60 protein-coding genes (2 of these 60 only partly in view) are annotated in these 56,896 nt (G+C 56.3%); 14 read left to right on the plus strand and 46 right to left on the minus strand.

The window, feature by feature from the left end; all coding sequences use genetic code 11:
• The 10 genes in view from cysD to OR1_RS12385 are tightly spaced (at most 53 nt apart) and all read right to left on the minus strand, a layout consistent with a single transcriptional unit that may run on beyond the window.
• Positions 1–606, minus strand: the 5' portion of a protein-coding gene (gene cysD, locus OR1_RS12340) for a sulfate adenylyltransferase subunit CysD (protein WP_041972178.1). It extends 300 nt beyond the left edge of the window; 606 of the gene's 906 nt are visible here — the first part of the coding sequence; it begins with the start codon at positions 604–606; its stop codon lies beyond the left edge, outside the window.
• Positions 607–615: 9 nt separating this feature from the next.
• Positions 616–1,695: a tRNA 2-thiouridine(34) synthase MnmA gene (gene mnmA, locus OR1_RS12345; RefSeq protein WP_041972257.1), complete on the minus strand. Its 1,080-nt coding sequence runs from the start codon at positions 1,693–1,695 to the stop codon at positions 616–618.
• Between the two features lie 11 nt (positions 1,696–1,706).
• On the minus strand, positions 1,707–2,156 hold the full coding sequence (locus tag OR1_RS12350) for a hypothetical protein (RefSeq protein ID WP_041972179.1): 450 nt from the start codon (positions 2,154–2,156) through the stop codon (positions 1,707–1,709).
• Between the two features lie 53 nt (positions 2,157–2,209).
• Positions 2,210–2,905 (minus strand): phosphoadenylyl-sulfate reductase, encoded by a 696-nt coding sequence (locus tag OR1_RS12355; protein ID WP_041972180.1) that lies wholly within the window; start codon positions 2,903–2,905, stop codon positions 2,210–2,212.
• Between the two features lie 34 nt (positions 2,906–2,939).
• A complete protein-coding gene (locus tag OR1_RS12360; protein WP_041972181.1) occupies positions 2,940–3,164 on the minus strand; it encodes a sulfurtransferase TusA family protein in 225 nt (74 codons plus the stop codon).
• Complete coding sequence (locus OR1_RS12365) at positions 3,161–4,123, minus strand: 4Fe-4S dicluster domain-containing protein (RefSeq protein WP_041972182.1); 963 nt, start codon at positions 4,121–4,123, stop codon at positions 3,161–3,163. Before OR1_RS12365 ends, OR1_RS12360 begins: the two co-directional genes overlap by 4 nt.
• A 12-nt stretch (positions 4,124–4,135) precedes the next feature.
• On the minus strand, positions 4,136–4,531 hold the full coding sequence (locus OR1_RS12370; RefSeq protein ID WP_041972183.1) for a M67 family metallopeptidase: 396 nt from the start codon (positions 4,529–4,531) through the stop codon (positions 4,136–4,138).
• Between the two features lie 2 nt (positions 4,532–4,533).
• Positions 4,534–5,343: a molybdopterin-synthase adenylyltransferase MoeB gene (locus OR1_RS12375; RefSeq protein ID WP_041972184.1), complete on the minus strand. Its 810-nt coding sequence runs from the start codon at positions 5,341–5,343 to the stop codon at positions 4,534–4,536.
• Positions 5,343–5,555 (minus strand): sulfur carrier protein ThiS, encoded by a 213-nt coding sequence (thiS, locus tag OR1_RS12380; RefSeq protein WP_041972185.1) that lies wholly within the window; start codon positions 5,553–5,555, stop codon positions 5,343–5,345. The genes OR1_RS12375 and thiS overlap by 1 nt, the downstream gene beginning before the upstream one ends.
• Before the next feature lie 19 nt (positions 5,556–5,574).
• On the minus strand, positions 5,575–6,825 hold the full coding sequence (locus OR1_RS12385; protein ID WP_041972187.1) for an O-acetylhomoserine aminocarboxypropyltransferase/cysteine synthase family protein: 1,251 nt from the start codon (positions 6,823–6,825) through the stop codon (positions 5,575–5,577).
• 352 nt (positions 6,826–7,177) lie between these two features.
• Here OR1_RS12385 and OR1_RS12390 point away from each other — a divergent pair, with 352 nt between their 5' ends.
• The 7 genes from OR1_RS12390 (at position 7,178) to OR1_RS20900 (ending at position 17,765) form a co-directional block, all read left to right on the plus strand.
• Entirely contained in the window at positions 7,178–7,642 is a 465-nt protein-coding gene (locus tag OR1_RS12390) for a chemotaxis protein CheW (protein ID WP_041972188.1), read from the plus strand.
• Positions 7,639–9,165, plus strand: coding sequence for a CheR family methyltransferase (locus OR1_RS12395; protein ID WP_041972189.1), 1,527 nt, complete (start codon positions 7,639–7,641; stop codon positions 9,163–9,165). The genes OR1_RS12390 and OR1_RS12395 overlap by 4 nt, the downstream gene beginning before the upstream one ends.
• Entirely contained in the window at positions 9,162–9,686 is a 525-nt protein-coding gene (locus tag OR1_RS12400) for a chemotaxis protein CheW (protein WP_041972190.1), read from the plus strand. The genes OR1_RS12395 and OR1_RS12400 overlap by 4 nt, the downstream gene beginning before the upstream one ends.
• Before the next feature lie 45 nt (positions 9,687–9,731).
• A complete protein-coding gene (locus OR1_RS12405) occupies positions 9,732–11,456 on the plus strand; it encodes a methyl-accepting chemotaxis protein (RefSeq protein WP_041972191.1) in 1,725 nt (574 codons plus the stop codon).
• Between the two features lie 34 nt (positions 11,457–11,490).
• Complete coding sequence (locus OR1_RS12410; RefSeq protein WP_041972192.1) at positions 11,491–13,860, plus strand: hybrid sensor histidine kinase/response regulator; 2,370 nt, start codon at positions 11,491–11,493, stop codon at positions 13,858–13,860.
• A gap of 48 nt (positions 13,861–13,908) precedes the next feature.
• The gene (cheB, locus tag OR1_RS12415; RefSeq protein WP_041972193.1) at positions 13,909–14,952 is read left to right on the plus strand and encodes a chemotaxis-specific protein-glutamate methyltransferase CheB; all 1,044 of its coding nucleotides are present in this window, start codon (positions 13,909–13,911) and stop codon (positions 14,950–14,952) included.
• Between the two features lie 104 nt (positions 14,953–15,056).
• Positions 15,057–17,765: a response regulator gene (locus tag OR1_RS20900; protein ID WP_052440428.1), complete on the plus strand. Its 2,709-nt coding sequence runs from the start codon at positions 15,057–15,059 to the stop codon at positions 17,763–17,765.
• A gap of 83 nt (positions 17,766–17,848) precedes the next feature.
• Here OR1_RS20900 and OR1_RS12425 read toward each other — a convergent pair whose 3' ends face one another.
• Both OR1_RS12425 and OR1_RS23295 read right to left on the minus strand, forming a co-directional pair.
• Complete coding sequence (locus OR1_RS12425) at positions 17,849–18,187, minus strand: type II toxin-antitoxin system HicB family antitoxin (RefSeq protein ID WP_041972194.1); 339 nt, start codon at positions 18,185–18,187, stop codon at positions 17,849–17,851.
• A complete protein-coding gene (locus tag OR1_RS23295; protein WP_082002930.1) occupies positions 18,184–18,438 on the minus strand; it encodes a type II toxin-antitoxin system HicA family toxin in 255 nt (84 codons plus the stop codon). The genes OR1_RS12425 and OR1_RS23295 overlap by 4 nt, the downstream gene beginning before the upstream one ends.
• A gap of 212 nt (positions 18,439–18,650) precedes the next feature.
• Between OR1_RS23295 and OR1_RS22800 the strand changes: the two genes are divergently transcribed.
• The 6 genes from OR1_RS22800 to OR1_RS12455 all read left to right on the plus strand — a co-directional run bounded on the left by OR1_RS22800 (position 18,651) and on the right by OR1_RS12455 (position 21,306).
• Positions 18,651–18,872, plus strand: a complete 222-nt coding sequence (locus tag OR1_RS22800; protein WP_237754289.1) for a DUF6516 family protein — start codon at positions 18,651–18,653, stop codon at positions 18,870–18,872.
• A gap of 1 nt (position 18,873) precedes the next feature.
• Positions 18,874–19,215 carry a transcriptional regulator gene (locus tag OR1_RS12435; RefSeq protein ID WP_041972195.1) on the plus strand — a complete coding sequence of 114 codons (342 nt, stop codon included), beginning with the start codon at positions 18,874–18,876 and terminating at the stop codon, positions 19,213–19,215.
• Positions 19,216–19,273: 58 nt separating this feature from the next.
• Positions 19,274–19,975, plus strand: a complete 702-nt coding sequence (locus OR1_RS12440; RefSeq protein ID WP_041972196.1) for a class I SAM-dependent methyltransferase — start codon at positions 19,274–19,276, stop codon at positions 19,973–19,975.
• Positions 19,976–20,129: 154 nt separating this feature from the next.
• Positions 20,130–20,345, plus strand: a complete 216-nt coding sequence (locus OR1_RS12445; protein ID WP_237754286.1) for a toxin — start codon at positions 20,130–20,132, stop codon at positions 20,343–20,345.
• On the plus strand, positions 20,335–20,661 hold the full coding sequence (locus OR1_RS12450) for a hypothetical protein (protein ID WP_041972197.1): 327 nt from the start codon (positions 20,335–20,337) through the stop codon (positions 20,659–20,661). The genes OR1_RS12445 and OR1_RS12450 overlap by 11 nt, the downstream gene beginning before the upstream one ends.
• A gap of 33 nt (positions 20,662–20,694) precedes the next feature.
• On the plus strand, positions 20,695–21,306 hold the full coding sequence (locus OR1_RS12455) for a GyrI-like domain-containing protein (RefSeq protein ID WP_041972198.1): 612 nt from the start codon (positions 20,695–20,697) through the stop codon (positions 21,304–21,306).
• Between the two features lie 115 nt (positions 21,307–21,421).
• On the opposite strand, the gene OR1_RS12460 is transcribed toward OR1_RS12455, so the two are convergent.
• The 34 genes from OR1_RS12460 to OR1_RS12625 all read right to left on the minus strand — a co-directional run bounded on the left by OR1_RS12460 (position 21,422) and on the right by OR1_RS12625 (position 56,077).
• Positions 21,422–22,306 carry an ABC transporter permease gene (locus OR1_RS12460; protein WP_041972199.1) on the minus strand — a complete coding sequence of 295 codons (885 nt, stop codon included), beginning with the start codon at positions 22,304–22,306 and terminating at the stop codon, positions 21,422–21,424.
• A gap of 13 nt (positions 22,307–22,319) precedes the next feature.
• Complete coding sequence (locus OR1_RS12465) at positions 22,320–23,102, minus strand: ABC transporter ATP-binding protein (RefSeq protein ID WP_082002931.1); 783 nt, start codon at positions 23,100–23,102, stop codon at positions 22,320–22,322.
• A 2-nt stretch (positions 23,103–23,104) separates the two neighbouring features.
• Positions 23,105–24,124, minus strand: coding sequence for an ABC transporter substrate-binding protein (locus OR1_RS12470; protein ID WP_041972200.1), 1,020 nt, complete (start codon positions 24,122–24,124; stop codon positions 23,105–23,107).
• A 70-nt stretch (positions 24,125–24,194) separates the two neighbouring features.
• A complete protein-coding gene (locus OR1_RS12475; RefSeq protein ID WP_041972201.1) occupies positions 24,195–24,674 on the minus strand; it encodes a pyridoxamine 5'-phosphate oxidase family protein in 480 nt (159 codons plus the stop codon).
• On the minus strand, positions 24,671–25,945 hold the full coding sequence (locus tag OR1_RS12480) for a radical SAM protein (RefSeq protein WP_041972202.1): 1,275 nt from the start codon (positions 25,943–25,945) through the stop codon (positions 24,671–24,673). The genes OR1_RS12475 and OR1_RS12480 overlap by 4 nt, the downstream gene beginning before the upstream one ends.
• A 238-nt stretch (positions 25,946–26,183) precedes the next feature.
• On the minus strand, positions 26,184–27,485 hold the full coding sequence (locus OR1_RS12485; protein ID WP_041972262.1) for an NCS2 family permease: 1,302 nt from the start codon (positions 27,483–27,485) through the stop codon (positions 26,184–26,186).
• A gap of 35 nt (positions 27,486–27,520) precedes the next feature.
• A complete protein-coding gene (locus OR1_RS12490; protein WP_082002932.1) occupies positions 27,521–28,456 on the minus strand; it encodes a 5'-methylthioadenosine/S-adenosylhomocysteine nucleosidase in 936 nt (311 codons plus the stop codon).
• Between the two features lie 11 nt (positions 28,457–28,467).
• On the minus strand, positions 28,468–29,784 hold the full coding sequence (locus tag OR1_RS12495) for a nitrogenase component 1 (RefSeq protein ID WP_041972203.1): 1,317 nt from the start codon (positions 29,782–29,784) through the stop codon (positions 28,468–28,470).
• A complete protein-coding gene (locus tag OR1_RS12500) occupies positions 29,785–31,197 on the minus strand; it encodes a nitrogenase component 1 (protein ID WP_041972205.1) in 1,413 nt (470 codons plus the stop codon).
• A 43-nt stretch (positions 31,198–31,240) separates the two neighbouring features.
• Complete coding sequence (locus tag OR1_RS12505; RefSeq protein ID WP_041972206.1) at positions 31,241–32,116, minus strand: AAA family ATPase; 876 nt, start codon at positions 32,114–32,116, stop codon at positions 31,241–31,243.
• A gap of 353 nt (positions 32,117–32,469) precedes the next feature.
• Complete coding sequence (locus OR1_RS12515; RefSeq protein WP_041972208.1) at positions 32,470–33,768, minus strand: MFS transporter; 1,299 nt, start codon at positions 33,766–33,768, stop codon at positions 32,470–32,472.
• A gap of 78 nt (positions 33,769–33,846) precedes the next feature.
• Positions 33,847–34,890, minus strand: coding sequence for an ABC transporter substrate-binding protein (locus OR1_RS12520; protein ID WP_041972209.1), 1,044 nt, complete (start codon positions 34,888–34,890; stop codon positions 33,847–33,849).
• Positions 34,891–34,900: 10 nt separating this feature from the next.
• Positions 34,901–35,950, minus strand: a complete 1,050-nt coding sequence (locus tag OR1_RS12525) for an ABC transporter substrate-binding protein (protein WP_041972211.1) — start codon at positions 35,948–35,950, stop codon at positions 34,901–34,903.
• 18 nt (positions 35,951–35,968) lie between these two features.
• Positions 35,969–36,835, minus strand: a complete 867-nt coding sequence (locus OR1_RS12530) for an ABC transporter permease (protein ID WP_052440429.1) — start codon at positions 36,833–36,835, stop codon at positions 35,969–35,971.
• Between the two features lie 34 nt (positions 36,836–36,869).
• On the minus strand, positions 36,870–37,706 hold the full coding sequence (locus OR1_RS12535) for an ABC transporter ATP-binding protein (RefSeq protein ID WP_041972212.1): 837 nt from the start codon (positions 37,704–37,706) through the stop codon (positions 36,870–36,872).
• A gap of 296 nt (positions 37,707–38,002) precedes the next feature.
• The gene (locus tag OR1_RS12540) at positions 38,003–39,763 is read right to left on the minus strand and encodes an ABC transporter ATP-binding protein (RefSeq protein ID WP_041972213.1); all 1,761 of its coding nucleotides are present in this window, start codon (positions 39,761–39,763) and stop codon (positions 38,003–38,005) included.
• Entirely contained in the window at positions 39,760–41,622 is a 1,863-nt protein-coding gene (locus OR1_RS12545; protein WP_052440430.1) for an ABC transporter ATP-binding protein, read from the minus strand. The genes OR1_RS12540 and OR1_RS12545 overlap by 4 nt, the downstream gene beginning before the upstream one ends.
• Before the next feature lie 53 nt (positions 41,623–41,675).
• A complete protein-coding gene (locus OR1_RS20905) occupies positions 41,676–42,122 on the minus strand; it encodes a radical SAM protein (protein WP_052440431.1) in 447 nt (148 codons plus the stop codon).
• Complete coding sequence (locus tag OR1_RS12550; RefSeq protein WP_052440432.1) at positions 42,097–42,909, minus strand: radical SAM protein; 813 nt, start codon at positions 42,907–42,909, stop codon at positions 42,097–42,099. Before OR1_RS12550 ends, OR1_RS20905 begins: the two co-directional genes overlap by 26 nt.
• A 147-nt stretch (positions 42,910–43,056) precedes the next feature.
• Positions 43,057–44,283, minus strand: a complete 1,227-nt coding sequence (locus OR1_RS20910; RefSeq protein WP_052440433.1) for a radical SAM protein — start codon at positions 44,281–44,283, stop codon at positions 43,057–43,059.
• A 62-nt stretch (positions 44,284–44,345) separates the two neighbouring features.
• The gene (locus OR1_RS12560) at positions 44,346–44,819 is read right to left on the minus strand and encodes a pyridoxamine 5'-phosphate oxidase family protein (RefSeq protein WP_052440434.1); all 474 of its coding nucleotides are present in this window, start codon (positions 44,817–44,819) and stop codon (positions 44,346–44,348) included.
• Between the two features lie 28 nt (positions 44,820–44,847).
• Positions 44,848–45,624 (minus strand): ABC transporter ATP-binding protein, encoded by a 777-nt coding sequence (locus tag OR1_RS12565; RefSeq protein WP_041972214.1) that lies wholly within the window; start codon positions 45,622–45,624, stop codon positions 44,848–44,850.
• Positions 45,625–45,638: 14 nt separating this feature from the next.
• The gene (locus OR1_RS12570) at positions 45,639–46,424 is read right to left on the minus strand and encodes an ABC transporter permease (protein WP_052440435.1); all 786 of its coding nucleotides are present in this window, start codon (positions 46,422–46,424) and stop codon (positions 45,639–45,641) included.
• A 15-nt stretch (positions 46,425–46,439) separates the two neighbouring features.
• Complete coding sequence (locus OR1_RS12575; RefSeq protein ID WP_041972215.1) at positions 46,440–47,213, minus strand: ABC transporter permease; 774 nt, start codon at positions 47,211–47,213, stop codon at positions 46,440–46,442.
• Between the two features lie 67 nt (positions 47,214–47,280).
• Positions 47,281–48,327 carry an ABC transporter substrate-binding protein gene (locus OR1_RS12580; protein WP_041972217.1) on the minus strand — a complete coding sequence of 349 codons (1,047 nt, stop codon included), beginning with the start codon at positions 48,325–48,327 and terminating at the stop codon, positions 47,281–47,283.
• 109 nt (positions 48,328–48,436) lie between these two features.
• The gene (locus OR1_RS12585; protein ID WP_041972218.1) at positions 48,437–48,763 is read right to left on the minus strand and encodes a porin; all 327 of its coding nucleotides are present in this window, start codon (positions 48,761–48,763) and stop codon (positions 48,437–48,439) included.
• Positions 48,690–49,910, minus strand: coding sequence for a hypothetical protein (locus tag OR1_RS12590; RefSeq protein WP_041972219.1), 1,221 nt, complete (start codon positions 49,908–49,910; stop codon positions 48,690–48,692). The genes OR1_RS12585 and OR1_RS12590 overlap by 74 nt, the downstream gene beginning before the upstream one ends.
• Before the next feature lie 100 nt (positions 49,911–50,010).
• A complete protein-coding gene (locus OR1_RS12595; RefSeq protein WP_041972220.1) occupies positions 50,011–51,273 on the minus strand; it encodes an MFS transporter in 1,263 nt (420 codons plus the stop codon).
• Between the two features lie 79 nt (positions 51,274–51,352).
• On the minus strand, positions 51,353–52,543 hold the full coding sequence (gene metK / locus OR1_RS12600) for a methionine adenosyltransferase (RefSeq protein ID WP_041972221.1): 1,191 nt from the start codon (positions 52,541–52,543) through the stop codon (positions 51,353–51,355).
• A 192-nt stretch (positions 52,544–52,735) separates the two neighbouring features.
• Entirely contained in the window at positions 52,736–53,296 is a 561-nt protein-coding gene (locus tag OR1_RS12605) for a bifunctional 2-polyprenyl-6-hydroxyphenol methylase/3-demethylubiquinol 3-O-methyltransferase UbiG (RefSeq protein ID WP_041972269.1), read from the minus strand.
• 35 nt (positions 53,297–53,331) lie between these two features.
• Positions 53,332–54,192 carry a P-loop NTPase gene (locus OR1_RS12610; RefSeq protein ID WP_041972222.1) on the minus strand — a complete coding sequence of 287 codons (861 nt, stop codon included), beginning with the start codon at positions 54,190–54,192 and terminating at the stop codon, positions 53,332–53,334.
• A gap of 218 nt (positions 54,193–54,410) precedes the next feature.
• Positions 54,411–54,557 carry a YezD family protein gene (locus OR1_RS12615; protein ID WP_370543359.1) on the minus strand — a complete coding sequence of 49 codons (147 nt, stop codon included), beginning with the start codon at positions 54,555–54,557 and terminating at the stop codon, positions 54,411–54,413.
• A gap of 35 nt (positions 54,558–54,592) precedes the next feature.
• On the minus strand, positions 54,593–55,546 hold the full coding sequence (gene cysK, locus OR1_RS12620) for a cysteine synthase A (protein ID WP_041972224.1): 954 nt from the start codon (positions 55,544–55,546) through the stop codon (positions 54,593–54,595).
• Between the two features lie 78 nt (positions 55,547–55,624).
• Positions 55,625–56,077: an Rrf2 family transcriptional regulator gene (locus tag OR1_RS12625; protein ID WP_370543358.1), complete on the minus strand. Its 453-nt coding sequence runs from the start codon at positions 56,075–56,077 to the stop codon at positions 55,625–55,627.
• A gap of 216 nt (positions 56,078–56,293) precedes the next feature.
• On the opposite strand from OR1_RS12625, the gene OR1_RS12630 reads away from it, so the two are divergent.
• Positions 56,294–56,896, plus strand: partial view of a flavodoxin family protein gene (locus tag OR1_RS12630; protein ID WP_041972225.1) — the 5' portion only. 30 nt of this gene lie beyond the right edge of the window; only the first 603 of its 633 coding nucleotides appear in the window; it begins with the start codon at positions 56,294–56,296; its stop codon lies beyond the right edge, outside the window.

Here is a 56,896-nt window from a genome sequence, read left to right on the forward strand (position 1 = left end):
TATCTGCTCCAGGTGGATGTACTGCCAGACATCGAGCTCGGTCCAGTTGGACAGCGGGAAAACCCGGATGCTTTCACCCGGCTTGACCCGGGTGTTGTACAGGTTCCAGAGCTCCGGGCGCTGGTCCTTGGGGTCCCAGCGATGACTGGCACTGCGGAAGGAGAAGATCCGCTCCTTGGCCCGGGACTTTTCCTCATCCCGCCGGGCGCCGCCAAAGGCGGCATCGAATTTGTATCTGTCCAGCGCCTGCCTGAGACCCTCGGTTTTCATGATATCGGTATAGAGCGCCGAACCGTGGGTGAATGGCGAAATCCCCTGTCGAACCCCCTCCTCGTTCACATGCACGATCAGGTCGAGCCCGCATTCGGCAGCCATCCGGTCCCGGAACTGAATCATCTCGCGGAACTTCCAGGTGGTGTCCACATGCAGCAGCGGAAACGGCGGCGGCGCCGGGAAAAATGCCTTGCGGGCCAAGTGCAGCATGACCGCCGAGTCCTTGCCGATGGAATAGAGCATCACCGGGTTGGAGAATTCGGCCACCACTTCCCGGAGGATGTGGATGCTTTCGGCTTCCAATTGTTGCAAATGGGTCAGGTTTTTGGTCATTGTTTATCCTTATTCAATCCAGCCGCCGCCCAACACCCGCTCGCCGTCGTAAATTACGGCAGCCTGTCCGGGTGTGATTGCAGTCTGCGGCACGTCAAAATGCACGCAAAAGCGGTTGTCCGGAAGCATGGCCACAGTGCAGGGGGCCGGTTTATGCCGGTACCGGATCCGGCAGCTCGCCCGGAACTCCGCTGTTTCCGGCGCTACGCTCCAGGTTGCCCGGCCAGCGGTCAGCGATACTGTTGCCAGCTCAGCGTGCGTCCCGACGACAACCCGGTTATTCCCTGCATCGATAGCGGACACGTGCAGTGGATGTTTCCAGGCGATGCCGAGCCCCTTGCGCTGACCGACCGTGTACCGGTGCAGGCCGGAGTGGCGGCCGACAACAATGCCGTCGCCGGTCACGATCTCACCCGGCTGTTGGCCGACGCCATGGGTCTCCAGGAATTTCACGTAATCATTGTCCGGAATGAAGCAGATCTCCTGGCTCTCATGCTTTTGCGCGACCGAAAGCTCGAATTTCTCGGCCAACTTCCTGACCTGAGACTTTTCGAGCATGCCGACCGGGAAAACAACCTGCTGCAACTGCTCTTGCGTCAGGTTGAAAAGGAAGTAGGACTGGTCCTTGGCCGGATCGAGGCCGGTCAACAGCCAGTGCCGGCCGGAGCCATCCGCCTCGATACGGGCGTAATGACCGGTTGCCAGCAGCTCCGCCTCCATCTCTCTTGCCTTCTTCAGCAGCAGGTCGAACTTGATCAGCTCGTTGCAGCGAATGCAGGGGTTGGGCGTGCGTCCAGCAGCATACTCGGCAATAAAGTAGTCGATCACCAGCTGCCTGAACTCGGTCCGCATGTCGATGACCTCGAAGGGGATGCCGAGCGTCCTTGCCAGCCGGCCGGCGTCCATGACATCATCCAGCGAGCAGCAGGTCTTGACCCGGCAGCCCGGCTCCTTCGGGATCGGGTCATAGAGCTGCAGCGAGACCCCGGTGACCTCGTACCCCTGTTCTTTCAGCAGGGCCGCGCTGACCGAGGAATCAACCCCGCCGCTCATGGCTACCAGCACCCTCTGTTTGCGCCCTTTGTGCATCAGGTTTTGCATCAGCAACCGCCGTACTTCTTCATGTTGCTTCTGATCAGGTCCCGGAAATCGATGAGCAGCTGGCCGAAGTCTCTACCCAGGTATTTCACGGGGTTGATCCCGGACTTGACATGCAGCCGCAAAAGCTCTCTCGCCAGGGCGTTCAGCTCGATGGTCGTCTTGTTGACCACATACCGGTCAAACTGGATGTCATTGATGATCCTTTTCATCGACCGCTCGTAATCGAACCCGGCAGCCGCGAACACCTTCCGCTGTCTGTCGATATACCCCCTGACCTTGCTGTCATCGTCACCGGTCAGCTCTTTGGGCGCCCGGTAGCGTTCCTGCGCCTCGTGCAGCTTGGCCAACGCCTCGCCGGTATACGGCATCGGCTCAGCGGCACGGGCAAATGAGGCCAGATACAGCGACAGCACGACAGTAATGATCAGCAAAGAGATTCTTACATTCATTCTTTCACCAAGGTGTCGATATCGGGCGCAGCAAGCAGCGCCCCGACGGATTCTCACCGTTTGTGCAGGCCGCACTCCTTGTTGTTCGGATCCTCCCACCACCAGCGCCCGGCTCTGGCATCCTCACCCGGTTTCACCGCCCGGGTGCATGGGGCGCAGCCGATGGAGGGGTATCCCTGGCGGTGCAGCCGGTTGACCGGCAAATTATGCTCTGAGGCATACTCCTGAAGCTGCTCGCTGCTCCAGTTGAGTAGCGGGTTGATCTTCAGGATGCCGTTGTTGACCGGATCCAGTTCAATTGGCGACAGTTCTGCCCGGGTGACGCTTTGCTCCCGGCGCATGCCGGTGACCCAGCCGGACAGCCCGGCAAGCGCCCGCGACAGCGGCTCCACCTTGCGCACCCGGCAGCACTCCAGCCGGTTTTCCAGCGATTCGCGGAACGAGTACGGCCCCTTGGCCTGCAGCAGGCATTCCACCTCTTCATTTCTGGGGAAATACCAGTCGATGCCAACCCGGTACCGCTCGGTGATGGCATCCGCGACCTCGTAGGTCTCCTCGTTAAGACGGCCGGTATCGATGGCAAATATCCCCACTGCCAGACCTGTTTCATTGATCATGTCGATGATGACCACGTCCTCCATTGAGAACGAGCAGGCCAGTTTCACCGGCCCTTGGGCCGCTTCGACGCCTAACTGGAGAATCTCCTGCGGTGTGGCGTTATCCGGGATTGTCGGTACTGTTATTGTCATAGAGTCTTCCTGTGGGCGAATACAAAGATCGCCCCTACTCGGCTCCTTTTTCCAGGGTCAAAACGTAGTGTCCTTCAACCTCTTTCAGCCCGAGCAGCTTGTGGCCTTCGGCCTTGAGGCTGCGCGGCACGTTCTTCACCGGCTCGCCGTCGTCGAGCAGGAATTCGACCTGTTCACCGGTCTCGACCAGTTCCAGCGCCAGCTTGGCCTTGACAAAGTTGGTGGGGCAGGTGACCCCTCTGAGATCGATCACGTTCATTGCGGTATCCTCCTTGTCCCTACCTGGGTGTTGATAATCTGCGGCGCAATGGTCGCATCGACCACCGATTCCGGGAATTTCGTCCGCAACCGCGCCAGCAGCGATTCCGGCCCCTCCTGGATGATGAGGTCCCCGAGCCTGACCCGGCCCCGGCCGGTCCCCTTTTCCACGTACCAGGCAAGCACCTCGGAGATGAACGCCTCGACCTGGTTCTCCGGGAGAAAGGTGGCGAACAGGGTGCCGACCAGCGGGTAACGCCCCCATTTGCCGCCGATCCGGACCGTGTACCCCCGCTTGGCCGCCTGCCACGCCTCGGTCGGGCAGACCTTGAGGCAGTCACCGCACCAGGTGCATTTTTCCGGATTAAAATGGGGCATCTGGTCGTCACCCATGACCAGGGCGCCGTCGCTGCAGGTCTTGGCGCAGAGGCCGCAGCCGATGCAGTCGCCGGCATGCAGTTCCGGCAGGACCGCCCCCTGGAACCCGACATCGTTTATGGCCGACTTGGGGCAGTCGAACGGGCAGCCGGCAAAGCCGACCTTGAACTTGTGGTGGCCGGTCGGCGTGCCGAACAGGGTCCGGTCCACCTCCAGGGCCGAAGCCTGGGTGTCCACCAGGCCGTTGGGGTTGTATTCGCAGCCGCCGCAGGCGGTCGGCACCCTGATCCGGGCTCCGCACGAGGCGACCCTCTGGTCTCCCTCGCCCAGTTCTGCCACCACGGCATCGAAATCCTTGAAATTGATATTGATCAGCTCCACGGACTGCCGCACCGACAGGTGCACCGCACCCTGGCCGTATTTCTCCGCCACCTCGGCAATCTTCTTCAGCCGCTCCACCGGCAGCCTGCCGCCGGGCACCCGCAGCCGGACGGTGAACAGGTCCTTGCCGCGCTCCTTGATGAAGCCGCCGGCCTTGAGGTTATTGAGATCAATGGCAGTTTTCTTGTTCTGTTCCGACATGGTGTCTCCTTTTCAGCTGATGGTGATCGGTTCCTGGGTCACGACTCCGGCCTCGATCCGGTATGCCTTTATATCCGGTGCAGCCCCTGCCAGGGAGATGATGACATGCGCGACATCCGGGGTCAGGGCCAGCCGGATATCCTCCTCGGACGGCCGGGCCGGGGTCTCGGGGTGGGAATGGTAGATGGCCAGCATCACCTTCTCCTTGGCCCGCAGCTCCTTGACCACCGCGAACTGCTCTTTCGGCGCCATCATGAAATGCTCGTTGCTCTGGTCGATGTTGGCCATCGGGTAATGGTCGCTCACCAGTCCGTCCGTCCCGCCCAGGATGCCGCACGCCTCCAGGGGGAAATCCCACCTGGCATGGGCGATCATGGCGTCAATAATCTCTTTGGGTATTGTCAGCATGATCAATGCTCCAGGTCGCAGACAGTCAGGGCATCCAGTTCGTCGCGAAGTACGGTGATGGTCGGGTTGTCGCCGCAGATCGGGCAGTTGGGGTTTCGCTTGATCGCCACATTCCGGAATTCCATACCCAGGGCATCATACATAAGAATCCGGCCGGCTAGCAATTCTCCTTTTCCGAGGAGAAATTTGATCGCCTCAGTGGCTTGTATGGAGCCGATAACGCCCGGCAGTACCCCTATGACCCCGGCCTGGGAGCAGGTCGGGATGGCGTCCTTTGGCGGAGGCTCCGGGAAGATGCAGCGATAGCAGGTCGACTGCCCGGGGAGCACGGTGATGGTCTGGCCGACAAACTGGAGGATGCCACCGTGGGAATAAGGCTTGTTCCCCTGCACGCAGGCGTCGTTGATCAGGAACTTGGCGGCAAAGTTGTCGGTGCCGTCGATAATGAAATCGTAATCGGCAATGATCCCGGCAATGTTTGCGGCCGATACCCACTCCTTGTAGGTCCTGACCGTGACGTCCGGGTTGATGGCCCGCATCTTCTCTGCTGCCGATTCCACCTTCGGCTTCCCGACATCAGCGGTGAAATGGATCACCTGGCGCTGCAGGTTGGTGATATCAACCTCGTCGGCATCGGCAATGCCGATGGTGCCGACCCCGGCTGCGGCAAGGTAGAGGGCAATCGGTGCGCCGAGTCCGCCGGCGCCGATGATCAGCACCTTACCGTCCAGAAGCTTCTGCTGCCCCTTGCCGCCGACCTCCTTGAGGATGATGTGGCGGGAGTAGCGCTGGATCTGTTCTTCGGTCAACATCAGCGACCTCCTCCCATGAAGTAGAGAAATTCAAGTGAATCGCCGTCCTTTACCACCGTGTTATCAAAGACCGGCCGGTCGATGATCTCGCCGTTCAGCTCCACGGTGACATAGAGCGCATCCTTGACCTTCAGTTCATCGAGCAACGCGGTAACGCTGAGGCTGTCTTTGTCTTCAATCCCTGCGGGGCGGCCATTTACGGTCAGTTGCATGTTATCGGTCCTTTCGAGCTTAAAGTGAGTCCAGGGCCTGGCTGAAGTCCCTGATAATGTCTTCGTGATGTTCGAGTCCTACCGAGACCCGGATCATTTCATCGGAAACGCCCAGCAGCGTTCTCTGCTCCGGGGAATAATCGACGCAGATAGTGCTGGCCGGATGGATGACCAGGGTCTTGGCATCGCCGATGTTGGCCAGGTTTCTGGCCAGCTTCAGGGCATTGATCAACCGGAACGACTCTTCCTGGCTGGCAACCCCGAAGGTCAGGACCCCGCCGTACCGGTTGCCGAACTGCCGGCCGGCAATGGCGTGGAACGGCGAATCCGCCAGCCCCGGATAATTGACCCAGCCAACCCTGGGGTGGTTCCGGAGAAACCCGGCCAGCTCAAGGGCATTGCTGCAGTGGCGTTCCATCCGGAGCCCCAGGGTCTCGATCCCTTCGGTAAGGAGAAACGAATTCATCGGCGCCGGACAGGCCCCGAAATCCTTGTGCATAAGCTTGCGCAGCCGGGCCGAGAATGCGAACTGGCGGTACTTTTTGGCAAACGGCTCGAAATGCGGGAACAGAGGGCTTCCCCAGTCAAAAGTGCCGTTATCGATAACAGCCCCGCCGATGACGCTGCCGGTGCCGTTGATGAATTTGCTGGTGGAATGGATGACGATATCGGCCCCCAGATCGCGCCCCCTGGCCAGGTACGGCGAGGTCACGGTGGCGTCCACCATGAGCGGGATACCGGCCCTCCTGGCGATGCCGCTCAAGGCGGCGATATCCGGCACATCCATCTTCGGATTGCCGATGGTCTCGACAAAGATCAGGCGGGTGTTTTCGTTGATGGCCTGTTCAAAGGCGGCAAGATCGGTCGGATCGACGAAGCGGCTGGTAATGCCGTAGTTTGCCAGGGTGTCCCGGAACAGCGAATAGGTGCCGCCGAACAGGGAGGAGGAAGAGAGGATCTCGTCCCCGCTACGCAAGATGGTGAGCACCGCGGTGCTGATGGCAGCCATGCCCGATGCCGTGGCAATGGCCGCTACTCCCCCTTCCAGCAGGGCAAGACGGCGCTCCAGGCTTTCGGTGGTCGGGTTGTTGAGACGGGTGTAGATCTGGCCAGCCTTGCGGCCGCGGAAGATATCTTCCAGGTCTTCGGCGGTTTCATGGGCAAAGGACGATGACTGGACGATCGGCACCGTGGTGGCGCCGCTCGGGCCCGGTTCCAGGCCGCCATGGATGAGGAGTGTTTCAAAATGAAAAGTTTGCTCTTGTGCCATGCCGAGTCTCCAGTCTCTCTGGTCAGCCCGCCCTGATATTCACGCCCTTTCGAGCTGACTTTTATTCGATAATAAAAACTCTTACCAAATTAGTCAAGAAAAAAATACATTATGTCTATAACCAAGATAGATTATTGCCAATATCCATACGAAGGGCCGTAAATAAAGCGCCTAGGGATTTTGATCGGCACAGATCCTTTGTTGACTGCTTGTCTGCAGAACGAGGATAGCGCTTTCACAATCGGAGCGTGGCGTTGGACGGAAATATATTCTCCGTTAAACATTGCCAATTAATACCTATTGGATATAGTTAATCTTGTTTATATAACCTGAATCATATCGGGACCTGCCTATGACCGGATCAGAGCAGATTGTCGTCTTCACCCTGGATGATCAACGTTACGGCATACCCCTCGAAATGGTGGAAAGGGTTGTCAGGATGGTTGAGATCACTCCGCTCCCGGGAGTGGCCGGGTTCATCCGCGGCGTGATCAATGTCCAGGGGAAAATCCTGCCGGTGCTCGATCAACGCCGGCGCTTCGGCCTGTCGGAGCGTCCGGTCGAGCTCAGCGACCAGCTGATCATTGTCAAAGGCGCCAAACGCCGGCTTGCCCTGATGACGGATATGGCCTGCGAAGTGCGGGAATGCCCGGAACAGATCCAGACAGAGGCAGCCGAGATCATCTCCGATCTGCCGTTTCTGGCCGGGGTAGCCAAGCTCTCTGACGGCCTGATCCTCCTTCAGGACCCGGAGGCGTTGCTCTCCCCTGCGGAAACAGAGGTGATCGACGAACTCATGGAACAGGAACAGCCATGAAACGGCTCCTGGAAGAATCCGAACTGGAAAAACTCAGCGCCGATATTGCCGAACAGCTCGGCTTGCACTTTCCACCTTCCAAATGGAAAACCCTGGAGCAGGCCTTTGCTACGCTGGCCAGGGAACAGGGTTTTCAGGATATCCACGATTGCGTTGCCCAATTCACCTCCGGCCCGCCGGGCAAAGAGATGATCGAATCCCTGGCAGGCTACCTGACGATAGCCGAGACATATTTTCTTCGCGAAGCCCAGTACTTCAACATCCTCGAACAGCAGATCATCCCGGAGATCGTCAGGAAGCGCCAGGGAGGCGAGCGGCGGCTGCGGATCTGGAGCGCAGGGTGCGCCACCGGCGAAGAGCCATACTCAATCGCCATTCTGCTCCACAGGATGCGCACTACCTTAAGCAACTGGGAGATATCGATCCTGGCAACCGACATCAATCCCAATTCCCTGGCTAAGGCGAGAGAGGGAGTCTATACTAACTGGTCCTTTCGCAACGTCCCGGACGGATTCCAACAGGCCTATTTCCGTAATACCGGGGACGGCCAATTCGAGCTGCGTCCCGAAATCAGGGAAATGGTGAAATTCGCCGGTTGCAACCTGGTTGAGGACTGCTATCCCTCGCTGATCAACGATACCAATGCCATTGACGTGATCTTCTGCCGCAATGTGCTCATGTACCTGACCCCGCAAATCGCCGCCAGGATCGTGGCGCGGTTCCAGCGCTGCCTCCTGGATGGCGGCTGGCTGTTCGTCAGCCCCTGCGAAACGGCAAATCCGTTTTTCATCGGGCTCGAGCCGATTAACTTCCCCAACGCGATCATTTATCGCAAGGGAAGCGGCATGAAATCTGATCATCAGGGGAACAAAGCCATTTCGATCCCCACACCCCCGTTAAAACCGTTGCCTGCTTACCGTCCGATCCAGCTGGCCGCGCCCTCCCCCGCCCTGCCACGGACCGGTGCGGCCAGCCCGCCCCCTTCCCGGCCGCATCCGGGAGATCATTGCGAGACGCCACCCCTTCAGGAGGCCTTTACGCTCTACGAGCAAGGCGCTTATGAAGAGGCTGCCGAAAAGGTTGCACTGCAACTGGTCCTAAACAGCAGGGACTCGCGGGCGCTGGCGCTGTTGTGCCGCATCTATGCCAACCAGGGGCGGCTCACCGAGGCGCTGCAGATGTCGGATCAGGCGCTGGCCGGCGATAAGCTCTCTGCCGGACTCCATTATCTCCGCGCCGTCATCCTCCTGGAGCAGGGGAAAGACGAGGAATCCGCGGCTGCGCTGAAAAAGGCGCTCTATCTCGACCAGGATCTGGTACTCGCCCATTTCACCCTGGCCAATCTCGAACAGCGCAAGGGGCAGCTAAAGGAATCACAACGGTATTTCGACACCGCTCTCTCCCTGCTCGACCGGTATCAGCCGGACGATCTCATCCCTGAATCAGACGGGATGTCGGCAGGGAGGCTCAAGGAGATTATCGGCACCACAACCAGCCGTTTGCAGCAGGGGGATCAGGGATGAGCGACGACGCAGACCGGAAACGGATTCTCAGGGCCAGGGCGGCGATCCTGGCACAGGAACCGGAAGAAAGCGGCGCCGGAGAGGAACAGATCGAGATCGTCGAGTTCCTGCTCAGCGACGAACATTACGCCTTCGAATCGACATATGTGGGGGAAGTCTACCCCCTGAAGGATCTCACCCCGCTCCCCTGCACCCCGCCCTTTGTGCTGGGGGTCATCAACATGCGCGGCAAGATCCTGTCGGTAATCGATCTGCGCCGCTTCTTCGACCTGCCGGTAAAAGGGCTGTCCGATCTCAACAAGGTCATCGTCCTGCATGACGATGCCATGGAATTCGGTATCCTGGCCGACGCCATCCTTGCGGCCCGCTGTATCCCCCGTGCCGGCCTGCTTACGTCGCTCCCGACCCTGACCGAGATACGGGCCGAGTATCTGCTGGGGGTGACGCAGGAGCGGCTGGTGGTGCTGGATGGGGACAAGATCCTCTCCGACCGCAGCATCGTGGTGCATGAAGAAGCGTAACCGGAACGCAACACCTTAACAACCGTGTGATTGAGGAGGTACGCGATGAAATTTACAGTGGGGATGAAGATCGGCGGAGGTTTTGCCCTGGCGCTGGTAATGCTGGCAATCATCGGGGTAATCGCCCACCAGAGCACGACCCGGCTGATAACAACCAGCGCAAAGGTCAACCACACCCACCAGGTCCTCGGCGATATCGATGACATGATGCTGGCTGTGGTCGATTGCGAAGACAGTTCCCGCGGTTTTGTCGTCTCAGGAGATACCAGGCATCTGACCACGTTCAACGATGGGGTCAGAAGAATCGAAGAGCATCTCAAGGAGCTCAGCAAAGAGATCGGGACCTTACAGGTAAGGCAAACTCTCGCAACCCTTGAACCGCTCATACGGGCAGATATTGCCCACGATACGGAACTGATCGAGTTACGGAAAAACAAGGGGTTCGACGTCGCCAGAACTCGGATGCAGGCAGGTGAGGAGTTGAAGGCCATGGCTGAAATCCGGACGTTGGCAGCCAAGATGACCGACACGGAAACCCAGCTCCTGAAAGAGCGAGACAGCGCCGCCAACAACAGCGCCCAAAACACGATCAATGTCATTCTGGTCGGCATACCGCTGGCAGCCCTGCTGCTGGTCCTGTCTGGGTATTTCATCACCCGGAATATCGCCACCCCGCTGCAGGAGGTAACCAGGGTTGCCGAACAGATTGCCAGCGGCAACCTGGGAGTCAACATATCCAATATGCCGCGCAATGATGAGGTCGGCCAGCTTACCGCTTCATTCTCGCGGATGGTGGCGTCCCTGCTGGAAACGGCGTCTATCACCAAACGGATCGCAGCCCGGGACCTCACGGTCACGGTGACACCCCAGTCGGAACAGGATGTGATGGGGAACGCCCTGGCAACCATGGCTAACAGCCTGAGAGAGATCACCAGGGAGATCATCGAGGGGGTCAATGTCCTGGCCTCGTCATCCAGCGAGATCATGGCCTCGACAAACCAGGTGGCTTCCGGCGCCACGGAAACGGCGGCAGCAGTGAGCGAAACCACCAGCACGGTGGAAGAGGTGAAACAGACCACCCAGGTGGCAAGCGCAAAGGCGCGCGACGTTTCCGAGGTTGCCCAGAAGGCGGTCCTGGCTGCGCAGACCGGCAGGCGCTCCGTGGATGAGTCCATAGCCGGGATGGGCCATATTCAGGGCCAGGTGGAGGCCATTGCCGACAGCATCGTGAGACTCTCCGAACAGAGCCAGACCATCGGCGAGATCATCACCACGGTCAACGACCTGGCCGAGCAGTCCAACCTGCTGGCGGTCAACGCCGCCATCGAGGCGGCCAAGGCCGGGGAACAGGGTAAAGGGTTCGCAGTAGTGGCCCAGGAGGTCAAGAGCCTGGCGGAACAGTCCAAGGAGGCTACTGCCCAAGTACGGGCCATCCTGAACGACATCCAAAAGGCCACCAATGCGGCAGTGCTGGCCACCGAGCAGGGGAACAAGGCGGTCGAGACAGGAGTGCGCCAGTCCCAGGAAGCGGGCGAGGCGATCCGGCAGATGGGCGAGTGCATCGACGAATCGGCCCAGGCAGCGCTCATGATCTCGGCTTCGAGCCAGCAGCAGCTGACCGGTATGGATCAGGTGGTCCAGGCAATGGAAAACATCAAGCAGGCGAGCGAGCAGAACGTTGTCGGCATGAGACAGGTGGAGCTGACCGTGCAGGGGCTCCATGACCTGGGGCAAAAGCTGAAGGGTCTGGTTGAGCAGTATAAAGTTTGATAGCGGAGCACGGTAGAGCCTACCGGAGAACCATATGGTCGACAAAGACGCCGCATTTCTGGAACACCTCCTCGCCACGTTCAGGGTCGAAGCTGACGAGCACCTGCGCAAGATATTTTCCGGGCTGGTTGAACTGGAGAAGGCAGCCCCGGAGCAGCGCACGGAAATCGTCGAGACCGTGTTCCGGGAGTCGCACAGCCTGAAGGGAGCGGCGCGCTCCGTAAACCTGGACGATGTCGAGGCGCTTTGCCAGGCAATGGAGGGGGTTTTTTGCGCCATGAAGAGTCATGAGATCGACGGTTCGGTTGAACTGTTCGATCTCATGCACCGGGCAGCCGACCATCTCGGCAGGATACTTCCCGCTGCCGGCAAGGCGCTGGCCCCCGAAGACAAGGCCGTTGCCGCCAGCCTTGTCAGCCGGCTTGAAGATCTGACGCTCGCGGATGACGGCGAGCCCGGGGTTTCGGAGTCCGAGGCAGCCCGGGCCGGAACGATCGTCGACCATTCGGCTATCTCCCCGCCGGCAGCGGAAACCACACCTGATCATCTTGCGGTTAACAGCACCGCCACCACTGCCCCTGAAACACCGGCATCCGATTACCGGCCCCCGATCCCGGCAATGACCGAGACGGTAAGGGTCTCCACGCAAAAGCTGTCGTCACTGCTCCTGCAATCGGAAGAAATGCTATTCGCCAAGCTCTCGGCAACGCAGCGGATCGGCCAGATGCGAGAAACACGGGGATCATTTCATGCCTGGGAAAAAGAGTGGGCACGGGTCATCCCGGTTCTGCACCAGCTCAGGTCGGCCAACAATAAAACAGTGCCCGGGAACCGGGGAAACGGGAACGGGACAAGTAACGAACTGGTGAAACTCTTTGAGTTCCTCGACTGGAACCTGGATTTTGTCAAGACATTGGAGAGTCGGCATGTCGCCGCCATGACAGCGGCCAAACAGGACAGCCGGACCCTTGACGGTATGGTGAACAATCTCCTCGCAGACATGAAAAAGGTCCTGATGTTCCCTTTTTCGTCCCTTTTGGAGATCTTTCCCAAGACCGTGCGGGAACTTGCCCGGGATAGCGGCAAGGAGGCGGATCTGGTGATCAGCGGCGAGGAAATCGAGATCGACCGGCGCGTCCTTGAAGAGATCAAGGATCCCCTCGTGCACCTGATCAGGAACTGCATCGATCACGGCATCGAGACCCCGGGTGAGCGGCAGGCGAAAAACAAACCGCAGCGCGGCACCATCAGGGTGGCCGTCACCCCAGTTGACAGCAGGGTGGAAGTCATTGTCAGCGATGACGGCGCCGGTATCCCGCTTGACAGGGTCAGGGCCGCTCTGCTGAAGCTCGGCAGTTTGCCCCGGGAAAAAGTGGATGAACTCAGTGACCAGGAACTGCTCCCCTTCGTCTTCCAATCCGGGATCTCCACGAGCCCCATTATCACCGAACTGTCCGGACGGGGACTAGGCCTGGCCATTGTCCGGGAAAAGGTCGAGAAACTCGGCGGAACGGTTTCCCTGGAAACCGCTCCCGGTTCCGGCACCAGCTTCCGCATCATCCTGCCGCTAACGGTCGCCACCTTTCATGGCGTCCTGGTCAGGCTGGGGGAACGGATCTTCATTATCCCCACCATGCACGTGGAGCGCACGGTGCGGCTGGGGCGGGGAGATATCAAGACTGTTGAAAACCGGGAAACAATCCCGTTGAATGGCGAGGCGGTATCCCTGGCACGGCTCGCCGATATCCTGGGGGTTGGCCGGGCCGCAGACCCGGAAATGATCCAGGCAATCGTGCTGACCGCTTCCGGAATGAGTGTCGCCTTTCTCGTTGACGAGGTGCTGAACGAACAGGAGGTGCTGCTCAAGGGCCTTGGCCGGCAGCTTTCCCGGGTGCGCAACGTGGCCGGCGTAACGGTCATCGGGAGCGGCAAGGTGGTGCCGATTCTCAATGTCCCCGACCTGCTGAAATCCGCGGTAAAACATTCCGGTGCCGCAGCACTCCCGGCGGCCACGGCCGAAACGGAACCGGCTATGGACCGGAAACGGAGCGTAATGGTCGTCGAGGATTCCATCACTACCAGGATTCTGCTCCATAACATTTTCGGCGCAGCAGGGTATGATGTAGTCACCGCGGTTGACGGGCTCGATGCCTTCACCAAACTGAAGAGCGCGGAATTCGACATCGTGGTCTCCGATGTGGAGATGCCACGGATGAACGGCTTTGATCTCACCAGCCGGATCCGCGCCGACAAGCGGCTCGCCGAAATGCCGGTGGTGCTGGTGACCGCCAGGGAATCGCGCGAAGACCGGGAAAGAGGTATCGATGTGGGGGCAAGCGCCTATATCGTGAAGAGCAGCTTTGATCAGAGCAATCTTCTGGAAGTGGTCAGGAGACTCATTTGACGGTTATCGGGTTCGGAGTTTCATCTTCTGGATGGGCAAGGAGATAACGTGATCAAGGTCCTGGTTGTGGACGATTCACCAGTTGTCCGGGAATTCGTGACGAATATCCTCAACTCGACCCCGGATATCCGGGTCATCGGCACTGCCGCTAACGGCGAAGAGGCGATCGAAGCGGTAAGGGATAACAAACCGGATGTGGTCACCATGGACGTGCATATGCCGAAAATGGACGGGTTCGAGGCAACCCGCATCATCATGGAAACCGTGCCGGTGCCGATCGTCATCGTCTCGGGGAGTGTCGATCCAAGGGAGGTTTCGATGACCTTCCGCGCCGTGGAGGCAGGCGCGGTCGCCTTTGTCGCCAAGCCGGCCGGAAAAGGGCACCCTAATCACGAGAAAGATGTGAAAGAGCTGCTCCAGAACATCCGGGCCATGTCCGGGGTACGGGTCGTCCGAAGGCGGCCCCGGGAGGATAACCGTCCAGTACAACCGGGAAAGACGGCCAGCCGGGAAACCCGGGCAATAGGGGTGGTAGCAATGGGCGCCTCCACCGGTGGACCGGTCGTCATTCAGCGCATCCTGGCCTCCCTGCCACGGGGTTTTCCCGCCCCGGTCCTGATCGTCCAGCATATGGCCAACGGATTCACCAAAGGCTTCGCCGAATGGCTGGCACAATCGTCGGGTATACCGGTCAAGCTTGCGGTCCATGGCGAGTTGCTCTCTCCCGGTTGCGCCTATGTCGGTCCTGACGGATTCGACATGCTGGTGGAAAGCAAGGGACGGATCACGCTAAGAAAAGGTGATAACAACAAAGGGCCCTGCCCCTCGGTATCCTGCCTCTTTCGCTCCGTTGCCGAGGTGTACGGAGCGAATGCCATCGGCGTGCTCCTTACCGGCATGGGGAAGGACGGCGCCGAAGAGTTGCGCCTGATGAAAGAGCAAGGCGCCGTGACCATGGCCCAGGATGAGGAAAGTTCGATCGTGTACGGCATGCCGGGTGCGGCGAACCGCCTCAAAGCGGCTACCTACATACTGTCGCCCGATTCCATCATCGAGGTGCTGAAACGGCTGATGGCAAATCGGCCGGGATAACGAAGAATATGTGAACAGTAACACCTCCCTGCCTCCCCTTAACCTAAGGGGAGGAGGATTCGGGGAGTTTCGGCTCGATAATCCGTACGAAAAAGGAATTGGCCATGAATGACCGCAACCACGAACACGTCAAGGCGGAGATCCTGATCGTAGAAGACAGCCCGACCCAGGCCGAAGAGTTGAAATACACCCTGGAGCGGCACAACTATAGCGTATTGATAGCCGGCAACGGCAGGGAGGCGCTCGCACTGCTCAGGGAGCACAAACCGGCCATGGTCATCAGCGATATCGTCATGCCGGAAATGGATGGCTATCAACTCTGCCGTGAGATCAAACAGGATGAGCGGTTGCGGAACCTCCCGGTTATTCTGCTGACATCGCTCTCCAATCCGAGGGATGTAGTAAAGGGGCTTGAATGCGGGGCCGACAACTTCCTCACCAAACCGTACGAAGAGAAATATATCCTGTCGCGCATCCAGTATATTATCGCGAACAAGAACCTCAAGGATATCGAGCAGACCCAGCTCGGCGTCGAGATCATCCTCGACAACGAACGGTACTTCATCAAATCGGACCGGATCCAGATCCTCAACCTCCTGCTCTCTTCATACGAGGCCGCCATCCAGAAAAATGGCGAACTGATCAAGATCCAGAAAGAATTGAAGTCGTTGAACGAACAGCTCGAACTGAGAGTCAAAGCCAGAACCGATAATCTCCTGGAAGAGATCGGGGAACGGATAAAGAAGGAAGAAGAGCTGCGCAAATCGGAACGAAGAATATCCATCATGGACCGGATTTCGACCGTCTTCCTCACCGTCGCTGACGAAGAGGTATTCGGCGAGGTCCTGAAAGTCGTTCTCGAAGTCATGGTAAGCAGGTTCGGGATATTCGGGTTCATCGCCGACAACGGCGACCTGGTGATCCCCAGCATGACCAGGGAGGTTTGGGACGCCTGCCAGATTCCGGACAAGACCGTAGTCTTCCCGCCCGACAGCTGGGGCGAAACCCTCTGGGGAAGGGCCATCCGGGAGAAAACCTCTTTCTACTCCAACGAACCGTTTCAGACCCCGGCGGGGCATATCGCGATCGACAACTTCCTGACCGTGCCGATCGTATTCGGGGACAAGGCCATCGGGCTGCTCTCCGTGGCCAACAAGACCGGCGGCTACTGCGATGAGGACAAGGAGTTACAGGAGATCATCGCCAGCCGCATCTCCCCCATCCTCAACGCCCGGCAGCAAAGGGACCGCCAGGAGCAGGAGCGGAGGAGCGCGGAGGAAGCGCTCAGATTTTCCAACAACTATAACCGGAGCCTGATCGAGGCCAGCATCGACCCTCTGGTAACCATTGCGCCAGACGGGAAGATCACCGATGTCAATACCGCCACGGAAAAGATCACCGGATACTCGCGAGATGAACTGATCGGCGACGATTTCTCCGAGCATTTCACCGAACCGGAAAAGGCCCGGGAAGGGTATCAACTGGTATTCAGCAAGGGCGAGGTCCGGGATTACCCTCTGCAGATTCACCACCGGGACGGCCACGATACCTCGGTCCTGTACAATGCCTCGGTGTTCCGGGATGAATACGGGGAACTGAAAGGTGTATTTGCCGCTGCCCGCGACATAACCGAACATAAGGTCCTGGAAAGCCAGCTCATGCATGCCCAGAAGATGGAGGCCATCGGCCAGCTGGCAGGGGGAGTGGCCCATGACTTCAACAATGTACTTACCGGCATCATCGGCTTCAGCACCCTTATCGAGATGGGGATGGCCAAGAACGACCCCCAGCGGGAGAATCTGAACCATGTGCTCGCCGCTGCCGACCGGGCTGCCGATCTGACCAGGAGCCTGCTCACATTCAGCCGTAAACAGACCATCAATCCGAAGCCGGTCGATCTCAACCAGATCATCAGCAAGACCGAGAAGTTCCTGAAGCGGATCATCGGCGAGGATATCGAGCTCAAGTCGTCCATCGCTCAAGATGCCATGATCGTAAATGCCGACAGCGGCCAGATCGAGCAGGTCCTGATAAATCTGGCCACCAATGCGCGTGATGCCATGCCCAAAGGCGGCCTGCTGAGCATCGAAACTGATACTCTCGAAATGGATGCCGAATTCGTCAAGGTCCACGGTTATGGCGAACCGGGCGAATTTGCCGTTATCTCCATTTCCGATACCGGCGAGGGGATGGATGAAACGACCAGGAAGAAGGTGTTCGAACCGTTCTTCACCACCAAGGAGGTGGGTAAGGGAACCGGCCTGGGGCTGTCCATAGTATTCGGAATCGTCAAACAGCATAACGGCTTCATCAACCTGTACAGCGAACCGGGCAAAGGAACGACCTTCAGGATCTATCTCCCCCTGATCCACTCGGCGGTTACGGAAAAACAGGCGGTCAAGGAAGAGACCCTGGAACGGGGGACCGAAACGATCCTGGTGGCCGATGACGAGACCTCGCTACGGGAACTGGCGGAAAAAGTCCTCGGAATGTTCGGATACTCGGTAATCACGGCATCGGACGGCGTCAAGGCGCTGGCTAAATTCAAAGAAAACCGGGAGAGGATCGATCTGGTCATTCTGGACATCGTCATGCCGAAGATGAACGGACAAGATGCCTTTGACGAGATGAAGAAGCTAAAGCCCGATCTCAAGGCGATCTTCATCAGTGGCTATACCAGCGACATCATCCAGAATCACGGCATGCTCGACCCGGACCTGGTCTTCGTCTCGAAACCGCTGAACCCCAAGACCCTGTTGCTCAAGGTGCGCAAGGTGCTGGGAGGTAGTAATGGAAACAAAAAGCCGCGGTAGTGTGGTAATCTGCGATGACGAATCAGGCGTCAGGACAAGCCTGCTTGCGATCAATCGAGCAACACGGGTAGAGTGCGCACGCCTTAGTGGTCGTGAACCGCACACTCTGATAAGAGTTCAACGACCCAGGCATTGATACTCTTGCCGTGAGCGGCAGCTTGTGCGGCGAGGCGCTGATGTAATGCAGGAGGCACCCGTAAGTTGAACTTTCCGGAGAACCGTTTTCGCGGCTCAACCCCGTCTTCGGCGCACATTTGGAGAAAAGCATTGAGAGATATTTCGCCCTGTTTCCGAAGATCGTCAACAGTGCCCGCATAGAAGTCTGCACCACCGTTGATTCCAATAAACTCGCCCCGGAACATGTTGATTTCCGGATCGTAAGAAATGACTGCATCATAGCCGTTGATGATCATATTGTTCATGGTTTGACTCCATTTTCTTCAAGCCATTTGCGTATGGCTGCGATAGCCCCTTTGTCCGTATCCGGCGAAGGATGCGGGCGGTGGAATACTCGACGGTCCCCAAAGAGACGAACCCCAACGCGGGAACCCTCATGCTCGGTGATCTTCGCCCCAAGCTCTCGGAAAAGAGCAAGAATATCCGGCCACTGAATGTTTCCGGGAACGGGGTGAGCAAAGATTGATTCCAGAGTTTTGAGATGTTTTCGTTTCACAGGTTTTTAGTACCATTATATAGTACTATTGTCAAGGTGCCATGCAAGGAAGTCTATGGGGGCGGCCAGGGTTACAAACCAGTGTGAAGGTGTCCCAGGGTCTATTGTTGTAGCAGTTGACAACACCATCCTCTGTTGTTATTCTTTCCAACATGAATGCCAGGCTAATGCTCAACGAGCGCCACACGATTTCTGAGATATCTTTTGTCGAAATGGTGGTATGGCAGTTACCAACCCCTCTTCCCGGGAGCAGCCATGCTTTCAAGTATCGGCTCGCTCTGGTGGTGAACGGCATTTGTATCCTTCACTATGACAACGAGGCCGGCAAAGGCGATCACAAGCACAAAGGCGAAGAAGAAATGCCTTACAAATTTGTTTCCCCCCGGCTCCTTCTCAAAGATTTCTGGCACGATGTCGACAATTGGAGGCCCTGATATGAATAGCGTGACTTTGGAAGTATGTTCCCGTGAAAGAATAAATGACCGGTTCCTGCGTGCGTTCGAGGGAGAACCGCAAGGGCAGTTCATCAGTTTCGAATCGCCGGAGCTTTTGTTCAAGGTAATCTCCGGCAAGCGCTGGGATTTGCTGAAGGTCATGACCGGTGCCGGACCTTTGACCATTCGCGAGGCGGCCCGGCGCATGCACCGGGATGTAAAGGCGGTACATGGCGACGTTCACGCGCTACTGAACGCCGGACTGCTACAGAAAACCGAAAAAGGCCGGATCGTCTTTCCATACGACAGCGTGCATGTGGATTTCATGCTGCAAGCGGCATGAGGGATAGTTGAACAACAGACAATGGTTGGACCTTGTCGCAAAAGGAACAAATGTGACTATGAAACATGGCTTCTCCTGGCAATATGACGAGTTCAAGCAGGTCGGCACTGACTACAGCACTAAAGCCGAAGTGGCAATCTACGATTCGAGTCATGCCGACTTCAGGGACGCGGAGGCGGAAAGCCGGAATATCCTCGCTGCGCTTGGAATCACAGCAGACGCCAGGCTGATCGACTTTGGCTCCGGAACGGGCACTTTCGCTGTTTATGCCGGCCGCCGCTGTGCTCGCGTGTATGCCGTTGACGTTTCACAAGCCATGATCGACCATGCCGCTGCCAAGGCGGCCAAGGCCGGGGTAGCGAATATCGAGTTCCACCATGCCGGCTTCCTGACCTATGAGCATAACGATCCCCCGGTTGACTCCGTGGTAACGACATTCGCCTTCCATCATCTGCCGGATTTCTGGAAGGGGATCGCCCTGCAACGGGTCAACAGCATGTTGAAGCCAGGAGGCCGACTTTACCTCCATGATGTCATCCTGGAAGAGACCAATGCCCTCGCCAACATCACGGCATTTGTAGACAAGCTGACAGCTGCGGGAGGAGAGCGGTTGCGGGAGGATACGGAAAGGCATTTCAGAGAAGAGTATTCGACCTATGACTGGGTGCTGGACGGCCTTTTGTCCCGAGCCGGGTTTACGATCACGAGCAAGCAGATAGATGACGGGGTACTCGGGACGTACATATGCACCAAGAACTGACGCCATCCCCTACCCTCTCCCGATGTAACTTCACCATGTAAAAGCTCAATATCTCTTTTATTCCGGTGAGTAACCGTGATATTACATCTTCATATTCAAAGATAAATGATCCGTTCGGGTAAAGACTGACCGAGAAGTATCGTTCGAAGAGATTGTGCTTGCCTTGGAAGGAGATGGTCTTCTCGACATCTTGCAGCACCCTAACGAATCAAAATACCCAAACCAACGCATCTTTATCGTGGCCTTTAACGACTACACATACCTCGTTCCTTTTGTAGAAAAGGCTGATTACTACTTTTTGAAAACAATTATTCCCAGCCGAAAGGCTACCAGAGATTACCTGGCAGGAGGAAACAACAATGAAAAATAAACTCGATGAATTTGAAAAAGATATATTAGACGCCTATGAAAAAGGTGATCTGATCTCGACAAAACCGTCCATTAAGGAAAAAGAAAAATATAAAGCATCCGCTAAAGCGACCTTCCTGAAAGACCGCCGAGTGAACATTCGTCTTTCTTCTCCGGATTTAATGGATATACAGGCACGAGCGCTGGAAGACGGTGTTCCATATCAAACCCTTATTGCAAGCGTTCTCCATAAATATGTCAGCGGGAGACTGGTCGAAATCCCTTCGCGTCTGACAACACGCTCAACCGGACGCGCAAAAAAGCAGGTAGCCGGTTAGCGCCAGCCTGCTGCCAATAAAGAGGAACCACCAATGGAAAAGATCGACTTCAAAAAGCAGCTGAAGCATCTCTATGACCCATCCGCCAGGAAGGTGGAAATCGTCGAGGTGCCGCCAATGAACTTCCTCATGGTTGATGGCGAGGACGATCCGAATACCGCCAAAGCGTTCAGCAATGCGGTCGAAGCGCTCTATCCGGTTGCCTACACGCTGAAATTCATGGTCAAAAAAGGAGCGACCGGTGTTGACTACGGGGTGATGCCGCTCGAAGCGCTCTGGTGGGCCGATGACATGTCGGCATTCGCCACCGGAAACAAGGATGCCTGGAAATGGACCCTGATGATCATGCAGCCGGAGTTCGTTACGGCTGAAATGGTCGAAGAGGCAATCACAGAAGTGGCACGGAAGAAAAAGCCGGTTTCCCTGCCGCTGGTGCGGTTTGAATCGTTCTCAGAAGGGAAGGCGGCGCAGATACTTCATATCGGCCCGTTCTCGGAAGAGGGGCCGAACATCGAGAAGGTGCATGCGGTCATCGAAACCAATGGCAGTCACCGGGTCGGCAAACACCACGAAATATACCTGAGCGATCTACGCCGAACAGCCCCGGAAAAGTGGAAAACCATTGTCAGACAGCCGATGTCGTGATGGCGAATAGATAACCAACAACTCTTCCCCTCCCCTTACACCGCATCAGCCGGCAAAATCCACGACTGTTGCAGCTGCCGGTAATGCCTCTGGCGCTGCAACAGTTCCTGGCTATTCAGAATTTCATCCCCCAGCGATTTACCGTACGTTGCTCGAGCAGTCGGAACAGGCTGTCCATGGTGACGCCGATACCGATTACCGTCAGCAGGCCGGCAAAGACATAGGCTATTTCCAGTTGGTTCTTGTTTTCATAGATAAACCAGCCGATGCCGCCCGAACCGGAACTGACTCCGAAGACCAGTTCTGCCGCGATCAGCGTGCGCCAGGCGAAAGCCCAGCCGTTCTTGAGTCCGGTCAGGATAGACGGGAAGGCCGCCGGAATCAGGATCTTTACTACATAGGGCAAGCCGGTCAGGCCGTAGTTGCGCCCCACCATGCGGGTCGTGTTGCTGATGGAAGCAAAACCGGAATGGGTGCTGAGAGCAACCGGCCAGAGTACGGCATGGATCAGCACGAAGGTGATGCTGCCGTTGCCGAGGCCGAACCAGAGCAGTGCTACCGGCAGCAGGGCGATGGCCGGCAAGGGGTTGAACATGGCGGTCAGGACCTCCAGGAGGTCGTTGCCCAGGCGGGTGCCGTTGGCTAGGGCAGCAAGAACCGTGGCCAGAAAAATGCCGATGATGTAGCCGGTTAACAGAATCTTGACGGATACCAGCACGCGGCTCCCCAATCCGCCCTGGGCAAAGGCATGCCAAAATGCGATAGCCGTATCGCTGAAGGTGGGAAACATCAGCGGGTTGTTGAGCCGGGCTGCGTAGAGTTGCCAGGCGGCCGCCAGCAGCACCAGGATTAACCCCTTGCGCACCAGCGATTGGTTCCAGATCTTTTCGGCCAGGGAGAGCGGCCGGGCGATCTCGGCGATGGCCTGATCCGAAGGACGGGATTGCGACAGCTGCGTACGCTCGCCAACTCCCGTGGTAAATGTGGTCTCAAGTGACATGCGATCGCTCCTGTCAGATGACATAATCGCCCAGATCATGAAACAACACCCGGTGGATCGTGTCGCGAAGGTCGTTGAAACGACCATGAAAACGGTTAGCGGGGTCATCCAGATCCACGTCAAGAATCTCCTTTACCTGCCCGGGATGGGGTGACAGAAGCACGATCCGGTTGCCGAGCAGAATCGCCTCCTCGATAGAATGGGTGACAAAAATCATGGTAAATTTCGACCTGTTCCAGAGTTCCAGCAGCTCCTCCTGCATCTGCTGGCGGGTCAGGGCATCGAGAGCCGCAAACGGTTCATCCATCAGCACAATTTCCGGCTTCATCGCCAGGCAACGGGCAATGGCAACCCGCTGTTTCATTCCGCCCGAAAGGGTGTGCGGATAGGCATCGGCAAATTTTTCCAGCTTGACGGTGCGGATTGCCGCCATTGCCTGTTCATCGGCCTCGTTTTGTGATGCCTTTCTGCTGGCGGTCAAGGCAAAGGCGACGTTTTGCCGTACGGTCTTCCAGGGGAGCAGCTGGTCGGTCTCCTGAAAGACCATCATCCGGTCCGGTCCCGGTCCGGAGATCGTCCGGCCGTCCAGGGTGATGCGGCCGTCCGCAGGGGTCAGGTAACCGCCAACAGCCTTCAGGATGGTGGACTTCCCGCAACCCGAGGGTCCCAGCAGTACCAGCCGGTCGGTGCGGTCAACCTGAAAACCGACTTGCCAGGTGGCGGTCACCAGCTGTTCGGCGGTCTTGTACTGGATGGTTACTCCCTGCACATCAAGCAGAGGGGCAGACGTGGCCATCGTCAGCTCCCCTGTTTGCCGTGAACATTGGAGAAAAAGAGATCCTTCCAGCTGTTCGGTTTGGTTTTTATTGTGCCGGTCTTGTACATGAAGTTCGAGAATTTCGCGACATTGAGAGGGGTTGTCGTGTAGGAGAGCGATGGCTGGCTGATCTCCCGGATCAGGTCGTCCAGGCTTTCCCTGGTCTTGCTGGCCTTCTGATAGATCTCTGCCGCTGGTCGCTTGTTTTTGTTGATGTAAGCGATCGCCTCTTCAAGTGCGGCAAATACCGCGGCATAGGTTTTGGGGTTGTTGTCGTGGAACGCTTTTGTAGTGGTGATGACGTTGAAGGTGTGCGGTCCGCCGAGGATATCGTAGGAGTTGAGCACCGTTCTGATCCGCTTGTCGTCCAGCTCCTGGAACATGAACGGCGGACTGGTCAGGTGGCCGGTTACTTCCGACTTGCCTGACAGAAGCGCCGCCATGGCATCCGGATGCTTCATGGTTACGGTCAGCTTGTCCAGCCTGGCGAAATTATCCGGGCCGAACTCCTTGGCCGCCGCCATCTGCAGGATGATGGCCTGGATGGATACCTTGACCGCCGGCAGGGCAATGCGGTCCCTGTCGGTAAAGTCGCGGATCGATTTAACCGCCGGTTTGTTCGTATTCAGGTAGTTCGGCGTGGAAATAAGCGCCGAAACCCCTTTGACAGCGCCTTTTGACTTGTCCCAGAGGACAACGAGCGGGGCCACGCCGCTGGAGATATAATCGACGCTGTTGGAGAGCAGCGCATCATTCATAGCGCTGCCGCCCCCCAGTGTTGCCCAGGTAACCTTGACATCCCCGAGGCCGGCAACCCTGGCGTGTTTTTCGATCAGACGCTGCTCCTCCATGATGATCAATGGCAGATATCCAAGGCCGTACTGTTTTGCCAGGCGGATCTCCTTGACCTCAGCCACGGCCGGAACAGCGGCTGCCAGCATCAGTAAAAACGCCAGCACCATGCTTACCACGGATGAATATTTCTGAGTTGACTGTTTCATACTGTTCTCCTTTTGGGTCAGTCGCTGATAGTGCGCCAACATCAACGATCACGATACTGCTGCAGTGGAGTCATGGAGTTCGATCCGCAACTGCCAGGCGGTCCAGATGTTTGAAGAACGGGTGCAACTCTTCCTCACGGGCCCGGCGCAAGGCAAAAGTGTCGTCGATTATCTCCAGGATATCGATCAGCCAGACGGCCGCCAGATCCACATCACCCAGCCGGCTGCGCAGTTCTCGGTAATGGTCGCTGAACAGCGGGCCGGACACATGGGCTTTATGAACCTTGCCCCTGACGATGGTCACCCGGCCGCGTAGACTGAAGAGGGTGATGGTGACAGGGAGTTCAAACCAGATGCTGCGCAGCAGGTTGCGATGGGTAGTTGAAGTCTCCAGCAGTTCCGGATGCACCAGGCGCCCGCTGTCATCCAGCTGCAGAAACAGGGCTGGTACGGCATAGGGGGCGCCGGTTTCATCCAGCGTGGCGATAGTGGCGACAGTCGCCGGGTGAGCCAACAGTTCCCTGATGTCAGAAGTAATGGTGCCGGTCATAATTTCTCTCCCCAGAGCGGCAGGAGCCGCGAAAGATCGGTATCGGGATGATTGCCGCAATGGCGGTAACCGTCATGATCGATGGGGAGACGGTACTTGAGGCGCAGGTTGTGCAGCCCTCTTGCCAGGCGGATGTAATAGTCCAGAGAGGCGTTTTTGCAGCCGCTCAAGGGGGTATCGGGACGGGGGGACCAGACGATATACACGGTGCTGACCCCTTGCCGGGCCAGGTCTTCCGCTTCTGCCAGCGTCCGCTCCAGTGCCTCGTCTTCACTGCTGAAACCGTGGGGTCCGGCCAGTTCAACGCCGGCCACGATGCCGGTGTTTACCCGTCCCGGACCAAATACATCCACCGCATCCACCAGCCGCTGCTTCCACTCCTGGTAGCCAATCCATTCTGCCTTGCCGGGGCAGTACCGGTTGAATATCGTTTCATCCAGCACTTCGATATTGGCGGTGTAGCTCATCAGGCCGGTCTGGTCATACAGCCGCTGCAGCTGGCTCTTTTCAAAAGCGGTACCGATCAGCTGGCTGGGGTATTTCGCGGTGCGAAAATGCTTGCCAACCTCTTTCAGGATGGCGATATAGTAGTCGATCTCGTCGTCAAAGGGGCGGGCGCCGCTGACAATGGAGCCTGACGTCAGAAAGACGGCTGAAAAACGCCCCTGTTCCTTCAACGCTTCGCCGATCACTTCGCCGACCTCCACCGGATCGAGTTTGGCCGGGATATTGAGTTCCTTCCCCCCTTTTTTCATCTGGGCCACGATGTCGCAGAAGGCGCAGCCATTGCCGTTATTCCAGAACGTGCAGTAGCGGTAAGGAAAGATATTCAGCCGCTGGGGGCGGGTGCTGACAATGTTTTTCATCGGCACCCCGGAACTGCTGGTCTTGCTGTAAAACTCAGGCGCCGGCCAGTACTCGACCTCTTCCAGTGGCATCCCTCTGTCGAACAGCCACGGTACGTTGTCCAGGGCGTCCACAACGTAGGGGTTTTCATCCAACGGTGTCGGCGTGGTAATAATCGAGGAACCGTCACGCAGCAGGAGCGATTCCGGCCGGAGGGCGATGACTCCGTCGCGGGTGCCGAAGATATGGGTGCCGGTGACCTGATGGCGCGCGGGGTCGAGCAGTTTGATGGCCGCTTCGGTATAATGCACACCCCGCCGCTGTACGTCGGCTTTGAGAATGATCAGACGCGGTACATCAGGATAACGCTGTGATACTTCGTCCAGCTCCGCCACACCGGTTTTGCGCTTGAGTGCGAGTGTCATATGTTGATCTCCCGGTATTTTTCGCTTTGCCTGGGCCTTTCAAAACGAAAAGAGGCCGGACATGGACAGGTGCAAACGACCTGTTCCGTATCCGGCCTCCAGTTTTTCTGGTCAGCCAAACAATTATGTTGTCAGGCTACCATATCAATTTTCAGTGTGTCAAACAAAAAACACATATAAACTATAAATAAAGTATTTTATACCGGACTGCGGCAAACTTTCCGCTAGTAAACCGGATCTACTTGTAGGGATAGACCAGGTAGAAGATCAGCGACATGGCGGCCAGGAGCCAGAGCGGGCGCGGGACTTCCCTGACCCGGCCGGTAATCAGCTTGAGCAGCGGATAGACCAGCAGGCCGGCGGTCATGCCGACGCCGATGTTGTAGGTGAAACTGATCAGGACGATGGTGAGGAAGGCCGGGATCAGCTCGGTATAGTCGCTGAAATCGAGCCGGATGACCGGAGAGATCATCAGGATGCCGATGGCGATCAGGGCCGTGCCGTAGGCGTGCGGCGGCACTATGGTGAAGACCGGGGCAAAGAACAGAGAGAGCAGAAACAGGGCAGCCACTACCACGGCGGTGAACCCGGTCCTGCCACCCTCCTCGATCCCGGCCGCGGATTCGATGTAGGCGCCGGTGGTGGTGGTGCCGGCCAGCGGGGCCACCAGGTTGGCCAGGGCATCGGCCAGCATCGGCTTCTCGATCTCCGGCAGGTTGCCGTCTTCGTCCAGCAGACCGGCGCGGGCCGAAAGGCCGATCAGGGTACCGACGGTATCGACAAACGCCATGACAAAGACGATCAGCACCACCGGCAGAGCCTTGGGGGAAAGGGCAGCGGCGATGTCCAGCTGGCCGAAGATCGGTGACGGGTCCGGCGGCAGGCTAATCAACTCCTTGGGGAGCGGGGTAATCCCGAAAGCGATGGAGAGCAGCGTCGTTACCAGGATACCGGCGATCAGTGCGCCATGAATCCGTTTCACCAGCAGCCAGGCAATGGTCATGAAGCCGACCACAGCCAGGAGCGTGGCCGGGCTGGTCACCTTGCCGAGGCAGACCGGCGCTCCCGGCACGCCGAGGGTGACGAGGCCGGTTTCGTTCAGGCCGATAAAGGTGAGGAACAGGCCGATCCCCACGGCAAAGCTGTATTTGAGCGACTTGGGTATGGCATTGGCCAGCCAGCTCCGCACCTTGAACACGGTCAGCACGGTGAAGAGCACGCCGGCGAGGAAGATCGCGCCCAGAGCGGTCTGCCACGGGTAGCCCATCCCCTTGACCACGGTAAAGGCGATAAAGGCGTTTTCCCCCATGTACGGGGCGATGGCAAAGGGGCGCTTGGCATAGAGACCCATGACCAGGGTGCCGAAGGCGGCGGAAATGATGGTCGCGGTAATGGACGGCCCCTTGGGGATGCCGGCCGCCTCCAGGATCGCCGGGTTGACGATGATGATGTAAGCCATGGTCAGGAAGGTGGCGATTCCGGCAACAATCTCCTGGCGGTAGCTGGTGTTGTTAGCGCTGAAATCGAAATATCTGTGCATGGGCATCCTCGCTCCTTATGCTTTTTTAACTCCCCCTACCTCACCGGCAGCGCCTTCAGGTACTCGATGACCACGGCCGCGGAGTTGTCCGCAGCGAGCCTGCCGAAGACCTTCTCTTCGTTCTTTCCCGGACCGCCGCCGGCAAGGTCGGAGAGGGAGCGGAAGGCGATGTACGGTACGCGGTTGACGTAGGCCACATGGGCAACTGCAGCGGTCTCCATGTCAAGGGCATCGGCCTTGAAGGTATCCCAGGCCCATTGCCGGTACGCACTGTTGTCAACAAAGGTCGGGCCGCTGACCCCGTTGCCGCCGATCACCAGCCGCGGTTCTTTTTCAAGACATTCGTTGCTGGCGGTACAACGGTTAAGCTTAACACTCCCGGCAAGATGGGACGCCCGTTCCAAGGCTGTGGCATCGACCGGGAACCAGAACCGTTTCTCAAGCCTGTCCGGTTCATTGCCGATAACAGGCACCGAACTGGCGCGGGGAAAGATCATGCCGAAGTTTTTGAACTCTCCGGTAATACGTCCCGGATCAAAGCCGGTGGCCGTTTCACGCGCAAACAGGTTTTCCTGATAATTGCCCCATTGGGCCGGTACGGTAACATCGCCCACCTGCAGACCGGGATTGACCCCGCCGGCGATACCGGAAAAAACTATTCCCTTGACTGTAAAGTGGTCAAACAGCGCCTGCGTTGTCATGGCGGCATTGACCATGCTGTAACCGCTCAGGAGCAGCACCACGTCCTGACCGGCCAGTTTGCCCAGGTAGTGGGTACGGCCGTTTACCACCTCAGTTCCGGTAATAGTAGCCGCTGACCGGAGTTTTGCCAGCTCTGCGTCGAATGCCGAAATTACAGCGAGACGCGGTGTCGAGTCAAGCCTGGTCGCAGACGGATTTGTCGCAGCACAGGCATTGAGACAGAGACAGAAAACCAGCAGCAGCATAAAACGGGTCGAGAACGCGGGCATTGCTTATCCTTTCAAACTACCTGATGGTAACTATCGCTGAGAATGACCGAGCCCAGGTCTTCGAGCAGCGCGGTCGCGCCACGGTACCCGGCATAGCCGCGATCCAGAACAATGCGATCTGCCAATGGAAATGACACCGCCAGAAAAGGGACCCCCAGCTCTTCGGCAGCTTCCTGTTCCAGGCTGCTTCCGAGCACGATCCCGGCGCCGCTGTCCCTGACGCTAGCGCCGATCCCGGCCCGATCTTCGCTGAAAATAATGTCTGTTTCATATCCGGGCACAATAGGGTTGAGACGGGTAACCAGCGCCTTCTGCACCGGGTCCGGCGGGTTATCGGTAATGACCAGCAGGCGCGGCAACAGCCCAAGACTCTTGGCCAGAAACTCTCCGATACCGACGACCTGGGCACTCTCGCCGATCAGGGCAAACTCGCGCTGAAAGCCGGTACGGTAATAGGTATCAGCCAGCCGGGCAAACTGATGGCTCAGACGTGCCTCCTCACGGGCGATAACGGCATCAATGCGCGGCTGGTCGAGTCCCAGTTCACCGGTCAATTGATAGAGCAGATCAGCGGCAGCTGTGCCGACCGGCAGGCCTGCCAGCGAAATGAACGGGGTGCCGTAACGCTCTTCCAGAAGCCGCGCGGGAAGCTCTCCCCAGCTGGAGACCGCCAGGTTGAAAGCTGCGCCCGGCACCTTTTTCCATGATTCAACATCCTGACCGTCACCCAGCAGCAGGTTCGGCACCAGGCCGATCGCTTCCAGCAGCCGGCCCAGCTCCCGGAGATTGCCTCGCCAGAACGGGTCCTGGTTGGGGATAATACCCCAGATATTTACCAGACCGGCTGGTGCAGGGCTCGCCCCTTTCCAGATGTCAGGAAGCTGCTCGATCAGGGCGCGTACCGCCAGTTGGTATCCCTGGTGCACATCGCCGCGGAATCCGGGGGTATTAGCGTATACTACCGGCCAATCCTGATCAAGCCCCTCTTTGGCCATGGCCGGTACATCATCACCCACCATTTCGATGGAGCAGCCGGTGACGATGGCGTACAGGTCGCCCTGAACCACCTTGACACTGTTTTTGAGCTGTTCGCGCAGGCGGGAGCCGCCACCGAACACCACATGCTTCTCTCTGATATTGGTGGATGAAACCGGTGCGCTGCCAAAGGGGGCATTGCCTCCGGAAAGGCGCGTTCCCCCCAGGTAGTGCTGGACACCGCACCCTGATGTGCTGTGAATGACCGGGACCACACCTTCAATGGCTTCATAAACCTGCAGTGCGCCATGCAGGGCGCATGAGTTACGGGAATCTTCAATATGATGCGACATCTATTTTACCTCCTGCTTGATGTGCCAGTTATCGCTGCGGCGATACCATGACTCCCGGTACGGCGGGTTGCTGCGGGCCAACGACGTGCCGAAGGAACGGTTTAGCAGTGCCGTTTTGATCCGCCTGGCCAGGCGCACGACACCGCTGTAGCCGACAATGGCAAGATTCTCCAGCGATACGGTCGGTATGCCGAGGCGGGCGACCTGGCCGATATGGGTTGAATCGCCCAGGTAGAGGTCAAGAGAAAGCTTGCGCAGGATCGAAATCTCTTCAAATTCCTGGCCATCGGAGACATGTATCTGCAGGGCCGGATTCCGGGCAGCCAGTTCATTCAGGTACCGGACATGGAGCCGGTCCAGATGGGTGACGGTGACCCCGGACACCTCCCCGCCAAGTTCTTCAACCAGGCTGACAAGGCTGAAGGCATTCGCAGACGATAGCGATAGATAGACCTTTTCCCCGGTGAGTGAAAAACCGCTCAACTGTTGCAACGTTTCCGACGCCTTGCGGTTATGCAGTTCATCAGCGGCCGATACGATATCGAGAGTGGCAGCGATCGACTTCAGCCAGCGTCCGGTTCCCTCGATGCCGACCGGGCGGGGGGCATCGATGTACGGCACACCGTATTTTTCCTGAAGAATTGTGCCGAGATATTCCGGGGCATCGGGGCAGAGCGGAATGGAAGCACGGGCGGTAATTGCCGCCCGGAATGAAGCCACTGTCGAATTGTCCGGCAGCACGTTCAGTTCCAGGCCAACCCCTTCCAGAAGATCGTGCGCCTCTTTCCTGTCCAGTGCATTTTCGGCTACCGACAACAGGTTGACCGGTCCGTTTTTCGCCGCTGCGCTGCTTTTCCCCGACAGGTATTTCAACAGGGCATGCAGCGCCGTATCATAGCCGGAGACGGCATTCTGTGTAGAAAAGCCGGTCGTATATATCGGCACTATCGGCACGTCCAGCTCTTCATGCAGTTCTTCCACAACCGACTGGATGTCATCATTATTGATAGCTACCACCGGATTGCCGACAATGAATATCACTGCCGGATGATACCGGTGATGCAGCGCAGTAACAGCCTTGCGCAGCTTAGCATCGGCTCCCATGATAGTGTCGCGCTCATCCAGATTGGTGACTATCCAGCGGGTACTGCTTCCCGCGGCAATATGGTACAGACCGGCGGCGGCGCAGCCGCGCGGGCCATGGATTATGGTGACGCTGTCTTTGATCCCGGACACGATTCGCAGTGCATAGAGCAGGTCATCGTGGCTGCTCTGGGCAAAGGTACGGATGCGTTGAAAGACCTCTTCGGCGGCAAACTCTTCCGAAGCATTGGAAACCGGCCCCAGCCAGGCTCCGAGGGTATCCAGCCGTTTTTCCCTGCTGCGGGGCGCTTTTGAACGTAATGGCGACATGGTGTTCTTCCTTTTATTGGAGAAGTCCCCTTTGCAGGGGGATCTAAATCGAAGCCATCTCATGGACAACCCCGGCTTCGACCTCAAAGATCTTATCGCCCCACTCCCTGGCCCACTTCTTCAGTTCGGGACCATTGAGCGGCCGGGGGATAATCGCTTCTTCATCCTCGACGATGAATTTGGCCAGATCACGATACACCTGGGCCTGCTCCGACTGCGGCACGGCCTCGATGACCGTTTTCCCGTACAGTTCGCTTTGCGCCACCGTCAGTGAGCGCGGCACATACCCGATCACGCGGGACCCGGTTCTGTCGGCAAAGTCATCGATCAGCGATGTCGCGTACGGCGCCAGGATGCTGTTGGCGATGATCCCGCCCAGACGCGCTCCGCCTGAAGGCGCATATTTGGTGACCGCCTTGAAGAGGTTGTTGGCGGCAAACACCGCCATGAAATCGGACGAGGTCACCACAAAGGCGCGGTCTGCCAGGCCATCGCGGATCGGCACGGCAAAACCGCCACAGACGACGTCACCCAGAACATCGTACAGCACGAAATCGGGCTTGAATTCCTCAAATACTTTCAGATCCTGAAGCTGCTCCACCGCCGCGTTGATTCCCCTTCCTGCGCAGCCGACCCCCGGTACCGGCCCGCCCGCCTCGATGCAGAGCACGCCGCCGAATCCAATTGCCGAAATGTCATCGAGCCTGACCCTGCTCTGTTCGCGCAGCGTGTCAAGCACGGTCGGCAGATCGTTCCCGCCGCGCAGGATCGTGGTGGAGTCGCTCTTCGGATCACAGCCGATCTGGATCACCCGGTAGCCGGACTCGGCGAGGGCGGCACTGATATTCGATGTCGTAGTGGACTTGCCGATCCCCCCCTTGCCGTAGATGGCGATATGTTTGCCTATTTTCTCACTCATGTTCTGCCCCTTTTCCTGTTTCACAGAAACAAAAAAGGCCAAGTTCCATCTTCCGATGTGAACCTGGCCTCCAGTTTTTCTGGTCAACCATATAGTTTATGCAGCCTTGTAAACCTGCTCTAATAATGCCTTTAAACACAAAAAAGGCCGATGAAAACAGCTCATCGGCCTCCATTATCTATGGTCAGCTTATGTTAATTAGTGGTTACAGCTAAATAATCTATGTATCAGCTATATTTTATAGACAATTTATCAGTGGCGCCTGTCGTTGTCAAGCGCAAATATCACCTGTCCGCAAGTTAGTTTGTCATCCTTTTTTTGCTGGTTACCAGATTGCACGGGCTCTAACCTTTTTATGAGACGACGGGTGAAACGACAATCCGGTCAGTTCCTTCCCGCTTGTCCGCAAGAAGCCTGAGACCGGCAATCTGCACAAGAATAAATACCCCCAGGCCGATCAAGATCAGATCAAATGGATTTCCTCCGGGAACGGATGTTCCCATGTGCGACAGCAGCGCCGCTAGGGCGAATCCCGACAATCCGGACCCCATGGACTGAGTTGCCGAGACCAGGGCATACGCGATGGTGCGCTGCGCTCCACGGCAAATCTGAAAGGATTGCGAGGTAGTTGTCAGGCCGAGGGTAGACGAGGTCAAACCCAGAATCATTGAGGTGAAAACACCGGCAGCCAGCGGCGGCAGATGGAACAGAACCCGGGCCGGAAAGGAAAGCAGCGCCACGGCAAAACCGATGTGGCAGAGCAAAAAAACCCGGCGCGGCCCGAGACGATCGATGAGACGTCCCATGAATTTGAACGCGGTTAGCGAACCGAGCATGCTCCCCACGGTGAGAAATAGAATCTGATTGTCGCCCAGTCCGCAGCCTCGTACCGCCGACAGCCGCAGCATGTCCTGACCATTGCCGGTCACGCACACCAGCAGGAGTAAATACGCCAGATACGGCGCAAAACCGGGCAGTGTAAGCGCAAATTCGACTGATTTTATCAGATTTAAGGGTTTGCTTTCCGCAGCAGGAGCATTGGGAATATCCTTATAAAAGAAGTAGCGGCACCCTACCGACAGCCCACCTAAACATAATACCGTCTGATAAATCCAGATTGGCGTCCTGGCTGAAAACAGGAAGGCAGACAGGATGAAAAATGCCAGCGAAACAATCTGCCAGGAAAAACGTATCACCCCGAAAAAACGCCCCGTATACTCGCTCGGGACGATATGCGAAAGCAGCGAAAACCAGCCGGTATTAAAAAATGCCGCACCGAACATATGTATCACCAGGCCGGCAAGAATTGCCGGAAGAACCAGGCTTGGTTCCGCATCACGCAGGAATGCCCCGCCGACAACAAAGCTCAAACCCAATATCATCAGGAAATTGCCCAGATTACCAAAACGTTTGATCCCGGCGCGATCCGCGCCCCACGCCACCGGAATGGACAAAAACGAAGACAGGAATGGTGTAATGTTCAGTACCAGCAGAATGACCGCAGGTTTCATCCCCATAGCGTTAAGATAGAGCAGTAAAATCCCGCCGGAGATCATCTGCTGGCTGAGCATGCCGAAGCATTGGGCAAAAATGGCGGAACGCATGGCAGAACGACGGTCCGAAGGGATTGATGACCAATCAGCTGCTTTCATTAGGATACCTCATCACAATCAGACAGCCGCAAGGCTTGATACACTGAAGGCTTTTCCACCTTCACCCTAAGCTTCTTTTCAAATATTCTTGTACTTCGGGTTGAATTCGTTGGTGTAGATATCGGAAGGCTTGATCTGGCCCGGCTTCAGAATCCCGGTTTCGGTAAACTTTTCGATCCAGAACTGGATATCCCGGTCGGCAATGAACTGATTTTCCGGTGACCAGCGTGGCCCCCGGTAATAATTGGCCTGTTCCGGGTTACCACCTTTTGCTTCCGTTATCTCCGCATAAACGGCGCGGACACGGTCAGGATTCTTCTGATACTCGCCCCACACAATGTACCTGGCCGCATCAACAGCCTTCAGATACTTCCTGACAGCACCCGGATGCTCCTTAATAAATTCCTCCCTGAATCCCTCGCTGGTGGTGAGCAGGGGCAGGTTCCCGCGTGTCTCGAAACTGCTGGTGCCCGGTATTCTTCTCACCCCGCCCTTGTCGAGAGCCCGGTCGAACTGGGCTCCGCCGCTGGTTGTCCAGGCAACCGCATCCGCCTGTCTGCTCCGTAATACCTGTTCCTGGTTCTCCGCAGGGACCACTACCAGCTCCACCTGATTGATCGACAAGCAGTTCTGCTTAAGGAAGGTTCTGATGATAAAATCCGCCTCGGCGCCCAATACGTTGACAGCGATCTTCTTGCCGACCAGATCCTTGATGGTGTGAATATTACTCTCCTCAAGGACCAGCAGACCGGAATGTTCCGGCTTTTCCGTAGCGGATCCGGGGAACAGCAGTTTCACCTTTGCCCCTTTACTGATGGCATTTACCCAGACCGATATCGAGCCACCGGCTACGTCGATATTGCCGGCAAGCAGGGCCTGCATTGTTACCGTGCCGCCACCGCCACCCTGAATCGGAATCCGCTCAAGCGATACCTCTTCTTCCTTGAGGATATCTCTTCCGGTCAGTTTTTGTGCGAGTTCAAAGCTGTTGGGGGTCGTTGTGGACTCACCGACCTTGATGGCAACTTCCTTTTCAGCATGGCTCTCCTTCGAGGTGAGAAACCAGCCTCCGCCGGCAATTGCTACGGCAACAGCCAGAATAATAATTTTTGTGGTTTTCATTTAGACCTTCCTATTTTTTGGACAACGGATTGAACTCATTGGTAAAAATGTCCGTCGGCTTGACCTGCCCCGGCTTCAGCAAGCCGTCCTCGATAAAACGATCAATCCACCACTGAAGATCTTTTTCAACGATGAGCGGGAAATCCGGGGTCCAGCTGGTTGCCTGGTAATACTTGGCCAGGCGGGGGTTACTCCCCTTTTCCGCCGAGATTTCGCCATACACCCTCTTCACCAGCTCCGGGTCTTTCTTATACTCGGCAAAAATTATGCGACGTGCCGTATCGTAGGCTTTGATATACCTCCTGACGGTATCGGGATGCTTTTCGATAAAATCGTTGTGAAAACCGATGCCAAAAAGGATTGCCTCTCCTTTGGTCTCATAATTTCTCGTGCCGGGAATCTCGCGCACCCCGCCCCTTTCAACGGTCATGTCAAAATATGAGCCGCCGTTGCTGGTCCATGCCACCGCATCGACCTGTCTGCTGCGGAGCATCTGCTCCTGGTTTTCAGAGGGGACGACAACCAGTTGCACCTGCGAAATGGCAAGTCCGTTCTTTTTGAGATACTGGCGGATGACATAATCAGCCTCCGCGCCCAGTACGTTGACCGCAATCCTTTTGCCGGCAAGATCCTTGATTGTGCGGATACTGCTCTCCTCAAGAACCAACAGCCCGCTTGTGCCGCTCTTGTTGTCTTTTGTCGACACGGTCGTGCCGAGCAGCGCCTTGATCCTGCCACCACTGGCAACGATATTTATCCAGGCCGGCCAGGCAGAACCGGCGGTATCGACATTCTTCGCCAAAAGCGCCTGAAGCGCTGTCGTGCCGCCGCTACCACCAGCGACACTGGGAACCGGCGCAAGCATTACCCCCTCTTCTGCAAGGATGTCTCTACCGGTCAATTTTTTTACCAGCTCCCACTGATTTGGCGAAGTGGTTTCAAACACGCGGATCGCGACATCCCCTGTCGTTGCCTGGCTCTTCTTGGTGAAGAACCATCCCGCACCTGCTATTGCTACGACGATAATCGCTATGGTCAATATCTTGATCTTATTGCTCATTGTTTTCTTCCTCCGTTTTTACCCGATGACCCCGCTGCCGAATTCACCCTTCCAGTAGGTTGCCTTCTTTTCAAACCAGACCAGCAGATAATTGATCGTCAGGCCCAGTATGGCCAGGGTCAGAATTCCGGCATACATCTCAGGGATCATGAAATTGAACTGGGCATTCTGGATGAAGAAACCGAGTCCGGTTTTGGCGCCGATCATCTCGGCGGCGATAACGACCATCAGAGCTATTTTCGCCCCCATGCGTGCACCGACGACTATGGATGGTATGCTGGCCGGAAGAATGATCTTCCTGAACAGGTCCCGGTCGGAAACACCCATTGATTTGGCTGCCTTGATATAGATCGGGTCAACGCTTTTCACTCCGGTAATCGTATTCATCAGGAGCTGCCAGCTGGCGCCATAGAATATGATCGCAATCTTGGACGCCTCGCCAAGCCCCAGCAGCAGGAGAAAAATCGGCAGCAGGGCAAAAGTGGAGGTATTCCTCAGGCTCTGCATCAGCAGATCGGTATACCGTTCAAACCTGCTGTACCACCCCATCAGGAAACCGAGTGGCACGGCGATCAAAACTGCCAGGCCGAAACCGATCAATGACCGTTGCAGGCTGACCAGAACATGCAGCAGCAGTTTCCCCGACACGGTCAGGTCGAACAGGGTCTTGATAGTCGTTGAAAAGGCTGGAAGAAACAGCGGATCGATAAGGCCCAGTCGCGGCAAAGCCTCCCAAACCGCAAAAAAGGCGAGCACCAGCGGAATACCCTGTGACCATTTGTTCAGCCCTTCAAACAGATGCTCAAACCGCTTTATGTAACTGCCGGAATCAACTGTCGGGGTTTTCAGCCCTGCTTGGGACGCTGCTACCAGCTCTTCTGACATGATTCATCTCCTTTATTTTGGAATTGATATATGGTTATCCGGCAAAACCCGGTGCAAGTTTCCAGTCCTGTTGCGCCTTGTTCACTTCGGCCTTGAGCGCATCCCAGACCTTATGGCGATTGGCGGCAAATTCATTGCTGGAGCGGACATCTCCGTCTCTCGGTCTCGGCAGATCGATCTCGATGATATCTTTTACCTGGCCGGGCCGCGCAGTTACCACCGCAACCCTGTCCGCCAGAAATACCGCCTCGTCGATACTGTGCGTGACAAATATTACGGTCGTGTCGGTACCTTCCCAGATCCTGATCAGCTCGTTCTGGAGGATTTCGCGTGTCTGGGCATCGAGCGCGGCAAACGGTTCGTCCATAAGCAATACCTCGGGTTTGGTGGCAAGCGCCCGTGCTATGGCAACCCGCTGCTGCATCCCGCCGGAAAGCTGGTAGGGAAAGCGGTCTTCAAAATCTGAAAGACCGAATATGGCCAGCAGCTCGCGAGCGGTTTGTACTCGCTCCTCCGGAGGCACCCCGCGCGATTCCAGGCCAAATTCAATGTTTGAAAGAGCGGTTCTCCAGGGGAAGAGCGCGTACTGCTGGAAGACATATCCGGTTTTAGCGCTTGGCGCCTCGATCACCTTGTCGTCAAGATAGACGACCCCGCTTGTCGGTGCGCTCAGACCACCGACAATATCGAGAAATACGGATTTGCCGCTGCCGCTCGGCCCTACCAGCACCAGGAATTCACCCTTTTTTATCTTCAGGTCAAAACCGTCCAGTACCTCAATTTCATTGGAGATGACCCCGTTGTTGTTGACCTGTTGGCCATGTTTGAGCTTGAATTTCTTTTTCAGATCTTTCGAGACAATAATGTCCATGACTAACTCCTTCATATTTGATGCGTTCAAAAACCAGCTGTTTCTATTAAGTTATTTCACAGGTGCAATCTGCCTGGTCATGAACTGACTACAAAAAAAGACCAGGGACATTGTCCGTGGCCTCCAGTGGTCTGGTCAGCAGCGAATAAAAAAAACGAGGCCGGGGAACATCCCCGGCCTCCTGTGTGTCAGGTCAGCCCGATACTTCTTCAAATCTATATGCTATATAGTTATTTCACTTATGGCAATAAATGTCAACAGCTTTTTGGCATGCTGATTATAAACGTGCAATATAGTCAGGCAGCCTCATGCAGCTGCATGAGGCCTGACTGGTGCAACCGCCAGTAATTTCCCTGCCTGCGCAGCAGATCGCCGTGCGTCCCCCGCTCGACTATTCGCCCCTGCTCCAGGACACAGATCAGATCCATCTGCTGAATCGTTGAAAGCCGGTGCGCAATCACCAGCAGGGTACGACCTTGTGAGACGCGGTGGATCGCTTCCTGAAGCACCTCCTCGGTGTTTGAATCAAGGCAGGCGGTCGCCTCGTCCAGAATGAGAATACGCGGATCAAACACGAGCACCCTGGCAAAGGATAGCAGTTGGCGCTCACCGGCGGAAAGCGTACTCCCCCGCTCGGACAGAACGGTGTCATACCCCTTGGATTGACGCAGGATAAACGGTTCGGCGCCGATGATACGACACGCCTCGCGAACCCGCTCCGCGGATATCTCCGGCTGAAAGAAACGGATATTGTCCGTAATGGTGCCGGAGAAAAGCGTCACATCCTGCTGAACGATGCCGACCGAGCGCCGCAGGTCTTCGAGAGGCCATTGACGCACATCGACACCGTCAATTATGACCGCCCCCTCCGTAACATCGTAAAACCTGGTCACCAGGTTCATGATCGACGACTTGCCGGCGCCGGTCGCTCCGACAAAGCCGATACGCTGCCCCGGCTGAATCGTAAGGGAAATATCATGCAGGACCGGGTAGCCGGGGCGATAGGCAAGTGATGCGCCAGCCAGCTCAATCTTCCCAATCACCTCCGGAGCAGCTGCGCCTTGCGCCTCCTTGATGTCCGGCGTCTCCTGCAGGGTGACCGAAATCCGCTCAACAGCAACAATGGCCGATTGCAACGCATTCATCTGCTGCGAAATGGTGCTGATCGGATGGAAAAATCGACGGATATAGCCGACAAACGCATACAATACCCCAAAGGAAACGGTCCCCTTGATAACCGCGCCGCCGCCAAACCAGAGCAGCGTGGCAATGCCCAGATCGCCCAGAATTTCCGTAACATTGAAGAACGAGAGGATGTAACGGTTTTCAATGATGGTGGCCCGCATCAGCGCCTTGTTGCGCTCGTTGTAACGCTGTTGCTGCTTTGCTTCCTGATGAAAAATCTGGATGATCGCCATGCCGCGCAGATTCTCGGCCAGAAACCCGATGGCGATACCGAGCCGGTTTCTGACTTCGGCATTGACCTTGCGCAGTCGTTTCTGAAATATCACTGTAATTCCAGCAACCAGCGGAATCAGCAGGAAGCAGTAGAGGGCGATGGTCACGTTCAGGCGCAGCATGAAAAACATGATCAGAACCAGAGAAAAGCTGCCGCGGACGATATTGGCCAGAAACTGGGTAAAAAAGTTGTTCAGCGCTTCCGTATCACTGACCACGTTGGTGATGATGCGCCCCGAACTGTTCTGGTCAAAATAGCGCAGCGCCAGCCGCTGGATATGATTGAACAGGTCAATGCGTATTTTTCTCACGATGGACAGCCCGACCTGCTGGAGCATGATCTCCTGATAGTAGGTCATGGCGCAGCCGGCAAGGATCAGGGCGAAGTAGGCCAGTGCCATACGGATAATGGCGGTAGTGTTAGGCGTCGGCACGGTGACGTACTTGTCAATCGCCTCTTTGACTAGATACGGCTGCACCAGATCGATCAGCACAACCGCGATAACCAGGCTGCCGACTACAGCCAGACGGCCACGGTAGGCACTCAAATAGGGAAGCAGGATTTTCAGGGTTCCGCGTAGCGCAGTCTTGTTTTTCACGCCGCGTCCTCCGTCGCCCCTGCTTCAAGCTGTTCCATTTCTTCATCGATATTCTTTTCGCTCTCCGCAACAGGCCCAAGAAGGTCCTCATCAATGCCGGCTCCCTGCGTCAGATCCATACCGGCCTGCATGTACCACTGACCGGCATACACGCCGCACATGGCAATAAGCTGCCGGTGACTCCCCCGCTCGATGATTCGTCCCTGATCCAGCACCAGGATCTCGTCGGCATGCTGCACTGCGCTCAAACGATGGGAAATGATAATGGTGCAATTGCCGCTGCCGGAAGCTGCCTTGGTCATGTTACGCAGGTTATGCAGGATCTGCCGTTCCGTGGTGGTGTCAATGGCGCTCAAAGAGTCGTCGAGGATCTGATAAGGAGCGTCCTTGTAAATCATGCGGGCAATGGCGACCCGCTGTTTCTGGCCGCCGGAAAGCCGTACCCCACGCTCACCGATCTCGGTATCAAAGCCTTCGGGGAAATTCAGGATGTTTTCATAAACAGCGGTAATTCTGGCGCACTGTTCCGCGCGCTCCCGGTCGGGGTAATCATCGGAAAAACAGATATTCTCCAACACCGAGGTGGAAAAGAGAAAACCGTCCTGCGGCACATAGGCAATGCCGTCTCTAAGGCGTGCCAGAGGGTAGCTCAATATATCGTGGCCACCAATGGCCACGGTCCCTTCCGGTGGTTCGTAGAGCCGCAGCAGCAGATCGGCCAGGGTGCTTTTCCCGCTTCCCGTGGAGCCGATGATGCCGAGAGTCTGACCCGGCCTGAGCGAGAACGAAATATCTTCCAGCACCTGCCGATCCGTACCCGGATAGGTGAAGTTCAACCCCTGCACGCGCAACTCTCCCTGCAGCGGTTGATCCACCAGCACTCCCGGGCGGTCAACGACATCCGATTCGACATTCAAAAGCGTTTCGACCCGCTTGATGGAAGCGCTGGCGCGCTGCACGATATTCAGCACATTGCCGAGCTGCTCCATCGGCTGACGCAGCATGGCGATATACAGGGTAAAAGCGACAAAATCCCCCAGAGTGACCAGATGCAGCGTCACCAGGACCCCGCCATAGCCAAGGACAAAGACAAAACCGAGATTGACCATTAACGGCACCAGCGAGCTAAACAGGGAGGAAAGGCGCACAAAGCGCATCTTTTCCGTAACGATATTGTCTACATTGCCGGTGAAGCGGCCGATGACCACCTGCTCCGTGCCAAAGGCCTTGACGGCGCGAATCCCGTCAATCACCTCTTCAACGATCTGGGACATGCTGCCCAATGCCTCCTGGGAGCGTTGCGACTGCTTCTTGATCTTGGGGCCGAGCCATTTCACCAGCAGCGGGATCGCGAGTATCGGCCCAAGACCGGCCAGCGACAAGCGCCAGTCCACGTGCATCGCCATCAGATAGACCACCCCCGCCAACACTGCCAGGCCGCTGAATGCCTGACAAATACCCATTGAAACCAATTCCCGGACCACCTCGACGTCACTCAACGCATGGGCGACCAGATCGCCGACGCTATGACGGTGAAAATATGCCGGTGACAGGGAATTCCATTTTTCAAACAGTCTTCGACGGAGTGTATAGGTCAGGGTTCGCCCCCTCTGGTGGATCAGGAGGCGGCCACCCCACCCGGTCAAGACGCGCAGCAGCCCAACGCCACAGATTATTTTGATGTAACGCGCCATTTCCGCCATGCTCAGCGTGCCACGCTGCAGCTGATTGGTTATATCTCCCAATATGCGCGGTATCACCGCCATCAGCAGACTTGCCAGAGCCACCATGATAATTCCGGAAAGAAATATGAACCAGTGCTGCCGAATGTATGAAGTTACCAGGCGAAAATTTGACATTGTAATCCTTCCGGTAGGCTGAAAGCGGGGCCTCAACTTTCAGCCTACCCTTGTTACTGCAAAGTTGTTTTATCCAGTTCCGGGTATCGGTATTGCGGCAGCGTGTCACCTTCGAATTCGCCCGCCTTGATCTGGAAGACCTGGCCGCTGTGCGGGCCGGATGCGGGGCCGCTGTACATCTGCAAAGTATTAAAGCCGTAGCGGCGGAAGATATCAGTTGCCTTGTCCAGCAGTTCCCAATGCCACCACGCCTCCGGGCTGCGGTAGCCTTCCAGCGGTGTCCCTTTTTCCGAGTGGAAAACACTGAAATGGCAAACCACCCCTTTTGACGCCAGGTACTCGATCCCTTCCAGGGTGGATTCCAGCGGCGCCAGGCCGCCGACAACATTGGAATGGACATTCCCCTTGCCAAAGACATCGACCGCATATTCAAGCGAGTCAACCCAATGCTGCCAGCCGCCATTGCGGTTCTGCTTACCCGGGCAGATGGCTGCGAACATATTCTTGTCCCATGCCTCCATATTGTGGGAGATGTTGGTAAAAACCGGCTTCCTTGTATTTGTGATGAACCGAAAAATCCACCGGGGCCCCGATGATGCCGACGCCATAGAAAGAGTCGTATTTCTCTTTGATGGCATCTGCCACATCAAGATAATATTCCAGTTCACGGCGTTCCGGCACGAACCCGCCGGTGATGCGGAAATGGTTGGCTGTTCCTGCCTGACGGGCCAGATGGTATGCTTCGGCAACCTGCTTCGGCGATTTGATGAGCACCTGGTTCAAAACGCCATCCTTGGCGCGTTCATTGATCGAGCAGAACTGGCACATCTCGCCGTTATCTTTCAACGAACATTCGGAGCTGTACGCAACACTGAAGCCCCCCTCCTCGTTGACGTTGCCGATATGACGGAATTTTTCACCGCTGCTCAGCAGCTGTTCCGATATGGGGTGAGTTTTGGGAAAGGTGACCTTGCCAATGCGGGTTTTCTCGTCATAGAGAACCGCGTCGTCACCCTCAACAACCAGCGAATACGGGGTATGTTTCTTGTAGCCGCTTAAATAGCGGGCCGTGACACCATGGGGCAGCGTCAGGTTGGTCAAACCTTTTTGCCGGTTATACGGTGAAGTATATTTAAGCTTGTCCTGAAACTTGCTGATTTCATCGGCGTTGTAATTGATGCCGAATTGCGTGAGCAGCAGGCCGAGCTTCGCTTCATCGAGAAGCACCTGTTTTGCCTTTTCTTTAGCTGCTGCTGCCTCTACTGTTGCCTGTTCCGACTGTGCCATTATGTGTCACTCCTTTCGAGATATCGCTCTGATAACTGTCTGTTTAAATGAAAAGAGACCGGCGCCCAAAGGCGATCGGTCTCTAGTTTTCTAGTCAACCTGTCGTTCGGTTAGAACTGTTATTCGTTTATAGGACAGCGCTGACCGTTAATCCAGCGCCGGGAATTTCCATTGCGCCAGCGTGCCGTCTTCCTCGAACTCACCGTTTTTGATCTGGAAGAGCTGGGCGCTGTGCGGTCCCGAAGCGGGACCACTATGGAGCTGCAGTGTCGTGAAACCGTAGCGGCGGTAAATATCGGTCCCTTTGTCAAGGATATCCCAATGAAACGATGCCTCCGGGCTCCGATAGCCGAAAAATGGCGTCCCTTTTTCCGGACGAAACGCGCTGAAGTGGCAGACTACCCCTTTTGATGCCAGGTATTCGATCCCTTCCAGCGTTGATTCTTTTGGTTCCAGACCACCGACAATCGTCGAATGGACATTCCCCTTGCCGAAAATCTCCACCGAGCGCTCAAGGGATTCGACCCAGTGTTTATAGCCGCCATTGCGCTTCTCTTTGCCGGGGCAGACAGCGGCAAAAATATTCCTGTCCCACACTTCAATATTGGTGGAGATATTGTCGAAACCGGCTTCCTTGTATTTGGGCAGCACCGAAAGATCGGCCGGGGCGCCGACAACGGCGCAGCCATAGAACGAGCTGTACTTTGCCCTGATGGCATCGGCCACATCAAGGTAATATTCCAGTTCACGGCGTTCCGGCACAAAACCGCCGGTGATCCGGAAATGGTTGGCGACACCGGCCTTGCGGGCAATGTCGTACGCTTCGGCGACCTGTTTGGGTGTTTTAAGCAGCACCGGGTTTCTTTCCCCATCTTTGGCACGTTCATTAACTGCACAGAAGTAGCAATCCTCGCCCTGATCTTTCAGGGAGCACTCGGTGCTGTAGGTGCAATGAAGCCCGCCCAGGGCACTGACATTGACAATGTCGCGAACTCTTTCGCCGGTGCTGAGGAGCTGATCAGCCACCGGATTGCCTTTGTTAAATCTGATTACACCAATTGCTGTTTTTTCGTTATAAAGTACCGGTTTGCCGCCTTCAACAACCAGCGAATACGGAGTCCAGCGATTGTAATTGCCTCTGGCATTATAGCCATGCGGCAGGGTAAATCCGGTCAACCCTCCGGCACGATTGAAACCGGATTTCAGTTCAAGCGGATCCAGCAGCGGCTTGATCTCTTCAAGATTGTAATTGATGCCATGCTCGAATAGCTCCAGGCTCATCCTTGCCTCTTCGATAAGAACCTGTTTTTGTACTTCTTTGTCGTAGGTTTCAGCTTGTGAATCCTCTTTGATTTTCAGTGCTGCATTTCCCATGTCCTTTTTCTCCTTAATCATATTTGTTGCGTTCTTTTCCGACAATGTGCCGAATCTGCCGGCTAATTTTCTTCCTCTTTGCTGAGTGTGAACTTTTCCACATGACCAGGCCCTTTGCCGTAATCGATGTATTCGATATCCCTGGTTTTTACCTTGAACAGCTGGATATTGGGCAGCTCCCCTTTGGCGATCCGGTCCTTGAAGCGCGGATTACGGTCGCTCAGAATGCCGACTGCCCAGTCAAGTTCACGCTGCTCTTCTATTGTGTGGGCTTCGCCGATAAACAGGGCGTTTTTCCAGTTGGACAGTTCCTGTCCGTCATGCTCAAAGTAGAACGACACCCTGTTGTTCTCCGAAATATCGCGGACCTTGGCAGCACCTTTCTTGGTGGAAAAGATAACGTCGTAATCTGCAAGGGCAAAGCTCCCCAAAGTACGCAACACCGGCGAACCGTCATGGCGAATGTAGGCAAGAGTGGCAAAGCGCGATCCGTTGGCATAACCGGTGATTTCTGATTTTCTCTGTTCCAGTGGCATGGGTGACTCTCCTTATCAGTGGTGTTGTTTATATCGTATAGGTGAACGGATGTTCGGTATGAAGCTGGAACTCTTCCAGCACCTCTTCCTTGATCTTGACGAAATCGTAGCTGGCACGGTCACGGGGGCGCGCCAGCGGCACCGGAATTATCTTCTTGATCGTACCGGGACGGCTGGACATGACGACGATCTTGTCGGAGAGGACAATGGCCTCGTCAACATCATGGGTGATCATGATCATGGTAATTTTTTCCTGTTTCCAGATCCGCTCCAGCTCCTGGTGCATGTACATCCGGGTCAGCGCGTCCAGGGCACCCAGCGGTTCATCCAGCAGCAGGATCCCCGGCCGGTTCACCAGAGCACGGGCAATGGCAGCCCGCTGGGACATGCCGCCGGATAACTGGTGGGGGTAGTGCTTTTCAAAACCTTTCAGCCCTACCAGTTCCAGATGTTCCTGAATCGCCTTGCGCGACTCATCGCTTTTGGCATCCTTCAGCCCCATCCCCACGTTTTTTTCAATGGATAACCAGGGGAGCAGACGATGATCCTGGAACACGACCCCTCGCTTCAGACTGGGGCCGTTCAACCGCTGACCGTCGAGCAGGATTTCGCCCTCATACCCCTTTTCGAGGCCGACCACCAGCCGCAGAAAGGTGGTCTTGCCGCAGCCGCTCGAACCGATGATGCTGATGAATTCACCCGGCTGGACTGTCAGATTTATATCGTTAAGCACTGTCAGCTCATCATTCCGGCTGCGAAACTTCTTACTCAGATTTTTGACTTCAAGCGTTCCCAAGCGTTCCATATTTATTCCTTTCACTAACGGTACGACTTTCTCCAGGTACTTAAGCGCGCTTCCAGATGCCCGAACAGCTCGTTGATCAGAAACGCCACTATGCCGATGACAATGATGCAGACAAAGGCTATATCCGGCTTTTTCCCGTCTCCTGCGCTTGAGAGCAGGTCACCGATACCATAGGCGGAACGGGTATTGATCTCTGCCCAGACTACCAGCAGCCAGGAAGTCCCCATACTGAGACGGATTCCGGAGACGATGTTGGGGACTGCTCCCGGCACAACGATTTTACGAAGCAGCTTAATTCTGTTGTATTCAAAGACCTGGGCAACTTCTAGATAGGACTTGGAAACCGAACGGATCCCTTCAAAGGTACTGAGCAGAATCGGGAAAAAGGCGCCGATAGAGATAAAGCTGATTTTGGATGGTTCGTTGATGCCGCACCAGACTATGATCAGCGGTATCCATCCGATAATCGGCACCTGACGAAGCGCATTGAACAGCGGCGCAAAAAGCCGTTCCGCTGTTGCCGACACTCCCATGGCAACACCGAACAGGAAGCCGAGCGTAGTGCCGATAAAGAACCCTTCGGCAATGCGAACCAGACTGCTCCCCAGGCTTACCCCAAGCTGTCCGGATTTGATGACTTTGACAAAAGCCTTAGCGACCGCTGGCGGTGACGGCAGATATTCGGCGGAAACCAGCTCGTAATGACTAACTGCGCTCCAGACAATGAACAGCGCCAGAAAGCTGACCAAGCCGTGATATCGAGTGCGGATAAAAGTTGCGACATTCGTTGTAATGCTCATTACATTATTCCTTTACTACTGTGCATTCTGGGTACGGTGCCAGCCGAGAAACCTGGTTTCCAACAGGCCGAGCAGCCTGTCCATGGCAAAACCGGTTATGGCAATGACGATTACTCCCACCAGAACGACATCGGTCTGAAACAGACGCCGGGCTATTACCATGACATTGCCGATTCCTTCCCCCGCTGCCACCAGTTCAGCGCCGATAACCAGCATCCAGGCTTCGCTCAGACTGAGCCGGAGACCGGTAAAGATCGATGGTAGCGCCGACGGCACGATGACAGTGCGCAAAAGCCTGAACCAGCCATACTCGAAGACCCTGACCACTTCCAGGTATGAAGCAGGCACGTTTTTGATGCCGTCGTACGTCTTTAGGGTCATCGGAATGAATGCCCCGCAGGAAATGAAGACAATCTTGAACCACTCGTCAATCCCGAGCCAGAGCAGCAAAAACGGTATCCAGGCGACAACCGGCACCTGACGGAAAAAATTGAAAACAGGGTTCAGGTATTGTTCCACCGGTTTCCATAAACCCATGGCAGTGCCGAGCAGAAACCCGCTTGAAGCACCGACCAGAAAGCCGGCGCCGACCCGCAGCAGACTCATTTTCATATTGAGCAGGAGTTCGCCGCTACTCTGCATAACCCACCAGGTTTCAAACAGCACCTTAGGGGGCGGCATCAGTGTCGAGGGGACAAGCTCGTACCTGGAAAGAAGATCCCACGCCACATAGAGAACGAGAGGTATTATCAGGCCGGTCAGTTTGTTTTTCAGTAACTGGATTTTCATGGGATGTACCTTTTCGTTACTTCAAACTCGAATAATGCGCCGGGCCGGAGACCCGGCGCAGCAAGGCTTATTTTTTGATCGGGTTACCGTTGATATCGTAGTTCGGCCAATGGTTTTCGAGCTTCAGTTCCTTCAGCACTTCATCCAGATATTTGCGCTCGTACAGATCTTTTTCCGGATCAAAGGTTTTGCGGATCAGACCGTTATCCTTGAACAGCACCAGCGAGTCTTTGTACTGTTGGGTCACCTGACCGTCCAGTTTAGGTGATGTCAGGTACTTTATCGACTGTCCGCCATTGTCCGTAACGAGATCCGCCAGTGCCGTCCCGGTTCTGGTGTTGAACTTCAGGGTCTCATTCTTATTCAGACTGGCCAGATAAAGCCCCTTGACATACACCTTGAGAAGGCGTTTGACGATGTCCGGGTGCTTCTTGAGGAATTCTTCCCTGACGACAAACGTGTTGGTATTCTGGTACCTGACATGTCTGCCCACAGTGGTCCAGATCTCCCTGGCCCTGCCACTGCGGATAAGAGACAGACTGCCGAAGCCGGCATCGATGTCACCGGTAGTAAGCGCTGTTTCAAAGGCGGTACCTGACGTGTTGATCACCTTGATATCCTTCATGGTCAGGCCGTTGTCCTTCAGGACCTTGATCAGCAGCGCATGGGTCCAGGTTCCAACGTTTACCCCAACCCGTTTCCCCTTCAGATCCTTGATCGTTCTTATATTAGAATTGGTCGGCACCAGAAGATGGGATGTCCCGCCGCGAACAGCGGCAAGTGCCTTGATTTTAAGGCCACCGGCGCGTGCCGAAAGCACCGGAAGATCGCCGTGAGAACCGAAATCGAGCGAGTTGTTTGCCAACCCTTCATTCACTCCCGGACCGGCGGTCTTGATATAGTTGTACTCAATGGTCCAGCCGTCTTTTTTGAACTCCTCCTCAAACAGGTTCTTGGCCTGAACATAACCCCAGCCACCGGCACTTAACGGCCTGCCGGAGCCGCCGGGAAAACCGATTCTAATAACCTTTTCCGGCTGGGCAAAACCCGGGGTGGCGCCAAACACCGCCACGCCAAGCGCTAATATCAATAGAATATTTATTGTTTTTTTCATCTTGATGGATCTCCTTTTCCTTTGTGCCATTCGGGATTTGTTGTTATCAGAGACTCAGCGTATCGCTTCATCTCCTCGACCGGGTTATCCGGCATCAGCGCGGACAATGCTAAAAACCGAACTGAAACTGCGCCAGGAAGGCATCGTTGTTATAAACCCCGCCATCGCTTCTGTAGTCACGGGTGATGTTGTAGTTCACCTGCAGCTTGGTGGTTTGAGCAAAGAAATAGTTGAAGCCGATTGTCCAGATGTCGGTTCTGACATCTCTGGCATCGGTATCCGGAACCCAGCGGTCGAACCGTACGAACGGCTGGTAGGTCAGGGGATAATAGTCATCCCAGCGCTCCTGGGTCTTGATCGAGTTAACAAACTGATCGCCGAAGTTGTAGAAAAGGGTGAAGGTGTACCCTTCCTGGTCTGTTTTTTTTAAAGCCATAGGGAACTGTTTTCGTGGTTGCGCCGTTTTTGGTGGTGACCGAACCGTTGGTCGGGATCAGGTCGGTGCCATGGGCATACTCCAGGGTGAAGCCGATCGGGGTATTTACATAGGCCAGGTCAACGCCCCAGCGCTCCTTGTCACCGGTCTGGGTGAAGGTGTCGGTTTTGGTGGACGTGGTAATGGTCGTATTTATCGCCGGAGTCGTGTTGGTGTTAACGGTGGAGGTGTTTGTCGTAGTTTTGGTTGCAGTATAGTTAGTTCTTCCCCGCAAATATGATGCGCCGAAGGAGAGGCCCCGCAGGATATGGTCATAATTGACAGGAGCGTTCAGCTGTACACGGGCAAAAACATCCTTACTGTTGTTGTTCTCGGCGGCATTGGCGCCGGTGCCGTTGATGAGGCCCAGCCAGTACTGGACAGCGGGAACGCGATAGCTGTAGCCGAAGTCATTCTCCGGCCAAAAATCACCGGCGAGCACAAAGCCGATATCGCGGGCATCGAGACCGAGTTTGGTCGCAAACTGGGCGCCGGCTACCGTCGGTTTAAACTCTTCCGACGCGGTGGCCTCGATACCGAAGAATTTCTTCTGCTGTCCTCCGGTGATACTCAATCGAGGCCCTTCCTTGTCCAGCGTATTGAGAATATTGTAGGTCAAATTCGCATTGGTAATGCTGATGGCGTTTTTATCGGTGGTCAGAAATCCGAGTGAATAGTTGAGATCTTTCCCCTCAACGTAGTCCTTATAAAGGTTCCCCGAGAAGGTCAGCCCGAAGGACGGCGTGCTGAAGGAATCTACGCCGGAAGCGTTATCTTTAAGAAACGGATTGGTTTTGGCATACTTCAACGTGCCGGTGCCGCTTATGGTAAGAAGCCGCTTGGTCGAGACTACGGTCCGGTCAATCCCTTTCTGCCACTGATCGCGCAGCAGCTGTATCTCTTCCCTGACCCCCTGGATATCGGTCTGGGTTGCCGGTGGCAAACCGGCATCGAACGGTTCATCCTTTTCCGGGATTTGGAGTTGATCCTGAGGCGCAGCTTCCTCTTGTGCGGCCGGCGTCTCCGGCAACGCGTCTGCTCCGTGAGCAGCAGGCGCGAACAGCGCTGCGGCAATGAAGAGCAAACTCAGATTTGTTCGAACCAACATATATTCTTCCTCCTGAAATCTGCTTGCCTTCAGTTGTCTGATCAGAAAGGAATATGTTTTGAGATTGATTAAGCTGCGGGTTCCCGCTCACCAACTGATTTCAGTCTGAATCATGGGTTATCAATGATAATTCCGATACGGCTCCTTCCTCCGTCGTCACGCCACCTTCCTGTTCGATCAGAACGTCGGTCCGGTAAGCCAGCACGACAAGCGCCATAAAAAGCGGTATGAACGTCAGAAAAATATTTTGCGCCCCGAGATATTGGCCAACTATCCCTCCGATCATCGGACCGAGTGAAATGCCGGCTCCCACGGAGGCGGCGAACAGCGCAACAACCTTCCCCTTTTCACCTTCCATGCGGCCGATTCGGGAAGAGGTCACCAGATTGATCAATCCCAGGCCAAGCCCCAGTATCACGGCGCTCACAGCCAGGAGTGTGAATGTTGCCGAGATACTGACCATGGCCAGGCCGGTTGAAGTTACCGTGACACTCAGCAGGTAAAGCTGAAACTGGGACATTCGCGTAATCAGCGGCCCGGCGGCAAAGACCGTCAGGATGAACACCCCGCCCTCGGCGGTCATCAACAGAGATGCGGCAGAGGGTTTCAGGTGCAGGATCTGTATCGTTATCACCACAACGAACGTGCCGAATGTGGCAAAACAGGATGTCGAGAGAGTTTCTGTCAGCAAGGGGAGATACAATTGGCGCTGACCGATCAACCGGCGGAACTCATTGAGCTGTGTACGAATGATATTGCCCAGTTCGTTGATAGGCCCCTGACGAGCCGGTTCGCTGTGAAAGAAGAAGACCAGCGAGGCAGGAATCAGCGTCAGAGCTGCCAACAGAATGAAAATGGAACGAAACCCGGCAACACTGACCAGATAGGCGCCAAATGCCGGGCCGAGAAAGGTAAGACCGATGGACATGGAGCCCTTGAACCAGCCGGCTTTTTCAAGCCCCATGTTCTTCAGGTTTTTAAAGAATGAGGCATTCAGCGCCGTCATTTTGAGTGAGCCGAAGAGCCCGGAAATACCCATCAGGCCGATCATGGCAATCGGCACCTTTGCCACCGTCAACCCGAGTGTCGAGATGAATCCGGAAAGACTGCCTATCAGGAACAGCTTTTTTGAGCCGAAGTGATCCACCAGAAAACCGGCCGGAATCACCAGCAGCAGCATACCGAGGCCGGATATCCCCCTGATGACGCCGATCTGCGCCGTGGATGCGTGCAGGCTCATGGCATAGAGCGGTACAATGATCTGCATCGCCCCGCCCACCGTGCCGGAAACGATATTCAGGATCAGGAAGCTGGTGATCAACCCTTTTGGGGTATGTATGTCGTGGCTTTGCTGTTCAGGCATATTCATCCCTGTTCTGTAGGGGCAATCCTTGTGATCGCCCTAAAATCGGGCAGCACAAGGTCTGCCCCTACAGTGAAATTCAGGCGGCTTTCTCTAAAAGCAGCGCCTTGTCGATCCGCTCCCAGGGGAGATCGAGATCGGTGCGGCCGAAATGACCGTAGGCCGCGGTCTGCTGGTAAATGGGGCGGCGCAGCTCCAGCTGCTCGATGATCGCGGCCGGCCGCAGATCGAAATTAGCGGCGATCAGGTCGGCCAGCTCGCCGTTGGAAAACTTGCTGGTGCCGAAACTGTCGACAAAGATCGAGACCGGCCTTGCTACGCCGATTGCGTAGGCGATCTGCACCTCCAGCCGCCTGGCCAGCCCCGCGGCAACCACATTCTTGGCCACGTATCTGGCGGCATAGGCGCCGGAACGGTCCACCTTGGTGGGGTCCTTGCCGGAAAAGGCGCCACCGCCATGGCGGGCCACGCCACCGTAGCTGTCGACGATGATCTTGCGGCCGGTCAAACCGGCATCACCGTGCGGACCGCCGACCACGAAGCGGCCGGTTGGGTTGATGAAATAGCGGGTCTTGTCGTCGAGCAGGTTTTCCGGGATCACCGGCCGGATGATCCTGGCGATAACGTCCCGGTGGATCTGCTCCAGGCTGACATCCGGGTGGTGCTGGGTGGAGATGACCACGGTATCGATCCGTACCGGCCGGTCACCCTCGAACTCCACGGTCACCTGGCTCTTGCCGTCAGGCCTGAGATAATCGAGCTCGCCGGATTTCCTGGCTGCTGCCAGGCGGCGGGTCAGCCCGTGAGCCAGGGCGATGCTGGTCGGCAGATATTCCGGGGTCTCGTCCGTGGCATAGCCGAACACCATCCCCTGATCGCCGGCGCCGACCGAGTCGAGATACCGGTCATGGTCGTTGCTGCCCCGGACCTCCAGTGCCCGGTTGACCCCCTGCGCGATGTCGGGCGACTGCTGGTCGAGCGAAACGAGTACTGCTGCATGATCGCTATCGAGGCCGAGATCGGAGGCCGTGTAACCGACCTCCCTGATCGCCTGGCGGGCCACTCGCGCTGCATTGACCTGGGCGCTGGATGATATCTCGCCGAACAGCAGCACCAGACCGGTGGTGACGCTGGTCTCGCAGGCAACCCTGGCCAATGGATCCTGGGCCAGGTAGGCGTCGAGCACGGCATCGGAAATCTGGTCGGCCAGCTTGTCCGGATGCCCCTCGGTGACGGATTCGGAGGTAAAGAGATGATGACGTTGCGGCATGGTCTGCTCCTTGTCGGTTGGTAACCCCGCGCTATTGGGGATAAAAAAAGAGGCCGGGGAATAATCCCCGGCCTCCAGTGTTTCTGGTCAGCCTGAATATTGTGTGAAGCCTGCTGCAATTTTCAGCGAGCCTAGCAGTTCGCTCCTGTGGAGTCAAGCAAAAAAATGCTTAAACTATCAACATTATGGTTTTTAACCAGCAACCCCTGCCTGGCCCTGCTCCAGCTGATAAATAGCGGCCACAGCCTGGTTACAGTAATAATGGCTCACCCGGCGAAAACCGTAAGGTACCAGCAGCTGGTCAAGCTCCTCATGGGAGTAGGTCTTGGCGCAGTCAGGGCATTTGAAGAACTCCGAGCACCCCTCCCCGCATGCCCCGCTCTGTTTCCGGCACCGGACCTCAATCAGAAGGTAACCGCCGGGACGGAGATTCTGCCGGATATTGCTCAGGTAGCGCTCCTGCTCGTTGTTCTCCATGATGATGTTGAACACGTATGTTGAGAGCACCAGGTCCACGTTCAGTTCGCTGTCCGGCAGCCGATCCGTCGCCATGACGCCGGCCAGGTGGCGAATCGCCGGACAGGCCCTGATCTTACGGATCTGCTGCGGCAGATCGGCAGCAATTACCGTGAACCCCTCATCGGCAAGGAATAGTGCGTTACGCAGCTTGCCGGCCCCGTAATCAAGGACCTTGGTAGCACCCTTATGACGGAAAAACCGGCAGTAGCGCCTGATGCTTGTAGCTGCCTGCATATGGAACTCCTTTCCAACCCGCAGACCGGGTGCCATCAGATACCGGCCCCGTCCTTGAGTATGCCGAACTCCAGCTCCCCCAGCCGGTCGCCCCACCCCTGCGCCCAGCCCCTCAACTCCGTGACGCTAAGCGGCTTCGGTGGCTCCTGCCAAACAGAGCGGTCCTCAATGACCTGCCGCGCCAGTTTCCGGTACAGCTGGGCGTGGCTCGACTCCGGTGCTGCCTCGATCACGGTTTTACCGTACAGTTCGCTATGCCTGACCACCAGGGAGCGCGGGATAAGACTGCTGACCCTCGTGTTGACCTGGCTGGCGAAATCGGCAACAAACGACTCCTCGAAGCTCCCGGTCAGGCTATTGCCGATAATATCGAGAGCAGAGGCCGGAAACTGCCGGCTAACGCTCCTGATATAGGAGTTGGCCGCATAAAACGACATCAGGTCGCCGGAAGTAACGATGAACGTCCGCAGCTGCAGGGACAGGTTCAGATGGGAAACCAAGCCGCTGCAGCCGGCTTCTCCCGGGATATCGTAGATGATGAATTCCGGCTTGAGCGTAGCGGTGAGATCAAACTCACCCAGCAACTGCAAGGCCTTAGCGATGCCCCTGGATGCGCATTCTTCTTCAGCCAGGGAGTCGCCCACTTCGACACAGGCGATGCCGCGATATCCCGGAACGACCAGATCCGACAACTTCACTGCCCCGCCCGAGCGGATATAGTCGAGGAGGGTCGCAACCTCCTGCCTGCCGTGGACCAGGATACCAGTATCGCTCTTCAGGTCACAGCCGACCAGCATCACGCTTTTGCCGGCCTCGGCAAGGGCCGCGCTCAGGTTTGCCGCCAGGGTCGTCTTCCCCACCCCGCCTTTCCCGTAAAGAGCAATCTGCTGTGTCATATGAATTTCCCCTGAAACCTGTAAAAAACGGCCGGAATGCCGTCTTTGAGCTATCCCGGCCTCCGGTTCTCCGGTCAGCCATATCCCGATTCCAGATCAAAGCGCTATCCGTGTTGGCTCGTCTGCGTCTCCTCAACATACTACCTGTATGCCTCGTCGCCTCAATCCTCGCCGCCTTGATTTCATCTTTGATCTGAAATCGGGTTTAATCTATTAAGTTAGATGCCGCTGCCGTGAATATGTTCTTGCCGGCTCAATCTGATCTTTTCGCTCTTGTCGATCTGGATCACCCTGCCATCCTGAATGACCAGGGTTACCGTGCCGTAGCGGATGATCCGGAGCGCCTCCCGAACCTGGCGCTCCAGCTCCCCATTCCACAGCTCACCTGCCGGGCCGGCCACTAGATCCCCTCGAACAGCGCTGTCGAGAGATACCGCTCAGCACCGTCAGGAAGGATGACTACAATGGTCTTGCCTGCGAATTCGGGATCATAGGCAAGTCGGGTCGCCGCTGCTACTGCGGCGCCGCAGGAGATACCGACCAGCAGACCCTCTTCCTTGGCCAGGCGTTTGGCAAACTCGATGGCATCGTCGCTGGCAATCTGCTCGACGCGATCGACAATGCTCAGGTCCAGGGTATCCGGGATAAACCCGGCGCCGATCCCCTGGATCTTGTGCGGACCCGGCTTCAGCTCCTGGCCGGCGAGCTTCTGCGAGATAACCGGGCTCTCCTTCGGCTCGACCGCGACCGAGATGATCTTTTTCCCCTTGGTGTTCTTGATGTATCTCGATATGCCGGTGATGGTGCCGCCGGTGCCGACCCCGGAAACGATGACATCAACCTTGCCGTCGGTATCGTTCCAGATCTCCGGGCCGGTGGTCTTTTCGTGGATGGCCGGGTTCGCCGGGTTCTTGAACTGCTGCGGAATGAACCAGCGTGCCGGATCGGACGCCGCAATCTCTTCGGCCTTGGATATCGCCCCTTTCATACCTTCTGCTCCCGGTGTCAGGATCAGGTTGGCGCCAAGGGCGGCAAGCACGCGGCGGCGCTCAATGCTCATGGTCTCGGGCATGGTCAGGGTCAGCTTGTAGCCGCGGGCTGCGGCCACATAGGCCAGGGCAATGCCGGTGTTGCCGCTGGTCGGCTCGATGATCTCCACCCCGGGCTTCAGCACGCCGCGCTCTTCTGCGTCCCAGATCATGTTGGCGCCGATGCGGCACTTGACCGAGTAAGCCGGGTTGCGCCCTTCCACCTTGGCGAGCACGGTTGCCCCTGCCCCCTTGGTGATATGGTTGAGCCTTACCAGTGGCGTGTTGCCGATGGACTGCGAGTTGTCTTCATAGATGCGTGACATGATCGGTTCCTCCCTTTCTTGGTGAAATCAGTTGTGTTATTTGCCTATAGGACTACTAGTTTTTAGCTGCAAAAAAAATCAGATCGAAAAATCAAGCTGCTTGGAAAGCCTCTGACGCTCGAACTCGCTTCTTTCAATCATATCGGCCAGCGTTACCTTGTCAACAACCGCGGAAACCGCCTTCTGGACATCCGACATTACCAGCCTGGTGGCACAGGTCGGCAGATCGTGGCATTCCGGGCAGGCGCTCTGCGCGTTTTCGCCAAGGCACTGCACCGGCGCCAGGTCACCCTCAAAGGCGCGGATGATGCTGCCTAGAGTAATGGCAGAAGGAGTTTTGGCCAGCCAGTAACCGCCTCCCGGCCCTTTCCTGCTGGCCAGTATCCCCTGGCTCTTGAGGGTCAGCAGGATCGCCTCCAGGAACTTCTTGGGGATATTCTCGGCCTGGGCCAGCTCGGCGATCAGGAAGCAATCCTTGTCCGTGGAACGGGCCATGAAGCTGAGCGCCTTGATGGCGTATTTGCTGCGCATTGAAATCATATTTCCTACCATTACTATAGTTATTATTGTTTTATCTCGTTTCTCCGGACATGTCAACCGGTTTTTTTATGGGCAATTCAGCTCGGGAGAAAACCCTGATATTGGCTTTGACACCGATGAAAAGCCGGTCTAAAATTGCGCATTCACTGGCAACAACTCAGCCGGATTCCACCGTCATTTGCGGGCTCATACGGCAAAGGAGAGGTTATGAAAGTTGTAGCGTTCAATGGCAGTCCCAACAAAGAAGGAAATACCTGGAATGCGCTGAAGATGGTGACGACAGAGCTCGAAGCCGCTGGGATCGAGACCGAGATCGTGCAGGTCGGAAACAAGGCAATCAGAGGTTGTATCGCTTGTTACCAGTGCGTAAAAAACAAGAATGAGCAGTGTGCGCTGGCTGACGAGATCAATGAATGGGTTCAGAAGATGAAGCAGGCTGACGGAATCATTATCGGCTCGCCAGTGCATTATTCCGCAATCGGTGGCACAATGAAATCGTTCCTGGACCGGGCGTTCTTCGTAACCGGCGTAAATGACAGCATGCTCCGTCACAAGGTGGGCGCAGCAGTTGTTGCTGTACGGCGTTCCGGTGGATTGCCGACATTTAATCAACTGAACAACTTTCTGAACTACGCTGAAATGCTGATTCCAACCTCGAACTATTGGAACGTGATCCATGGCCGAACCCCGGGGGAAGTGGTTCAGGACCTTGAGGGGGTGCAGATAATGCGGGTCTTGGGGAAGAACATGGCCTGGCTTATGAAGCTGGTTGAACATGGCAAAGGAACCATTCCCCCCCCAGAACGGGAA

The organism is Geobacter sp. OR-1, assembly GCF_000813145.1.
Lineage (GTDB): Bacteria > Desulfobacterota > Desulfuromonadia > Geobacterales > DSM-12255 > Geoanaerobacter.

Bases quoted from the DNA above. Each gene is read 5' to 3' on its own strand.
- OR1_RS12370 (WP_041972183.1), bottom strand. From the start codon at position 4,531: ATGCTGACAATACCCAAAGAGATTATTGACGCCATGATCGCCCATGCC.
- OR1_RS12395 (WP_041972189.1), top strand. From the start codon at position 7,639: ATGAAACGGCTCCTGGAAGAATCCGAACTGGAAAAACTCAGCGCCGAT.
- thiS (WP_041972185.1), bottom strand. From the start codon at position 5,555: ATGCAACTGACCGTAAATGGCCGCCCCGCAGGGATTGAAGACAAAGAC.
- OR1_RS12625 (WP_370543358.1), bottom strand. From the start codon at position 56,077: ATGCGCAGCAAATACGCCATCAAGGCGCTCAGCTTCATGGCCCGTTCC.
- metK (WP_041972221.1), bottom strand. From the start codon at position 52,543: ATGCCGCAACGTCATCATCTCTTTACCTCCGAATCCGTCACCGAGGGG.
- OR1_RS12560 (WP_052440434.1), bottom strand. From the start codon at position 44,819: ATGCCACTGGAACAGAGAAAATCAGAAATCACCGGTTATGCCAACGGA.
- OR1_RS20905 (WP_052440431.1), bottom strand. From the start codon at position 42,122: ATGTTCGCAGCCATCTGCCCGGGTAAGCAGAACCGCAATGGCGGCTGG.
- OR1_RS12480 (WP_041972202.1), bottom strand. From the start codon at position 25,945: ATGACACTCGCACTCAAGCGCAAAACCGGTGTGGCGGAGCTGGACGAA.
- OR1_RS12360 (WP_041972181.1), bottom strand. From the start codon at position 3,164: ATGAACGTGATCGATCTCAGAGGGGTCACCTGCCCCACCAACTTTGTC.
- OR1_RS12610 (WP_041972222.1), bottom strand. From the start codon at position 54,192: ATGACACAGCAGATTGCTCTTTACGGGAAAGGCGGGGTGGGGAAGACG.
- OR1_RS12550 (WP_052440432.1), bottom strand. From the start codon at position 42,909: ATGGCACAGTCGGAACAGGCAACAGTAGAGGCAGCAGCAGCTAAAGAA.
- OR1_RS12500 (WP_041972205.1), bottom strand. From the start codon at position 31,197: ATGTCGCCATTACGTTCAAAAGCGCCCCGCAGCAGGGAAAAACGGCTG.
- OR1_RS20900 (WP_052440428.1), top strand. From the start codon at position 15,057: ATGAATGACCGCAACCACGAACACGTCAAGGCGGAGATCCTGATCGTA.
- OR1_RS12505 (WP_041972206.1), bottom strand. From the start codon at position 32,116: ATGAGTGAGAAAATAGGCAAACATATCGCCATCTACGGCAAGGGGGGG.
- OR1_RS12400 (WP_041972190.1), top strand. From the start codon at position 9,162: ATGAGCGACGACGCAGACCGGAAACGGATTCTCAGGGCCAGGGCGGCG.
- OR1_RS12440 (WP_041972196.1), top strand. From the start codon at position 19,274: ATGAAACATGGCTTCTCCTGGCAATATGACGAGTTCAAGCAGGTCGGC.
- OR1_RS12425 (WP_041972194.1), bottom strand. From the start codon at position 18,187: ATGAACAATATGATCATCAACGGCTATGATGCAGTCATTTCTTACGAT.
- OR1_RS12585 (WP_041972218.1), bottom strand. From the start codon at position 48,763: ATGGCTTTAAAAAAAACAGACCAGGAAGGGTACACCTTCACCCTTTTC.
- OR1_RS12595 (WP_041972220.1), bottom strand. From the start codon at position 51,273: ATGCCTGAACAGCAAAGCCACGACATACATACCCCAAAAGGGTTGATC.
- OR1_RS12485 (WP_041972262.1), bottom strand. From the start codon at position 27,485: ATGCACAGATATTTCGATTTCAGCGCTAACAACACCAGCTACCGCCAG.
- OR1_RS12475 (WP_041972201.1), bottom strand. From the start codon at position 24,674: ATGACCGGCACCATTACTTCTGACATCAGGGAACTGTTGGCTCACCCG.
- OR1_RS12590 (WP_041972219.1), bottom strand. From the start codon at position 49,910: ATGTTGGTTCGAACAAATCTGAGTTTGCTCTTCATTGCCGCAGCGCTG.
- OR1_RS12565 (WP_041972214.1), bottom strand. From the start codon at position 45,624: ATGGAACGCTTGGGAACGCTTGAAGTCAAAAATCTGAGTAAGAAGTTT.
- OR1_RS12375 (WP_041972184.1), bottom strand. From the start codon at position 5,343: ATGTTGACCGAAGAACAGATCCAGCGCTACTCCCGCCACATCATCCTC.
- OR1_RS12350 (WP_041972179.1), bottom strand. From the start codon at position 2,156: ATGAATGTAAGAATCTCTTTGCTGATCATTACTGTCGTGCTGTCGCTG.
- OR1_RS12355 (WP_041972180.1), bottom strand. From the start codon at position 2,905: ATGACAATAACAGTACCGACAATCCCGGATAACGCCACACCGCAGGAG.
- OR1_RS12470 (WP_041972200.1), bottom strand. From the start codon at position 24,124: ATGAAACAGTCAACTCAGAAATATTCATCCGTGGTAAGCATGGTGCTG.
- OR1_RS12390 (WP_041972188.1), top strand. From the start codon at position 7,178: ATGACCGGATCAGAGCAGATTGTCGTCTTCACCCTGGATGATCAACGT.
- OR1_RS12410 (WP_041972192.1), top strand. From the start codon at position 11,491: ATGGTCGACAAAGACGCCGCATTTCTGGAACACCTCCTCGCCACGTTC.
- OR1_RS12385 (WP_041972187.1), bottom strand. From the start codon at position 6,825: ATGGCACAAGAGCAAACTTTTCATTTTGAAACACTCCTCATCCATGGC.
- OR1_RS12605 (WP_041972269.1), bottom strand. From the start codon at position 53,296: ATGCAGGCAGCTACAAGCATCAGGCGCTACTGCCGGTTTTTCCGTCAT.
- OR1_RS12495 (WP_041972203.1), bottom strand. From the start codon at position 29,784: ATGTCGCATCATATTGAAGATTCCCGTAACTCATGCGCCCTGCATGGC.
- OR1_RS12570 (WP_052440435.1), bottom strand. From the start codon at position 46,424: ATGAGCATTACAACGAATGTCGCAACTTTTATCCGCACTCGATATCAC.
- OR1_RS12455 (WP_041972198.1), top strand. From the start codon at position 20,695: ATGGAAAAGATCGACTTCAAAAAGCAGCTGAAGCATCTCTATGACCCA.
- OR1_RS12490 (WP_082002932.1), bottom strand. From the start codon at position 28,456: ATGCCCGCGTTCTCGACCCGTTTTATGCTGCTGCTGGTTTTCTGTCTC.
- OR1_RS12545 (WP_052440430.1), bottom strand. From the start codon at position 41,622: ATGTCAAATTTTCGCCTGGTAACTTCATACATTCGGCAGCACTGGTTC.
- OR1_RS22800 (WP_237754289.1), top strand. From the start codon at position 18,651: ATGGTGGTATGGCAGTTACCAACCCCTCTTCCCGGGAGCAGCCATGCT.
- OR1_RS12435 (WP_041972195.1), top strand. From the start codon at position 18,874: ATGAATAGCGTGACTTTGGAAGTATGTTCCCGTGAAAGAATAAATGAC.
- OR1_RS12530 (WP_052440429.1), bottom strand. From the start codon at position 36,835: ATGTCAGAAGAGCTGGTAGCAGCGTCCCAAGCAGGGCTGAAAACCCCG.
- OR1_RS12405 (WP_041972191.1), top strand. From the start codon at position 9,732: ATGAAATTTACAGTGGGGATGAAGATCGGCGGAGGTTTTGCCCTGGCG.
- cysK (WP_041972224.1), bottom strand. From the start codon at position 55,546: ATGTCACGCATCTATGAAGACAACTCGCAGTCCATCGGCAACACGCCA.
- OR1_RS12450 (WP_041972197.1), top strand. From the start codon at position 20,335: ATGAAAAATAAACTCGATGAATTTGAAAAAGATATATTAGACGCCTAT.
- OR1_RS12525 (WP_041972211.1), bottom strand. From the start codon at position 35,950: ATGAGCAATAAGATCAAGATATTGACCATAGCGATTATCGTCGTAGCA.
- OR1_RS12535 (WP_041972212.1), bottom strand. From the start codon at position 37,706: ATGGACATTATTGTCTCGAAAGATCTGAAAAAGAAATTCAAGCTCAAA.
- OR1_RS12580 (WP_041972217.1), bottom strand. From the start codon at position 48,327: ATGAAAAAAACAATAAATATTCTATTGATATTAGCGCTTGGCGTGGCG.
- OR1_RS12465 (WP_082002931.1), bottom strand. From the start codon at position 23,102: ATGGCCACGTCTGCCCCTCTGCTTGATGTGCAGGGAGTAACCATCCAG.
- OR1_RS12520 (WP_041972209.1), bottom strand. From the start codon at position 34,890: ATGAAAACCACAAAAATTATTATTCTGGCTGTTGCCGTAGCAATTGCC.
- OR1_RS12365 (WP_041972182.1), bottom strand. From the start codon at position 4,123: ATGTCGGAACAGAACAAGAAAACTGCCATTGATCTCAATAACCTCAAG.
- OR1_RS12515 (WP_041972208.1), bottom strand. From the start codon at position 33,768: ATGAAAGCAGCTGATTGGTCATCAATCCCTTCGGACCGTCGTTCTGCC.
- mnmA (WP_041972257.1), bottom strand. From the start codon at position 1,695: ATGCACAAAGGGCGCAAACAGAGGGTGCTGGTAGCCATGAGCGGCGGG.
- OR1_RS12460 (WP_041972199.1), bottom strand. From the start codon at position 22,306: ATGTCACTTGAGACCACATTTACCACGGGAGTTGGCGAGCGTACGCAG.
- OR1_RS12575 (WP_041972215.1), bottom strand. From the start codon at position 47,213: ATGAAAATCCAGTTACTGAAAAACAAACTGACCGGCCTGATAATACCT.
- OR1_RS20910 (WP_052440433.1), bottom strand. From the start codon at position 44,283: ATGGGAAATGCAGCACTGAAAATCAAAGAGGATTCACAAGCTGAAACC.